The following is a 49,826-nucleotide window of genomic DNA, read 5'->3' as shown; positions in this document are numbered from 1 at the left end:
TTCCGACGTAAGGACTGGCCGGCGACCGAGGCCGGCCGGGGGACGCGGGCTCGAGATCGAGCTGAAGACGACGAAGAATAGGCCTGCTATTTCTCGTACCTGCGGGTGAAGCACTTTGTGTCTAATATAGTCAGATCAAGCCATCCCGCCAAGAAGGTACAGGAAATGAATGATGGCATCAATAATCCGAAAAAGGAACTCTACGGGGTTGTCATAGAAAAGATCGGGAAGATACCTTGGGATCATAATTGATTATAGGACGTGTATGTATATAATTTCTAGCACATCTTACCGGGGGCGAATCTGACCATTGGATTAGAACACACACGATTTGCAGATACTCTGTCTGACAAACCTATTTGTATGTCCTATCTGTATACAGTATACGTATATGGAAAACACCATGAGAGCCGCGACGTACGTCCCGAAGGGCGGCGTCGGGAAAACGACGTCAACGGGCCACATCGCCGTTTCGGCGGTGAACCACCACGACCTCGAGGTCGTTGCCCTCGATCTCGCCGGCACCCAGAACGACCTGGCGACACAGTTCGGCATCGCCGACGAGGTCGACGACCCCGACGCCCCGATCTCGGCGGTCTTCGGCGAGAACTGGAGTTTCATCCGAGACAATATCGACGACATCGTCGATCGGATGGTCTTCGAGACCGACGAAGGCGTGGACATCATTCCGGCCGACGAGGGTCTCGGCGGCGCCGACAACAACCTCGCGAACGTCCCCCGGGAGAACCGATACGGCAAACTCGACGCGTTCATCACCGACGAGCTCGCGCCACGCTACGATCTCGTGTTGCTCGACCTCCCCGGAAAGGAGGACAACATCACGATCAACGGGCTGTTCGCCGCCGAGAACGTCGTCGCACCGCTGAAACCCGGCGAGTTCGAACGCAACCAGGCGAAGAATCTCGAGACGGAACTCGAGGCGATCCGCGACGACGCCGATCACGACGCGAGTCCGCAACTTCAGCTCGTGTTCGCGACCATGATCGAGAAGGGGACGAACCTCTCGGGTGAGTTCGAAGCCGAACTAAAGAAGGCCTATCCTGACGTCGCCGGTCCGTCGGTGACGAAGGCCCAGGACATCGGGAACGAACAGGCCAAAGGCCGAACCCTGTTCGCGCTCGAGGACGACGAACTGTACGCGACGGGAAAGCGAGCGCGTGACTCGTATCGCGAACTGACCAACGATCTACTCGACCGACTGGAGGCACGATAACATGAGCGACGACACATCCAAAGCTGAAGCCCTACTCGAGGAAGCGAAACAGCAGAAACGCCACGAAACCGAACCCACGAACGAACCGGCCGACGACTCGCCGTCGCTTGAGGATGCGATCGTCGACGCGTACGCGGCGATCGACGATGGCGACGCTCACAGCAACCTGACGATTCGTGATTCGGATCTGGCAGCACTCGTCGCTGGCCTCGACGAGACGGACGGCCTCGAGGAGATCGTGGCCGACGCCCAAGACGACCTCGATCGGGAGGGAACCGACGCCGACGCGACGAAAGCGATGGCACTCGGACTCCTGGTGCGCGTCGGCCTCTCGGAAGTCGCCCCAGATACTCTCGAGACGACGCTCGAGGCGAAGAAACGCCACGCGGTGAATCAAGCATCCGAAATCTGAATCTGGAAGCGGTATTAGTAAACTGAATATAGATATTGTATACGTATACCGTATACGAATAAAGATTCCCGAAAACGCTCACTTGAGGCCGGCGAGGTTCGTCGGCTAATTCATTCCCGATAACTATACAGTCACTCCGTCCGACCTGTTGGCTATGGCAACAACTCCTGCCGAGGAAGTGTATCGCCGAATGCCGACTCTCAACCTCATCGACGATGGCGACGTCCGCCACATCGTCGGCCAGCTCACCGCCGACGCCCCGGATTACTTCTGGGAGGTGCCAGCCAGTACTTCTGGATTCCACCACCCGGCGTGTCGCGGCGAGCGTGGTCTCTGGGCGCATACGCTGATGCTCTCGACGGTCATCGACCGCCTGGCGGACAGCTACACCGGACAGGGCCGTCTCACCGAGTACGATATCGACCTCGCCCACGCGGCCGCTATCCTCCACGACCAGCGCAAGAACGGCGACCCGCTGAACCCGTCACCGAAATCGACGTCAGACCACGACCTTCAGATGGCCGAGGTTGTTCTCGAATCCGACCTCGATGACGCGGTGGCCGACGCGATCGCCTCCCACATGGGAGCGTGGTACGACGGCCCCTATCCGGAGACGGACCTCGAGGACCTGGTGCACACTGCCGATATGGTCGCGTCGACGGCGTCGATCACGCCGAAGGTCCAGGGCCCGATTCCTGAAGAACTCGAGCACTGTGGGCTCGAGGCGACCGACCTTCGATAGTCCGATCCTGTTTATCCGATCGAGCGGCCAACGCCGGCGATGCACCCACAGGACGACCTCCTCGTGATCGAAGCAGAAAAACTCGTGTGAGGAGCCGGACGGATGCTCAGGTATATAGTCAGAGAGTTATTCGAGGGCGTAGCTATAGTAACCGACTTCTTCACCAGCGGTCGGCGAATCTGATGCCGAACCGTCTAGCACTCGGCATTCGACGAGGCCCTCATTCAACAACGCCCGTATTCGGATTTGAAGGAAGACAAGGCTATCATTCATTACGTATGGGAGCGGCGGCACCTCGTCATGATGCCGCCTCTCGTATTCATCCTCTGTTATTTCGCCAGCCTCGCGGAGATCGAAAAGTCGATCATTATCTGCTTGTTTATCGAAATCTGTACTCAATACCTCGTCGCAGATCTCACGAATTCGGAACGCTTTATCAGGGTGTTGAGAGAGGAAATTGACTATTCTTACGGAGAGGGAATCGGGATCTCGGCCCTTTTTCCAAATATCGGAATCAGTATCCACTGGCATCTATCGAATCCCAAGCTCTCGCTTGATCTTCTCGATGTCTCGCTCGAGATCGTCAATTCCAGTGCGCATTCCCCTCCCTTCGAGCTTCCGCTCGATGTCGTCGACACGGCGTTTCAGTCCTTCTCTCGAATGTCTACCTTGGACCGATCGCTCAAGTTCGTCGAGCCTCTTTTCGATGGCATCCAACCGCCTTTCGGTATCGTTCTGCATTCGGTTGAACACTCGCATTGAAGGGGTTAATATCTGACGCGACCGGAGTGAAAGTGAAAGTAAATGGGTATGGGGAAATGACTGAATGAAATTGATGAACCCCTCCATTTCCTATCCGTGCGCTAACAGGCGTCAGACGTTGATATCTGGGAGATTAGCATCTAGGACTAGGGTCGAAATTTCTATACAGCGATATTCGGTTTACCACGGTTCTACACACCATTGGCCGAATACCTGTGTATCTACGTTGTCCTGCAAGCGACAACCACGTACACAGTAGTTTTATATGAATGTCAGTTGTAGCGAAACGTACGAAAATGAGGGATTTAGAATCGGTAAAACGCTCAGCGAACCGCCTTCTCGGCCGAGAACACAAGCGAACGAAACTCCCGTCGACGACAGAAGGGCGTCGGGAATTGGCTGACGAGATCGGCGAGGACGGCCTCGAGTTGTTACAGGCGATGTACGTCGTACGAATCGAACTCTTGAATGGGGAGACGACGACCGAAGAGGCGTTGGACAATCTCGGTTCCGTCGTCGCGATGCTGCAAGAACGGGCCGATGAGTGAGTCGGTCAACTGGTCGCGAATGTCGCTCGAGGAACTCCAGCACCACTGGAACGCCTACGTCGAGATCGACCTCGAGCGAGCTGGCTACGATCTCGACACCCGGCCGACCTACCAGGACCTTCTCGACGTCGGTGCGGGTGGAATCCAGTACGCCCTTCGCGAACACCACGATATGACGCTCTCGGAGTTCCTTGAGACGGTGGGCTATGTAGAACCCCTTTCTGACGGGTCCTACCCCTGGGGTGTTGCCGATGAAACCACCATCGAAGAACTGGAATCGTACGCCCTCACCATCGAACGGCGCCGAAGCCTCGCCGATACCACGATCGCCTCGAAGAAATCTCGGCTGTCGACGTACGCCCAGATATATCGCGACCTCCACGGCCAGGCCGACCTCGTCGATCGTGTGGCCGACCCGGAGAACGAAGGTGACGAAATCCGTCGGGTGCTCGCCGTGTTCGACGAACTGAACGCCGACCTCGGGACGGACGAATCGAAGATCCGCTACCGGGGCGACGTCAACCAGTTCTACGAGCACCTCGAGCGCCGCGCCAAAGCGTCGTTCAACCCGGCCGAACAGATCCACCGCGAGTACAACTGGACACGTTCTGAGCCCGACAACGCCGCTCTCTCGAGCGACCAGGTGCGACGCCTCTATCAGGCCGTCGAGAACCCGAGCGAGCAACTGCTCGTCCTGGGGCTGTGCGCGTGGGGCCTTCGCCGTTCGGAGGTGGCGGCGTTGCACGTCTCCCAGCTCGTCCTCGAGGGCGACGACCCACGGATTCACTTCGACGAACGAAAGAACGGACCGGGGACGGTCGCCCTGATCTACGGGGCGGCGACGCTCGCCGATCGCGTCGATGACGTCGGCGCCCGCGACCGAAGCTGGAACGGGTATCTGTTCCCGTCGACGGCGGCCTCGAGCGGCCACATCACGGGCGAGACCGTCCAATCACGATTCCAGCGCCTCGCTGAACGAGCTGGCGTTCGCGTACGCGGGGAGACCCCGACCTCGAAAATGGGCCGGCGGTTCTGGTATACGACGTATCTCGATTCCCAGAAACAACTACTTGAGAATCTGGATGTAATCGCGGCCGACCAGGGGAGTTCGGACGCGAGTGTTGTACTGAAAAACTACCTCTCGGAAGAGGAACGACGGAAGTACCGGCGTGAGTTCATGCGAGAGAGACTGGCGGACGCCTTCGAATAGCGCCCCACCGCGTCAACTGTTCTATTCCCCGTCGTCGATCTGGGACCGGAGTTGTTCGACCTCCTTTTCGAGCTGGCCGACACGAGAGAATTGGTTGTAGAATTCAGCGACGATGTCCTCCTCACCGACCTCTTCGAGTAGTTCGAGATCGTCCTCAATCTGTTGAATTCGTTGGCGAGCACGGTAGCGCGCGTTTCGACGATAGCCGTCCGGGTCCTCCGGGTCCTTCTCACCCTGGAAGAACTCGCGTTCACCTTTCGACAGCAATCCAGTCACGGTTGATTCGACTTGAGGCGTAGTCCCCATAAAGTGATGCACTATCCCGGCACACTTAGCTTTGTCCCAGATAGTGACTTAGAATACCGAAAATTAGAGCTATCGTCTCGAATAGCCGGGACAGATATATGGTGTTTGAAATAGAACCTGTTGGTATGGCAGAGAGCCAGAGCGAACGACCCGAACCGCAGCGGACGATCATCGTCGAGCGAGCCCACCTGCTCCACGACCAACTCGAGTACTCGGAAGAGAGCATCGACACGGCCGAAGATTCCGAAGAAGAGGCGTACCACACGCACCGTGTCGGGCTGACCGAGGACTACATCGACGCCCTCGAGGGCGACGGACTGAGCGAGGCGACCGTTCACGAGACAGTCGAGACGGCGCGCGAAGAAATCGACGGCGGACTTCCAGCCTCTCCCGAGGAAGCGCAGGTGTACGCCGAACTCGACGCCGCCCAGCAGATCCTTCGGCGATATTTCGACGAAACGCCGAACGTGCTGGAGGTTGGGGCAGTTGGAAACGTCTCCGGCTACACAAATGGAGAAGTCGAGTTCGAAGGCACGGGCGGCAAGGCGATCATGGAGTTCAACGACGAGATTACTGCGCGAGCCGCTGCCGACTGCATTCTCGACGGAGTGGGCGCCGAAGAAGACGCTGCGCTAGTGGGGCAGCGGTGATTTGAATGCAGATCGAGAGCCCATTCCCTGTCGAAGGAACCGTAACGCCAACCGACTACGGACACTCCACAAACCTCCCGTGCGAGTCTGAATGGCTGACCGAAGCCCCGAATGGAGACTACCTCCAGCAGGCCGTCGATCGGGCGGCTCGAGAGTACGGCGAAGGAACGACGGTACGTGTCCGATGGACCGGGCGTCACGGCGAGTGCAACGGCTTCGAACTACTCGGAACAGAGGGGGAAGAATGACGCAAGCACACCGCTACCCCTGGAACGTACGGTTCGACCTCGGCGGCGTCACCTTCGACGGGCCGGGAATGGAGAGTAAGCGAGAAGCGGAGTCCATCAAGAACATCGTCGAATCCACCGCAGACGCCGACGTCGACGTAGAGGTGTTCAAACAGTGAAACTCGCACACGGAGAGTACGATCTCCCGAGCATCGACTGGTTGTGTAAGGAATGCGGCGAGGTGTACGTCTCGGCGGGCTACCCACCGGAGACACGATGCACGGACGGCCACGCCGCTGGGTGGAAACCACGAGACGACGTCTTCGAGGAGTACATCGCCACCCTCGAATCTCTCGAGCCCGGCGACTGGCTCGCTATCGTCGGCGAAGGACCGGCGCCGCTGAAAGGGCCGGTCGAATCGGTCGGCGATGGCGAACTGACGACGAAGGAACTCAACGCGCCCGCACGATACATCCGCTGGGAATGCGGAGACGACGACACCGACCCGTCAATTGTGTGGGATACGGACGACGAGTACGCGACGTTCACCGATGACGTCCACCACGCCGAGGCGATCGAAGCCGAATCGGTGACCCGGACAGTCAGGGACACCGTGAGGGCGGAAATCGACGACATCCTCGACGAGGCGGCACACGAGGCCGGACTCGATCTGGACGAAGCGGAGGTCTCGACGGTCCGAATGGCCGACGGTGAGCTCGAGATCACGTTCAAACGCGAGGTGCCGGCATGAAGCCTCGTCTCAGAGACCGCCTCACGGTCGAGAAAGACTGCGAGGAGATCGAGGTATTCAACTGGGTGAACGTCAACCGGTGGTCGACCGTCCGGGCGAGCAACCCGGTAGTGTCTCACGAAGAGACGGAAATCGGCGCGGGAGACGCGTCGTTCACGCCCGATGCGATCACGAAGTGGGTGGCCGAAGAACTCCACGACGAATTCTACATCACGCCCGAGGATCACGGCATCGAAGTCATCGACGTCGAATCCGACGAGGTGACGGTGCTATGAGCTTCGAACGCGTTCCTGACGAGCTGCGAAAGAACAACCTCGCCATCCGCTGCATGATCGGCGAGGACGACCCCGATCTCTGTGACGGCTGGCTGACCAGCGTCGAGATCGATCCCTCGGACGTCCGGGTGGACGGCTACGACCGACTCCACTTCGCCGAGCACGTCCCGACGGAGTGCCCGGAGTGCGGCGACCGCGTCCTCGAGTACAACGGCGTGGAGGTGACGTTTCACGCATGAGCCAGACAGCCTGCGAGGAGACGTACGAACACGTCTCGATTCTCGAGTACAACGAGACGGCGGGGGAGTTCGACCGCGAACCCGGCGCCCGGGTCATCGTCTCCGGCGTCCAGCGAAACCAGCACGTCCGGTGTGACGAGCGGAAGGGCTTCCCGAAGATCGCCGACGCGGTGGCGATCATCGAACTCGACCGGCCGCTGACCGACGACGAAGTGACCGAGTGGTGTAACACGGAGGTCGGCAAGCTCGTACTGGCCCACTGGTTCGACAACGTCGACCCGAACCAGGTGATCTCGTCGTGAGCGACTACCCGAACCGGACACGAAAGGAACTGTACGGCTACGCAGTGAGCAAAGGAATCGACGTATCGTCGTCGATGACCAAAGGCTCGCTCGAGTCGGCGATCCGGGCTGAACTGGGCGGGCCGGAGGAAACGGACCTCGAGGACGGCGTCGACTTCGACACCCGCGTCGATCACCTCCTGCTCAAGGTTCGAGAGGCCGACGGCGAGCTCTGCATCCGGTTCGAGAGCAACCCGAACCCGATGTACGCGACGCTCGAGGACGATGGGGCGTTCCAACTGTGGGCGTTCGACTACAGCAAGAAGTGCCAGACGAAGACCGATCACGAGGACTTCCTCCGGGGCTTCGAGACGGCCGAAGCGGCGATTCGGTCGTGTGCGTACGACACCTACCACGTGACGACGACCTCGCCGGAGGAGATCGACACCGACGCGAAACCGACTGCGACCTCTCTGGGTGATTACGCATGAGGGCCGAAACTGCCGACGACCTCGAGGTGTGGAACGTTTTCGATATCCCGCCGATCGGGGAGATGAACAACGTCGCTCCCGACAACGACTACGTTCCGACGCCGGACGGACAGGTTCGGTGTTACTACAACACCGAGTTGATGCGCTCGCTCCACAGTGAGCGCTTTTCGATCACCTTCGACAACGAGCCCGGCGAGCCCTACGCGTTCGTGTTCCAGGCGCCGATCTCGATGTGGCCCGACGGCGAGCCCCACAAACCCTCGCTCGAGACGATGCTCACCGAGGAGACCATCCCGATCGTGGAGGTCGACGTCGACGTCGACGACCCGAACGTTCGCGTGTTCGAACCGGCCGACGAGGTCACCTGGGAGTTCGAAATCTGCCTCGAGACGACGCCCTACGAGGTAGACGATGAGTAGAGAACCCTACTCCGGCCCGGAACAGTGGCACGACCTCGCCCGACTCGTGGTGAACGAGTCTCTCGAGTCGGCTACGCGCACACTCTACTGCGAGGACCACGATCGAACTCTCCAGGTCCGTTACCACTACCTCGAGAACCTGCTCGTTATCGAAGAATCGGCCGACGACCACCTCTTCGGATGGCACACCATCGCCGAGTACGAGGGGGCCGATATCCCATCGCTCGTCCGCGGTGATCTCGACACCTTCACCGACGCGCTGACGACCTACGACCGGGGTACGAAAACCCGAGAGCGGATCAAACCCGACATCGAGTTTGCTGATCTCGAAAGTCATGCGACGCTGGTGAAATGCACCGAATGCGGGTATCGAGAGGTCGTCACCGGGTCTGTGGAGGAGTGGACTGACTGTTGTGACCGCCCGAAACGTCATGGCTCGCCGTTGATCGATCGGAACACAGCCGTCGATATCGCCGCCGCACCGTTCAAGGAACGACTCGCAGAGCTTGAGGAAGAGCCAGTCAGAACGGAAGTACTCCACCTCTACGAGACGCTGTTCCCGCCGTGGGAAGAACAGGAGGTAGGGATCAATGCCGAGTAACGAAACGACCGACACAGACCGCTGTAAGAGTTGTAAAGAGCCGATCGAAGGACAGGGCGTCCTCCTGCATGGACGGTTCCCGATGCACACTGACTGTTACCTTGAGGTGATTCAATGAATCTCGAACCCGAGAACGGCGAATGGTCACTCGCTCGAATTGACGACGTCGATCCGCAGGACTACGTCACGCAACGCGAGAACGGCGCGTTCGATATCGAGGGATCGCCGGTTCTGGTCCTGGGAGATGGCCCGACGCGGTCAGAGAGCGACCGGCTGTGTTCGGTCCACGTCGTTGACGTCGATCCTGGCGCCGAAGACACCTCCCAGGTCGGCCCCCACGAACTGCTCCACTGTGTCTACTGGATGAGGCCGAGCAACGGCGGGGTTCGGCACGACTTTGGGATTGTTGACACCGAGAACATGATCAAAGCCATCGCAATGGAACTCAAGGACGACCCGGAGATGACCGTTCTGTGGATGAACGATCGCGACGAGGAGTTCACCGGCCAGATCCTCTCGGCAATTCGTATGGAGTTCGGCGACGACCGAATCCAGCCCGACGGGGAAACAGTCGATGACGTGCTCGACGACGATCGAGACGACGAAAGTGACGAGTGGCCTTACTACAACCAACTCCCCGACGACATGGGCCGCTGTTCGGTCGCAAACCGGCCACATACGGCGACAGATTTCTACAAAACTGACGGCGGCGAGTTGGAATGCTCGCTCTGTAATGAGGTGATTGATAGATGAGCGGTGTTGAGCAGACCCGACTGGCGGAACTGAAGTTCGCCGAGGAACACATCGAACCGATCCTCGCCGGACGGAAGACCGCCACGATCCGGTACGAAATCGACTCACACGACGCCCTCCGTATCGGTCGGACGTTCCACCTTCTCGACGAGGACGGCGAACGGTTCGCGTCGGCGATCGTCCACGACCGAGGATACACAACCGCAGAGTGGATAGTCGAGAACGGCGTCGAAGGACACGAGCCGTACCACGATTTGGAGTCGTTCTACAAGCAGATGCGAGAGTACTACCCTCGAGCCGAGCTCGGCCCGAAGACGTGCTTCGAGATCATCTACTGGGAATGGGGTGAGTTGTGGGAATGAGCGACAACGACCGCGTCTCCGAGCAGTGCCTGCCAGCGCTGGACGCACTTCGGGAGATCGAGACCGACACCGAAGACCAGGGGGCGGCCATCGAGAAGGCGCTCGAGTTGGTCGAGTGGGTGATCGAGGACGACAAGGGCCGGAACGGACCCGGGCCGACGGACGCGCTCATCGCCCACATCGAGAACACTGACGAGTGTCCCGCCTGTGGAAAACCGATCGAGAAGGGCGGCTGGTGTAGCCTCTCGTGTATGCAAGACCACCTCGGCGAGGGGGAATCGGCATGAGTGAGACCGAATGCGCGGTGTGTGGAGCGGAGGAACGGCCCGAAAAGGGGTGGATCTACAAATCCGGCGACGTCCAGCCCGTCGAGATCGAAGGCGGCGAGCTACGATTCGAAGCGAAAGAAGGCGCCCTGGCGTACTGTTCGACCGAGTGTTCGCGGCAAGCGGAGGACGACGATGACGAGTAACACCGTTCACATCCTGACGGCTGGAGAACAGCCCGGTGAGGAATTCCCGATTGCGGTATTCGACGACCGAGAGACTGCAAAGGAAGTCTACGACGAGTACACCGGATATTCCGAACTCGAGGGTGTGTCCCCCGAGGAACGTCAGGAACCGCTGTCGAATCCGGTCGGAACGTACGAAATTGTCGACGACGTGTGCGGCCTCTCGGCGTTTATGCTGGGCGAGTTCGAGGTCCTCTCGAAGGCGGATCTCGAGCGAGGTGAGGGCGATGACTGACGAGGACGGTCCACTCCTCTCACGAGAGGAGCGCATCGAGGTCTTCTCCGAGGAGTTCGTCGAACACCAGGAGTGGGCCCAGACCGAACGCGAACGGGTTCAAGAGGCTCAGGAGGACATCCTCGAAACGATTCGACAGCGCCCGGACACGCGCATCGCCAAACACGGCTCGAGCCTGTCGAACGCGGGTGACCACCGCCTGACGTTCACCGTCAACGTCGCGGGGAACGCGTGGGCGGGCTACGTCGACCCGATGGTCGGCGAGATCGAGCAGACGGTCGCGACGCTTCGTGGCGAGGCGGAGGAACTCCGGGAACGAACCGACGGGGAGAGCGATATCGCCGAACAACTCGAGCACCGGGCCGATCGGCTCGAGGCGGCCTATCGGGGTGAGAGCGATGGATGAAGAACTGGCTGGAGACCTCCGTCCGGTGGCGCTGGCGATATTCGGTGCGTTGATCGGATTGTCGGGAGTGAGGGTAGCGGCCTCGCCGTTCCCATACACCGTGAGCGACCGAGGAATAGTCCACCTGATGTGGAACGCGTCCCTCTCGATGATATTGCTCCTCGGCGCTGGCATGATGGTGGCGGGTGTGGCCTGGTTGCTCATCCAGGGCGTGAACGACTTCCTCGAAATCCGGGCTGAGTACGAATGACTGCAAAACTGTTCCAACCGGATTCAGACGGCCCCGATGCAAAACTCGAGGTCGAATCGGCTGGCCCCTACACTCGACTGTACCTGTTCGAAAAGACCGCTTCTGGGTGGGAAGCGACCGGACTCGCGGAACTCCACCCGGCGCTCGAGCCCGACTACAGCGGCGGGGTCGAACCCGGAATCGTCCTCGAGTGGGCGTACACTCAGTGCCACGCAGCGGGCGACCGGACGAAGGTGAGCCACCGCGTTCGAGTCTGCGAGCTGGGAGACGGGCTCGAAGTCCGTCACGAACACGCCCGGGAGCAGGTACTCGGCCACGGCGATCGGGACGAACACGACTGGCGAACGCTCGAGTGCTGGTGGGTCCGACCGACTGGTGTGGAAACGCGGGAGGTGGGCGTTTCGTGAGTGTCCGTTCCCTCGTCTGGGTCGGAGTATCGATGGCGATAGAAGTAGCAGTCGCAACGATAGCAGCAGTGGCGGCCGCGCTGGCGACAGTGATGTACCTGTTCCCGGTTGTAGGGAGGTTGAGTACTGGATCAACGGGTTGGAACGTCATCCACTCGGCCCCGTGGTGGGGAACAATTCTTCAATTACTGGCACTGGCTTTCGCAGTTGCAATAGTCGTCCTGGCGGCTGTTACGGGCCAGATTGCAACTCGAGCCGTTCTGGAGGAGGTGGCCGGATGCGAATGAGCCCGGTCGTCCCGCTTGCAATCGGCGTCGTACTCGGTCACGTCGGCCTTCTCGACTGGTTCACCGATGCAATCCCTCAAGAACTACGCCTAGTGCTCGCCGGCCTCGGTCTCGCGCTAATAGTGCTCGAGGCGCTGAAATGGCGCAGTGCGCCATTTCGAGAGGTGGCCGATGTCGAGTAACGAAACTGCCACTCGAGCACTCGAGGAGATGGCTTACGAACACGTCGAGACGCAGTTCTCGACGGAGCCGAGATCGGTGTCCATCCCGTGCCAGCTCCGGTTCACCGAACCCGTCGAGCAGAATACCGACGCGTTTCACGATGCACTCGAGCAAGCGGGCTACACGGCGTTGGATCACGAACCAGCGCGCCACCACGACGGGAAGCGCCCCCACTACGAGGGAGAGATTTACAGGAGCGAGTCGTTCACGCGCCTGAAAGTACTCGTCTTCCGGGGCTCGCTGGTTCGACTCTTCCCGAAAGACGGAGAGGAACCGACGGTGGACGAACTCGAGACGGTGATCGACGCTCTCGAAACGGGCTTTGGGTCGCCACTTGAGCACGATCCGATAGACGGTGGTGGGGCCGATGCGTGAGGAAATCGACCCGTTCGCCTACGAGGTTGGCACTGGTGACCGGATCACCTTCATGGACGGGTACACCGAACGCGAGGGGACGGTACTCGAGACCGTCGACGACCAACTCGGCTACGGCATCGTCGTCGGACTGGATAGCGGCCGGGAGAAAACGATCGGTCCAGAGCACTTCGAGGGGCGCGTATGATCGGGCGCTTCCTGATACATCTCGTCGGCGGTATCGTCGCCGTGATTGTCCTCCTCGGCCCGCCGACCGGAGCTGCCCTGGCCGGAGCCTACCTCTTCGTCCCACCGATCGACGCGGCAGTGGGTGGGAGTACGGCTGCAATAGCGGCGTTGATCGTTCTCGCCCAGCTCGTCTATATCGTACTGACTGGCATCTGGGTGAACTCGAGCGCCTGCAAAACCCTCAACTGGAGGATTGCCGAAACATTCACACCGAACGGCACGAAAACGGAGGGCACGACCGATGAATAGCAACGAGAAACGGACGATGCTCTACCTCGGCGGCGTGGTAGCTGTCCTATCGATATCGCTGCCGGTCTTCCTCGCCCGAGAGCGGGGCGTCTCGGGCGCCGATCTGGCGGCGGCCGGAAGCGAGGCCGTGATGCTCTGGGTAACGTCACCGCTGACGCTTGCGTTTGTTCTCGTCTTCGCGATACTCTATGCGGCTTATCACCGCCTTCAACAGGCCCGTCTTCGCCGGCTGATTCTCGAGAACGACTCCGAGTAACTGCTTCTACGTACTGAAATCGAGGGCGCGACGCCGTGAGCGACCGCTGCATGAATATGACGGGAAAATAGTCTTTGCTCAAACTGGCGGAGTCGGAAATGGTCTGAAACCCCCCAGGGAGACAGACCAACGGCAGGCATTGAAGCGGACGAGTCGCACCATCATAACCCGGCCACCCTAAGCCGGTGGCCGTCTTCCCTACCGATCCACGTACCTGAACCCTCGAGTCACCGGCTTACACGGAACCTCCTCCTCGCAGGGCTCGAGTGGCTCGAACCAGAGGCGACCGTGCTCGACGTCGATCACGGCGCCGCGAGCGTGGACGCACTGGCCGTCGGTGAACAACACCTCCGCGCCGGGGCCGGTCTGTTGGGGCGTCCCGTTGACGGTCCAGAAACACACCTCGTCGTCGGGAACCTCGCCTGCGAGCTTGTGGTGGACGGTCTCTCGATGGGCGTAGATGAGGATGTCTTTCATCGATCCTCGAACCTCGGCTGGATGGCTCGCCGATGGACGGCGTAGGCGATACCGACCGCGATCGCGTAGGCGACCAGGACGCCCCCGAACGCGACTATCACGTCGATGAACTCGTTACCGGTGTCGGGCCTGAGTCCCGTTCCCGGCCACGAGAAGACGTCGACGGCGAGCACGGGATTGAACTCGAAGAACGACAGCACTGGCGAGTAGGCCACCTCGTACCACTCAACCCCGCCGACGAACGCACCATACCCCAGAAGCCCGGTGAGAACGGCAGTCCGGGACAGGAACTCCACGAGCGGCGCGTACGCGACCGCGAGACCAGCGGACCGTACTCGTTCGGGAAGGTCTTCGGCGTAGAGATAGCTACTCACACCGGCCACACCAGCCAGCGAAAGCGCCAACAGGTATGGGTTGGCGACGAACTCGGCGAAGGCCCCGGCCGAAAAGAGAAGGTAGTCGACGACGCTACTCGAATCGCTGAACACGTACAGTAAGATGGTCACGTGCACGACCGACACGATGGCGACGACGGACAGGTGGATCGCTGCGAACTGTTTGACTCCCGTTGCTACTCGGTTTGGAATGTGATTTCGTACCATAGTTGTGACTCTCTGTCAAGTATCCTAGTTCTTTCGGGGCTATTCTACTCGCTCGAGCACTGCTTCGGCCGTACTCTCCCCGACGCCATGCACCGACTCGAGCCGGTCCCGATCGGCGCCGCGCAGCTCGGCCAGCGAGTCGAACTCCTCGGCGATCGCCTTCGAGGTCTTCGGGCCGACGTTGTTCACGTCCTCGACGAACGCGCGGATTTGGTCGTTTCTGCTATCGAGGTGGAACTCGAGACGGCGCTCGAGTTCGTCGGCGTCGATCTCGCCGCGTGCGTACGCCTCTCTGGCCTCTTCAACAGGGGTTTGCGGGCTCGAAAGGCGGTTCCGGACGGTCGCTACGGCGACGAAGCCGAGGACGAGGGCGAAAAACGCCATATCGAGGATCGTGGGTTCGGCGGGCATCGCTATCGCTCGCCGACTTCATTAGACTCGCCCCAGTCGCGGTAGTCCAACCGAAGCTCTCGCTCTGTCGCGCCGTCGTTGACTCGGCTGGCGGCGTCGATCGCCACGTCGACGGCCTCGTCGAACGAAAACCCGCGTCCGAGCGTACTGCCACTCATCCACGTATTTTCTGGGTCGTACTCAACGCGCCACGCGCCTTTGTAGGGCATGATCGTGATATGTTCCGAGCCGGCTTTCCAGATTGACAGCCAGTAGTCGGTGGGCCGTGTCCACCCAGTCGGCCACGGTCGCGTCTTTCCGTTCCGTCGTTGGAGTCGCCAGCCCTCGGGGAGTCGGTCGGGGTCAAACGGCGGACTCGACCGAAACAGCGCGGTGCGAGCGCCCGTGAGAACCTTTGAGAGGTCACGCGTGTCGATTTCGACGCTGACCGGGCCGATTCTGTGGGTACTCATGCCTTCACCTCGAGTAAATCCAGCGCCTCGAGCACTCTTTTCGTCCTCTTCGACGGTTCGTAGCCGGTCATGAACGCCCGGGTTCGCCCCTCTGAGTAGGGAATCCACGTCCCGTGCCAGGGCTTTTCGATACCGAGGTCGATCCACGCGCCCGTCTCCGGATCGGAGAGGAACCAGTGCGTGCCGGCGCCGTCTTCGCGGACGTCGGCCCACGAGAGACAGTGGATCTCGAGGCCGCTGTCCTGGCCGCCCTGGCTGTGGTAGTAGCTCTCGGCCAGACAGTAACAGGCGCCCTCGACGGTGCCCTCGCGTCCCTCGTAGCCGTTCGCGTGGACGACGTCGGGGTTCGAGCGGGCGTACTCCCGTATCCGGCGGGCCGTCGCGTCGGGTTCGACCTGGATTTCGTGGACCTTCTCGAGAGTGTCGAACATCACGATCGCCTCCAGGGGTCGCGCTCGAGGAAGACAACCGTCTCCCCGGTCGAATCCTCCCTAACGGACAGTACTCCGTGACGCCGGCCCCAGCGAACCCAGCTCTCGAACTCCTCGGACGGGTACTCGCGAACGCGGTCCTCGAGAACCGAGAGCCACTCCTGTTTGTCGTCGCGTAGCGCCCCGAGACACCGCTTTCGGATGCGCTCGGTGATCTTCGTGTTCGCTTCCTCGGCGTCGACGATACCGAACCGGAGGGCGTACTCCGCTCGCCAGCGCGGACGCGTCGTGACGTCCTCGTCGCGACTCACGTCGCCGTAGACGTCACACACAGCGTCGACCAGCTCGTCGGGCGTATCCGCGAGCAGACGAACGTCGCTGTTGAGGACGGCGAGATACCGCGTCGTTCCGTCGGCGTCCTCGAGGACGTAGGCCTCGAGAAGCACGTCTTTCTCGACGTCCTCCAGGGCCTCGAACATCGAGATCCGGTACTTCGCACTCATGAGCGCCTCGTAGGCCAGCCGCGCCCCGAGACCGACCGCGATACCGACACCGATCGCCACCGGCAGCGGGAACGCCAGTGAGTATGCGATCGCCGTCGCGACGACGACCGCCATGATCGGGACGCCCCGCCGGAGAGCGGCCAGGCGAACGCGTCGGCGCGACCACGCTTCGCGAAGCCCGAGACCGAGCGTGTCCATCGAGTCCCGTCCGAGGTAGGCCACGACGGCGATCGGGGCGAGCACGCACGCGAGAACGAGCGCCTGGATTCCGGTATCCGCCGAGAGCAACGCCCGACCGACGTCGACGTACGCGCCACTCGAGACACCGGAGAGGAAGTACGCCAGCGGCAACGGCGCCGCCAGCACCCACGTCCCGATGAGGACACGGCGGACGGCCAGCGAACCGGCCAGCGCCCAGTCGACGCGACTCCCGCGCCAGTTTCGGCCAGTGGCCTCGAGCCGATCGACGAGTCCGTCGGCAGCCTCGTGGTGATCGTAGTCGGCCCCCTCGAGGGCGGGGTGATCGGACAGCCGCCGACCGTCACCGAGCGTGACGTCCTCACGAGCGGCCTCCAGTACGCCCGTGATGGCTTCGGCGACCGTCATCGCCAGATAGTACAACCCGATAGCGAACGCCACCACGAAGCCGAGGACGGCCCCGTACTGACTGACCGGCGGACCACCGGGGACCGCGTTCTCGAGCCCCGATCCGATGACCGTCGGCACGACGCCGGCGATCCACACGATTGACACCCGTTTGACGGACGTCACCCCCAGGGTTCGACCCTCGAGACCACCCTTCGAACCGGCCTCTCGCGTCCGATAGTGGTCGAAGACGACGATCGCCACGGCGCCACCGGCCAGCAGGGCAACGGTGAGCCACCAGCGAGTGAACAGCCACTCCCCGACGATGAGCACCGCCGACAGGCCGAACGCGAACAGCGTCCCGGCGTAGGGGAACGACGATACAACGTCGACGGCGAGCGTTCCCACCGTGACCGTCGCGTCGGCGAGCATCGAGAGCGCCTCGAGGCCGCCGGGCCGATCGGTCTCCGAGCTCAAGAACTCGAGCAGTGCCGCCGTTGAGACAGCCGGCGCTCCGAGGACGGCGACCAGGACGGCGAGCCCGATCGACCGCCGGGCCGGCCGGGGAAGCCGGTCGATCACGGGGCCGATCGTCGATGACAGCGTCGCCCGTACCTCGCCGAGGCCGCCCGTGACCGTCGCCGCACGTCGGTCGATACCTTCCCGATCCGTCACCGTCTCGAGAATCGCATCCCGGTGACGAGTAACGTCGATACCGACAGGAAGCCGGTAGGTCGACGGATCACGGTGGTACAGTTGCGTCCACAGCGTGTCCTTGTGCTCGGCGTTCGAGGGTTTGAGGCCGGCGAACCGGCTTCGATACCAGATGAACAACAAGAGCAACGCCATCCCGACGAGGACGCCGACGCCGGTCCACTTCTGACCGGCGGTGAACTCGGGAACGCCGCTCTGGAGGAGTTCAGGCCGCACCGGTGCTCACCTCCTCGGAGTACGCCGCCGCTCGAGCCGACCGATCGTAGCTGTCGACGGCCGTCTCGAAGGCGTCGCTCTGGTAGTCCCCGAGCGGGAAGCCGTACCGGTCCTCGAGCAACTGAGCGGCCTGGAGCAGGTTATTGAAGATGTATCGGAGTTCGTCGGGCGTCCCGTCGTCTTCGGTGAACGGGTGTTCGCGGACGCTCGCGACGAACGAATGCAGGTACTCGCCGTACTGCTCTTCGTCCTCGAAGTGCGTCATGTCGGCATCGAGGCGTTCGATCAACGTCTCCAGGTCGAGCGTCTCGATCGGCGTCTCGAGTCGCGTCGGATTCACATCGGCGTTCTCGAAGTCGAACGCGACCAGCTCGTCGTGACACCAGTCGACCGTCTCGAGGATAGCCTCGAGATCACACGGTGCGTCGCCAGCGGCCTCGGTGAGCGGGGCGATCGCCTCCTGTTCGTCGAGTGCGTCGGCGTCGACGCTGTCCTCGCGCACGAGGTCGACACTCTCGAGAACTGGCTCGAGCACGTCTTCGTCGTCCGCGTCGATCTCGAGCGACCGATCGAACGTAGCGACGGCGACGTAGCCAGCCTGTCCCATCGCCTGGAGTCGGTCACGAACCACGTTTCGGGGTCGGATCGCCGCGTTCAGACGAATCCACCCGCCGAGGACGGTCTCCCCGAGGTGGTCACGGAACGCCCGCGCGATGTGGTCATCCTCGAAGATGTCGAACCAGTCCATGTTCGCCAGTTTGTTCAGGCGATCGCGTTCGTCAACCTCGAGTTGTCGCTCGGCGATCTCGCCCTCGTGGGCTTCGTTCTGCTCGAAGTCGTGGTTCTGGCCCCGGAGTTTGTGGACGACCCACGCGAAGAACCCGAGGTACTGGAGCGCTGCGAGCATCGCTCCGAGGGAGACGAGTAGCAGGGTATGGAAGCCGAGATACCCCGACGAGAACATGTTCAGCGGGTTCCCGATGGTCGCCGCGACAGACCCCATTCGATCGATCACGTCGCCAGCCTCGCCGGAGGTGTCGAAGAACGGCAGCCAGCGCCCTTTCAGGTCGTTAACTACGGAATCGGCCTTTTCGCCGAGGTCGACCATGTCCTGACGCTCGTCGAACTCCGACTGGGTGAGGTAGACGCCGTTGGTGTCCGAGAGGCGGACGGTTGCCTCGTAGCGAACCGTCTCGGTACCCGTGGCGTTCTCCTCTTCGACGGGTTCCTCGACGAGCCAGTACAGTTCGAACGTTCCCGTCTCGCCGTTTGCGTCGAGCGTCCACACCTCGAGGTCGTCGTCGAAGGTGAACGAGCCGGCGTCGGTATCCTTCCCGTAGCCGGTGACGTTCTCGCGGTCGACGTTCGTCGGCACGATCGTCACGGCCTCGCCACGCGCCTCGTAGATCGTGGTCCCGTTATCGGTCTGTCGAGCGACGTCGCTATCGATGTAGCTGGGTTGCTCGATGTGGAGGTCGGCCTCCGGGTGGTCGGTCATCTCCTGAGCGCCAGCGATGCCCGCCAAGGGCGCCGCCAGCGACACGAGGAGAAGCAGTGCTATCGCTAGTGCAGTAGGTGTACGCATGAATATCTCGTCTCCTCAGTCGTCTTCGATCTGAATGTCGGTCCCGAGGTCGTCGGCCGTCGGCTCTCTCGAGAGAAGCGTTCCCTCGCTATCCTCACCCGAGCGGTTGCGTCGCCGGTCACGGACGCCCATCACGCGGTCGACGCGGTCGATGAACGGCTCGAGGACTTCGTCCTGGGCCTTCCGAGCCATCTCGTAGGCCTCGTCGCGTTGCTCGATGAGCGTCTGAATCCGGTCGTTCAGATTGTCGACCTCGTCTTTGTGCTCCTCGAGTTGCTTCTTGAGCGTCGGTACCTTGTCCTCCCGAGTCATATCGGGGATGGTCGCCTCGAGAACGGACTTCCCGCCGCCTTCGAAGGCGTCGATGCCATTCGTGGGTTGGGCGACGATCGTGCCGAACTCGGTGTGGCTGACCGTCGCGAGCTCGCGATGGATCGAGATCGGCGCCGGGTCGTCGGCGTCGTAGCCTCGATACTGGGCGAGACGCGCCCATTCCGGATCTAAATCCCCGACTTTGAGCTTCGAACCCGGGTTTCCGAGCCGCGTGAAGCCCTTGTAGACCTCGACGCGTTCGTTCTTGCCGTCCGTGTCGGTGATGTACTCACAGAAGTAGCGCTTGTTCTCGTGGTCGCCCTGGGCAACGAACTCGTCGACGCTGGTGAACACCGATAGCTGGTGCCGGCGACCGGCGTAGTACGAGACAGCCGCGAGCACGAACGCCCCCAGCGCGAGTTGCGCCCACCGATTCGAGAGCAGATTTCCCATCGTGGTGGCGATCCATCGGAACGCCAGGACGAACACGCCCACCGCGAGCAGGGCCGTGAGGAACACCCAGAGTTTGTTGTTGACGATGTACTCGCGCCATTTCCCGCTCGATTCGTCTGCCACCGTCCCGGGGTCGGTTATCTCGTCGATCGAGTTGTACGTCCCCGAGAGATACCGGCGCCGGTGGCGCTGATTGATGTTACTCGCGTCGGGTGTCATACTCACAGATCAACTCCAGGTAGTCCGCTAGTTGGTCGTCGTCCAGTTCGTCGCCGCGCGTCCATACGATCTCTCGAGCGAGCGTCGCGACCAGCGCCTCGTTGACGTTGACGTCGGCAGTCGCGAAACTCGTCTTGAACTCGTCCCAGATCGGATCGGGACAGGACAGTGGATAGTTTGTGGTTCCGGTCAGTTCCATGTTGAATTGCTTAGAACTTCGTAGTAGTACTTCGATGCTGTTCCCGCCAAAACGAAACGGAGGGGGTGGCGGGCGATCGCCCCGAGAGTTCGCCGGGAAATTTTCCGTCCGGGAGCTGGCCTCGAGGCTCAGGGTGGTGTGTGGGTGAAGAATTATCATACGGTCTAATTTGATCGGGGGCGCGCATGATACGCGCGTATATTACTGGTACAAGTAGCCCGGTGCTTTCTTGGTGTGAACGTTTGGAAAAGCCGTTACGTCTGTGGATTTGCTGGTGTGAATTGGTGTGGATTGGTCAGTCACGAATGGATCGGCTCGGCAGCGCTCTGGATGTCGACAGTGGCCTCCTCTAGGAACTCTTCCCCCTTCTTCGTGAAGCGGAGATTCCGGTAGGCGACGTCGCCATCGATCTTCGTATTCGCGACCTCGTCCTCGATAACAGACGATACAGCCGCCCCGAACTGTGACTGGACGCCCCGATGCTCGAAGTCCCAGCGGTCACGATCGTGACCGTGGGCGACGGCGAACTCGTGGAAGGCCGTGTAGACGTCGCTCTTTTTGATGCGTGCATCCCACTCGTGGGTGAGACACTGCTGGATGAACGCCTTCGCAGGCGTCGCCTCGGGGTCGTAGACGCCGTCGGACTCGGTGCCGTCGCCGTTGAACGGATCGATTACCAGCGACGGGTGGATCTCGTCGTCCCAGATCACGCCGTCGACGTCGGCCGGCTTCCGTAACTCCTCGTTCTCGAGGTACTGGACCCGCCCGTGCCATCCAGTCTTGTCGACGGCCGCATCCCGGTGGTGATGGCTCGGTGGTGCGTACCTGACGGGCGAGACGAACTCGATACGGTGGTTCTCGACGGCCGGCTCGACCATCCCGATCACGCCTGCCTCACCACGCCGGGCGCTCATCGTTCCCCAGAACGCTTTCTTCCGGTTGTTCTGGGTCCACGACATGATATCGTCGATCGTGTCGTAGTTCGCGCCGTAGACGACGTAGCGATTGAACATCTCCCGGATCGATTTCAACAGGTCGCTCGGTTGCTGGGTGTCAGCGAAGACGTGGACGCCGTAGTGGCGGTTCTCACGGAACATTCGCATCAACACCTGGCCGATTGCCTCCTGGATGGCCGCGACGCGTGAGTCGAAGCTCTGGCGTTGCTTGTGGGGCGCGACGCTCCAGAGTTCGCGCATGATAACGCCGCAGTCGGGGACGAACGGGTCCTGCTTGCGTTGCTCGAGGATGGAATCACAGAGGTATGCGAACGCCATCACCTTCGAGATTTCAGTCCGGCAAAACGCTTGCGAGAAGACCGTGATCGTCTGAGTATCGTAGAAGATGTCCTTCCACTGGATGGCGTACGGATCTTCTCGAGTGCGGATGAACCCCTCGTTCTGGAGGCCTCGAAGCACGCCGATCGCCTTCGCCTTGTGCTTATCGGAGAGTTCGGGCCGGAGTCGAATCTCCTCGGCGATGTCGCCGAGTGACCAGTCGGTTTTGTCGGCGTCGACCTCGTCGTAGACCTCCCGGATGGTTTGTTCCTCGCTCTCGGAAACTCGAGACATGATGAGCGAGACGAGCAACGGCTTTCGAATCTCACACGCCGGCACGGTGAACGGTCGGCAAACGAACTCCTCGTTTTCGGTATCAAAGGGAAGCTCTTGGTCGTTGAGTCCTTTCGTGAGCGGGAGCAGGATCTCCATCTGCCGTTCGTCGAACTCGGTGCCCGTGAAGTCGGGAGCGAGCCCGAGTTCTTCGCGCACCTTCCGGAGTGGCTCCTGTTGTTGGGGGACGTCGTAGAACCAGTTCTCGCCGTCACGCATCCCGACGAGGTCGATGAGTTTGATGTCTTTCCCGTCGACGAAGTTCCGGAGGTAGTAGTCCTCGGTCTCCCGGCCCATGCCGGTCGACTTCCCCGTGCCGGTGCCGCCGCAGTACAACGTCTTCAACGGCCCGGCCTGGTCGGAAAAGAGGTGGATCGGGTCGCCGATATCCATGTCCCAGTCCTGGAGGTGGACGCCGAGTTTCGTCGTGTGGCCCACACAGTCGACGGCGTTGGTGTAGCTCGTGGTGACGACCTCGAGGTGCTCGGCGATCGCCACCGCCGTCTTGAACGTCCGTTCGACGAGGCGTTTCGCCGTCTCGAGCTCGTCACTGACGCCGGCGGACTCGAGGGCAAGCCGCGACCGGTTGCTTCGAGCACCTTCGGCCAGGACTTCTCGGATACGCGTCTCGTCGGTCGTGAACCGACGGTAGGCCGGGTAGTCCCAGTACTCGTGGTCGGCGAGGTCCTCCGCTAGGCCGACGACCAGGCCGTCAATCTGGTCCTCGAGTCCGGGGAGGATGGTCTCGCTCAACTTCCGGGCGACGTACTGGTAGTGCGTCGTCTCACCCCGGTCGAGCGCTCGAGAACACCGCCGGATGGCCGTGTTGACCGCTTCCTTCCGGGTGCGGAAGGCCTCACCCCGGCGCTTGCGTTGCTCGTGCTCGATCGTGTCCCGCGTGGACTGGTTGAGTACCATTAGGCCATCACCGTCGTCGGATCGTGTCCGCCGGTCTCCTCGTCGCTCTCCTCACCGTCGTCAGCGTCGACGTCGTCGGTCTCTTCCTCCGCTTCCTCGGCGGCCAGCGCTTCGGGGTCCTCGAGCGTCTCGACAGGGACGTCCTTCGCGAGGGCTATCTTCATCAAAGAGAGCTCGCTCTCGAGGGACGAACACAGCGAGTGCCACCCCTCACGAGCCTCGTGTAAGGCGACCGGGTGAGCGGTATGCTCGTGTGTATACTGGCGGGTGGCTCGCTCGGGGTCGTTGGCCGTCCGGATCGCTATCGGCAGCCGTCCGTTCCCGATCGGGCACGAGGCCACCGTGCAGTGGCACGTCGGCGTCGGTCGCGTCTCGTCGTACTCGTGATTGTTCGGGCCGTTCCCGTGGTGCAGTTGGTACTTCTCGTGTTCGCGTTTGAGATAGGCGACGAGGAAGTTCGTGTAGCCGTTCGTGTCGTACACCCGCCGGAGATCCGGCCCGATAGCCTGGAGTCGCTTGCGGACCGAGAGTAGCGTCTCGGTACTGGCGGCTGACTCCTCGAGGCGCTTGCGGATGAAGTCGTGTTCGTCAGCGATTATCGAATCCATGATCGAACCTCCTGCTGTGGGTTTTCGACGAAAATGTACATCGCGGCGATGAAGAACACGGCCATCCCGACGAGCATGAGCGGGAGTACTCCACTCCCGATGAGGACCCAGGCGAACGAGAGCCAGAACAGTGCGAAGAACACTGCTCGAAGCGCCCAGAACCGGCGGAACCAGCGCCGGGCCGTGTTCGGGAACCGCGTCGTCAGCACGTACGCGATGGCAAACACCACCACGACGAGCATCAGTATCGATAGCATTAGCGGCGCCCTCCAGTGCCCGAGAGGTAGTTCATCAGTCGCTGGTGACCGCCAACGCCGACCAGGTACAAGACGTACAGGGCAACGGCGACGATCGCCACGCCCACCATGAACGCCCAGAGGTTGGTCGTCAGCAAGAACAGCGCCACCGCGAGTGCCAATCCGATCGTTACCACGATTCCTTTCGTCGTCTTCGGTGTGTCTACCATGCTCGTACCTCCAGTGTTGTCTGTCCCGGACGCATTTCCCCGAGTTTCTCTGTCGCCTTCTCGAGGGCTGCCTCGAGGTCGTTCATGACCGTCGATCGGAAGCCATCCAGCCACGAGCGATCGTCCGTGTACCGGAGTGCTGGCGGCTCTGCGGTTCGACTCATGACGTAGGTCGTGTTCTCGACGCCCTGGCGTTCGTACTGACAGACCACGGCGTCGACGCCGGCCGACGAACTACAGTCGGGAACCGTCTGCCAGCGCTCACGCCCTGGCGTGTCGTCGCCGTCGTATTCGATCACGATTTCGCCGTCGTGATCGATGGCGACCGTCGATTCGTTGCCCGCGAACGCGTCCTGGGCGTACTGCCACTCCGTCGAGGCGGCGATCGTCGGGAGTTCGTAGCCGGTAACGTTCTCGACGAATCCGCTACTCGTATCCCGGAGCGAGAAGACCGTCGACGCTTCTTTGCTCACGCGGAAGACGGCGTCAGTGCCGTTCTCATCGACGTCCTCGAAGTGAAGGGTGACGGCCGTGTACTCACCCTCTCGAGTCGGCTCGAAGTCCGCCTCGATGTCGTTCGTGATCGACTGCTCGGCTTGCGAGGGGTACGGATACCACATCTCGTTCGGGATGTAGACGCGGACACTCCGGTCGATGGTCTCGTTGTACTGTGCCCGGAGGTAGACCGCGTTGAAGTCCGTCTCGAGGCGTGAGTCGATGCCGACGTCAGCCGATTCTTCGGCGACCGAGAGCGTCATGTCGAGCTGGCCCACGTGGCCCTCGGCGTAGCCCTCCGATTCGAAGGTGTCGACGGCGTCGTCGCTCGCGAGCGGGTGGTCGGTGTCGATCGTGGTGACGTTGCCGTCCGACGTCGACGCCGCTGCCGGAAGGCCGATGCCTGCGAACAGCGAGAGCGTAAGGAGTGTTGCCAGTATGAGTGAAAGTGTACGTTTCATGGCTTGAACACCCAGAAATCGCCGTTCCAAATGTCGACTAAGGTCGCCGTCAGGTCGTCCATGAACGCCCACAGGAACAGGCCGGCGGCGAAGAATGCCACCAGGCCCGAGGGGTTCACGACGAGGGCGAGAATCCCACTCGAGAGAACGACCAGGACGAGAATGACCCGGTACAGCGTCATGAAGAGGCCGTCACTCGAGAGGTCGCGCCCTCTCCGGGCGAGATGCCGGGGAACCGGCGTCGGTATCCGACCGCGCGTGTACCAGTAGTAGGCGACGACGGCCAGTAGTACGAGAGCTAGTATCCAGAGCATGGTTATCGAACCGTCCAGAGCGGCCACGACGACTCGTCTACTGGCCAGCGGTCGTTAACGGCCGGCCAGAGACGGAACAGTGCTAACGCCCCAAAAAAGAGGGCGTACGGGATAGCGACGTAGGTCAGGATCCCCAGGCTGCTGATTACCATCGCGGCTGTGAACACGGCCACGCCCGTAATATGGCGCGGAAGCGACGATGTGAACCCAAGCGACCGGGGCAGACTATCCCGAATAAAGATTAGTGTCGAAACGACCCACGGCGGAAAGAGGTCGGCGATCGAAACCGTACTCACCACCAGCCAGATGTTCGCAAGCCAGCCTTTCATCTGGCAGAACGGCCAGAGGATAACGTTTTTCGGGCTCATGGAGACCACCCCAGGAGCAGTTCGAGGACATTACGCGCGTCCTTGCCCACCCCGATGTTGACGGCGTACTTCCCGGCGAGTTCGTTCAGGTATTCGTTTGACGGGAGAGTGAATCCGCCCTCGAGGTTGTCTCGGCGGTACTGTGAAAGGTCATCCGAGGCGTTTTCGGCGGCCTCGTTCTCGAGTGTCACCTCGAAATCCGGGTCCTCTGGGGACTCGAGCGGCCACTCGAGGTCGATGAACTGCTCGGTGACGTCGTCGTAGGTCGCCCGGATGGTCGTCTCGATCTCGCCGGAGGCGGTCGGCCAGCGCCAGCGCGAATAGGCGAAGGTGACGCCGATCTCAGCGCTGCCGTAGGCGTTCACGTCGGCCTCCTCGAGCAACCAGTTGCCGTAGTCGACCCAGAGGTCGGAATTGGCGTTAAACTCGTTGCGAGCCTCGTCGACCACGACCTCGAGCGGGTCGGGCGAGCCGAAGCCGAATCCCGAGATGAGACCGGAGAAGAACGCGCTCCGGTCGGCCTCGTAGGCCACGCCGTCGGCGAGGATGCCCTGGGTTGAGTCGGTTGTCTGTGCGCTCACGGGCATCGAGACCCCGGTGGTCGCGACCGCGAGGCCCGAGGCCTGGATGAACCGTCGTCTGGTGGTGTTGGGTTTCATGATTCTGGTACTGAAAGATGGTGCGGAAGGTTGCGCGAAGGGCTGAAGAGAAGGCCCCAGGTGATTGGATTCGCTGTGCGTTGTCGGATTCGGTGTCTGAAAGCCCGACGCTGTGAAAAGCAGCGTCGAAGGCCAACACCATTGCCCCGATATTTGTTACGCGCCTCGAGACGAGGGCGCGATGGGTTTAGACGAGTTTCACGTCCGGGGCGGCGATCGCCCAGTTGCCCTGAACGATGTTCGTTCCCGCGTCACCGACGGCCTGCGAACCAACACGGGCCTGTTCGCCACGAAGCGCCCCGAAGAACTTCGCGTACGTACTCCAGACGCCTGGTCCGGGGAGTGGAGACGCGATGAACGCCAGTGCGCTCGAGACGCCCTGGAGAACGGCCGCGAGGACGACCCCGGCGCCGAACATGAACGCGTACACCGCGCCGAGGATGATATTCAACGGGATGAACACCACGAGCGCGAGCAACACGCGCGGGGTGGCGTTCTTTGGCCCGCCGAACTCGATCATGTTGTTAGTCATCGTTGTCGATTCGGGAGGGGATCTGCCGGAGCGTCCCGAACACGTCCGAGTAATCTGACCGGAGTACCAGGTAGATGCCGAGCGGTCCACCGACGCCAACCACGACGGCTAGCGCGCCTATTCCGGCCTGGGGGACGTACTTCGCGAGAGGCGACACCCCGAACCAGCCGGCTGTGAATAGGACGCCGCCACAGAACCCGCAGGTCGTCATTATCAGCATGTAAATATTGAAATCGATGAGTGCTGAGTCTGCGTAGTCGGTCTTTGGTGCCTCTACCAGGTCGTCAGGTGATTCGACGCGAGTCTGAGCGACGTCGTTGGTTGTATCCGTGCTCATAATGCCCGCTCGAGGAGTCGAACCCCGATGCCGCCACTGCGGGTTAGGGAAGTGCTCGCCACTGTCCGTCGCCACTTCCAGTCATCGCGAACACCGTCTGGCCCGCGCTCCACATCCAGAACGCCTCGATGTACGAGCCGATCGACGAGCCAGAACTCAGCCCCTCGCTTCCGAGGAGGAGTTGCCAGAGCAGGTCGATGACCATCCAGAGGTAGCCGACGATCATGACGAGGATCGTTAGAACGTAGCCGACGGTGAACTGCCAGATAAGCGCCCAGACCCGCTCGAGCGCCTTCTTTCGCATGCTCATTGGCTTGCCCTCCCGGTCCGGCACTCGACCGGCACCGACTCGATATCGGCGGCTAGCCGCTCGGCTTCGGTGAAGGCGGCCTCGCGCTCGAGGGCCATCTCCGTGATCCGCTCACACTTGCCGTCAGCCGTCTGATGGTAGACGTGCCAGCCGGCCAGCAGCGACCGCGAGCGGGCGACGACGCGCTCTTCGTAATCCTCGCCAGTTGCGCGCGTCCAGACCTTCCGGAAGACGCCGTCCTCGTCGGTGAGGAATCGGCCGTCGACGCTCACGGGGTCGATCGTCGGGAAGCCGATCTGTTCGGAGACGGTCGCGACGAGCTCGGCGAGTGCGTCCGATTTGGTGCGGTCTCCCGTCCGGGTGACGGTGGCAGTACTGTGGTCGGTGGCTGTTCGAGTAGCCATATGCCCGCTCGAGGAGTCGAACCCCGATACGCCTACGCGGGTGAGACGTCGATCCGCTCGAGAACGCGAGTGGCGAGTCCGAACGTTACGATTCCGGCCACGACGCTCACCGCACCGATCGCGATGAACACCTGCGTCTCTGGAGTCGACGCGAGGATGCCGGGCTCGAGGCCGAACGGATCACGCGGGATTTGAGGCGCGAGGAGGCCGAGACCGTACCCGACGAGGGCGCTTGCACAGGCGATCAGTCCGACAACGCTGGTTTTCAACTGGGCCATAAGGCGCTCTCGAGGAGTCGAACCTCTATCCCGGCCTGGGTACCGGTGAACGGGTCGGCGAAAAGAATACGGAGATCGCTAGTGTATCTCGAGCTGGCTCACCGAGAGCCTGTCCGGATCGACCGGGCTTCGTGGAGCATTTCTACTTTCAGTGCGGTAGCGGTTCTCTTTTGTCAGTTCGTACTGTAAGTTTGGTTTATTGGAATGAGTTCACAACAGTGGCGAGATCGTGAGACGCTACGCGAACTACACCTCGATAAAGGACTTCAGGCAGGCGAAATGGCCGATGAGTTGGGTTGTTCCAAGTCGACCGTTCTCACGTGGTGTGAGAAACTCGGTGTCGAATATGATCAAAACCGGTCTAAGCCATGGTTCGACAAGAACAAGCTCGAGGAGTTGTATCATGGTGAGGAGTTGTCCAGCAGCGAGATCGGGGACGAGCTCGGATGCTCTGCAACGACAGTGAGGGAGGTGATGGATCGGTTTGGGATTGATCGGCGGCAACCTCCAAATATTGCGGCTGAGGGCGCCCCTTGGAGAGATCCTGAACTACTCCAGGAGCTCTATCATGACCGTCATTTGTCGACACCCGAAATTGGTGAGCGGCTCGGGTGCACAGGGAAGACGGTTCGTGAGTGGATGGTTCGGCTAGGGATTGATCGTCGGGATACCACCGAAGCTCGCCTTCGTTCGCTTCGACGGCGCCCAGCCCAATTCCATACCAAATCAGACGGCTACGAGCGGTGGTCAAATACATTCGATGGCACCCACTATGTTGTATACGTCCATCGCTTGCTCGCTGTTTCTGAGTTCGGGTTTGATGCCGTCTCCGATATGGAGGTTCACCACATCAATGGAATTGAATGGGATAATCGACCCGAGAATCTCGAGTTGCTCTCCAAATCGGATCACGGTAGACATCATGCTGAAGAGCGGTGGAACAGTTAGGGTTCTGCGTAACACCTCAGTTTTCTTTCGGCTGTTTTCAGGCTACGCTCGAGTGAACTGAGTGTGTATGTACGGACTCAGGATGTAGGGAAGTTGAGCTTCGTTTCAGAGAATCTAATCTGCAACTCTCCTGCATACGCCCCATTCACCTTAACATGGCCCTCGAAGTTGTTAAGCAACCATTCCATGTCATCGGACGTTACTGAGGAATCAGAGTGGAGGATATAGTAACATCCTTCCTCGTCCGTTTCTCCGAACCTCTCTGTTAGCCCCGCCCTCGACAAGATTGAATCGGGGCGATTTTCGATTAGCTCTTCAACGTTCTCGTGCCACGGTTGTTTCTTCGTCATTGTCTTGTTCAGCAGGAACCACTATCTATCCACGTACACGTCTCGAAATCTAGTAAGGTTTTCGACTGTTCAACAGGATCAGCGTTGATCGAACGAGATTTCGCCAAGGCGCTCTCTCGCGACAAATGCGTTGATATGCTCGCTTCCGGTATATGTGTCGTCGAACACGTCTTGCGGTACTACTCCATACCATGCCAGCGGATGATTTCCGTACGCTCGCCTCTGTTGGAGTCTCTCATATCCTACCCGAAGAATCGACTCAGCCAGGGTTCCCCGAATCAATTTCTTCCCACGACCTTTCAATGACGATCTCTCTGTCGCTGTCGCCTCATCGATTGTTTCGTCGGTCACATCTGTCCAAATGTCCGATATCGCTTTTCGATACAAACGCGTCTCGACTCGTTGCGAAAGCGGAACACTACACCAAAATTCCACAAAGTCCCTATCCCATAAGGGAAGGTACCAATCGAAGTCGTACGCTTCAACCGCACGCATTGAACTGATGATGTATTTGGGCTGCCGATTCCGGAAGTCCCAGGCCTCAACCGCTTCAGACGCCGTAACAGAATCCACTTCTGACAATATCCCCAGTTGGTTTGTTATCCGGTCAATGATTTCGGGCCGGGTGTCCTTTGAAAACGTCCCCAGCGAAACGTGTGTGTCGAACATCCACTGGACGACCTCGTCATGGCTCACACGAGGTTTTTGTTGAAACTGTTTCGGAAGATGGCTGCCCGCAATCATATCTCCGGAGTGTCCTGGGACAATGATAGCGTCATTTTCGATCGAAGGTGAATCAGCCAACTCGCTCAACGCAGGCCCCATTTCAATATGTGGAACTCCTGCAAGGCTGCCAGTTAGATCGTAAAGCCGGTCGCGTCCCTCACTTCTGAACCATTCTCTCCATGTCGCATGATCATAATTAACGAAGTGCCAGTCTATTCCGAGAGCATCAGCTCGCTCTTCAGCGATCTGTACCTCATTTGAAGTGGGCTGCCCGTATGTGAAAGCAGCGAGATTTTCGTGACCCTGTTTTACGAGCAAAGCAGCGATTATTCGTGAGTCAAGACCCCCACTCAAGGGAAGGACAATCTGGCGTCCGCCAGCGTAATCGATCAACCGCTCGATCGCGGCCGACGCAACTGTAGCTACATTCTCGACGGTCTTCTGTTTGTCATGATCATAGGAGAACGTGAAATGCCGAGTAATATCGAGCGTCCCCTCCTTCCACCGAAGCACTTCACCGGGGAGCATTTGTTTGATGTCTGGATGTCTTGTTCTGTGACCGTTCACATGCCCTATATTCCTGTATTCGGCAGTCGAGACCCGGTCACGTTTCGAGGGGATAACTGAGTCTATCCAGTCACTTCTGTCGGAGAGGTAAAGGGCTCCATCGTGCACGGCATAGAAGAGCGGAAGACTTCGTATATGATCCACACTCGCAACGACCTCATCAGGCCTCTCCTCAATGTACGCGTAAAAGCCAGGACAATCCTCATTTTCACTGACGTTAGAGGGCGGAGAGGTGGTATGAGAATTGACCTTTCGGTTAGAGCTTACGTCCCAATTCTGAGTGAGATTTAGATGATAGTTTGCCATATTGACGTAATCCAAATCAACCTAAATAGTGATGTCGGTCACACTACTGTTACCCGAGTCTCGTTATATCGAGGTAACTGGCTTGCTGAACCCCATCTACAGTTACGTCCCCTCCAGTATCTTGCTGGAGCGTGATGTTTACCGTATCGCCGTCTGCTAAACTAACAACGCCTGTGACGGTCGCTGAGTCTCGTCCCCCACTCCCCGTAATAGCAGAGCTATTTTGCCGTCTGCTGGAGCCGTTCCGGTTGATTTTGAGGAGACCGCGGCCAGAACCAGAAACGCCGTCTAACTGGATCGTGGCGGAGACAAGATAAGAACCTTCCTTTGAGGCTGTAAACTCGTTATTTGCGGTGTCGAAACCATCCAGTTCGTCCAATGCAACGCTGTCAAATTGGATTTTAGTTTCGGACAAATCAGCAACGGTCTGGTCGGTCGATAGGTAGGTGTTAGTGGCGTTTTTTATCTCCGGATTGTAGAACGGTTCGGAGAGGTCTGCGTCATAGATGAATCCGGTCGTGTCGGTGTCGTACTTCTCCGAAACGTTCGTGTAGGTCGTGCTTGAGTTGACCTCGATCATTCCGTGCTGTCCGGCAAACACGCCAGTATCTACGTCTGCAATCTCGCCAACCCATTTGCAGTCCGACCCCTGATACGCACGAATGCCAATTTTTGCCACGTCGCTTCCAGCAGTAACTTTCGAATCTGGATGGCCCATTATGTGTCCGCCATCGTTCGCTTCAATGACCCTCTGTGTACCGCCTTTTACCGTCGCGTATCGAACCGATAGAGAGCCGTTCACGACCCCGATTGCCAATCGGCTACCTGTTCCCTCTCCCTCAATTGTGGTAGTGCCGCGAAGGATACACGAAGACTGATAATTAACTTGTATAGGTCGGTCGTTATATCCAACGCCAGCGGTGCAGTTATAATAGAGACAATAGCTCTGGTTAAGGAGGACGTGGCGGGTTTCGGCGTTTTCGAGCTTGAGGTTTTCGAGTCGGAGACGCGAGCCTTCTTGTGAGATAATAGGGCCACTTTGAAGGCCGTCTATCGTCGTGTCCGGGTTTCCGCTTCCGTCGGTTGCTCCGATGATTTTCACCGGCGGGTGGTGCGGCTCAAGGGTGATTGGGCCATCATAGGTCACTCCACTATCCTGAGCATCAACTATCGCCCAGTCGTTACCCGGTGCCACTGGGAGGTCGTCGATGGCCGCCTGTAGATCAGCGTAGTCGCTGGCGTTGACAACTGCCTCACCTGTATTGAGCGATCCAACGTTGTCGATGTCCTGGCCAGCCGCGTCGAACGTCTCAGTTAACGGATTGGTTAGCCCGTCGATCTCGAGCTGGTCTTCGTTCAGTCGGATCTCGACACCGTCGTCCGTCTCGACGGCCTCGATCGCGCCGACAAAGTCCATCAACTCGGGGTCGATCGTGATCCCCTCGCCGTCGTTGGCGACCAGGTGGGTATCGAAGAACCCGAGGTCCGATACTCCGGGGTTGTCGCTCTCGCTGTTAAACCAGCCCATGAAGGCCAGTGCCGTCGCTGCGTTCGCGTTGAATTCCCTGCGTGTTTGGTTAGTCATGATCTCCCCCGTTTGTTGTTATTCGCTCGCTCGTCCCGTCCGGCAGGCCACAGGCACTTTATCGAGGTCAGCGGCCAGACGCTCGGCGACCGAAAAAGCGGCTTCTCGCTCGAGCGGCCGGTCCGTCACCCGCTCGCTCGTGCCGTCGGTTTTGTTGTGCCAGACGCTCCAGCCAGCCAGCGTCGAGTCCGATTCCACAGTCACCTGCTCGCCGTCGCGACCGGTCCACACCTTGAGGGTGAGGTCGTCGCGGTCGAGATACCAGTCCCCGTCGACCATCATCGGATCGATCGTCGGGAAGCCGATCTGTTCGGAGACCGTGTTGACGAGTTCCGCGAGTGCGTCGGTCCGGGTCCGCTCGGTCGTTCGGGAGACGGTGCTGTGGTTGTGCCGGGTGGCTGGCTCGGTTGCCATAGGCGCTTTCGAGGAGTCGAACCTCTATCTCGGCCTGGGTACCGAAAGAACGCGTCCGCTAGTGGTTGTGAGTCTGTGCTTTAGGCCGAGAGTCGGCGCCGCGAGACGACGAGGCCGGCCGCGAAGAGCGCGCCGCCGAAGCTGCCGACGGTCGTGAAGCCGAGGAACGGCAGGACATCGAGCGTCAGCATGATGTCGAGTCGGTCGAACCCGGCGTTTCGCAGGTCGCTGTAACTCAGGTCGGCCTGGTCGATGAAGATGCTCTCGACGTCTTCGGCGTCGAAGGCCGCGCCGTAGTTCTGGGACTCAACGAAGACGTCGATCTCCGAGGCGCCGGAGTAGTCGTCGCCGACGTGGAGCGTCCAGACGCCGTTGTCGTGGACGTAGTAGGTGTCGTTGGCCGTGTCGACGATGTCCTCGTCAGCCTCGCCCTCGAAGGCGAGGACGGGCGTGCCATCGGCCGCTGCCGAGGCGCCGAGGATCAGGTCGCCGGACTCGAGATCGTCGCTCATGGCCTCGTCGAAGGCGTCCGAGCCGTTGCTCGTCGAGTCGTAGACGGTGACCGTCGTGTTGTCGCCGTCGATGCCGACGGTGCTGTCAAACGTGTGCAGGTCGGCGGGCTCGTCGTCGCCGAAGACGCCGAAGGACAGTTTCGCGAGCGAGAACGTGCCGAGTTCGGTCTCCTCGATCGTCGCGCTGTCGTCGTTGACGTTGACGACTGCGTGGCTGTTGTCGAAGGTGATGTCGACCTTGAAGGTGTCCATCGCCGTCGTCTCGTTGCCGTTGGCGTCTTCGCCCCAGACGTTGACGGTCACAGTCGTGTTCTCGCCAGCGTCACCGGGGAGTTCCGCCAGTTCGCCCTGGGAGATGTTCAGCGTCTGTGAGGTCGCCGTCCCGTCGTCGATCGCGTCCTCGAGAGTGGCGTATTCCTCGCCGTCGTAGGTGACGTTCATGTACGCCGTCTCGGTGCCGTCGCCATCGAAGCCGTTCGTGCCGTCATCGGCCGTGATGTCGGTCTCGAGGTAGTCAGAGTCGTTTGCGTCGTAGTTCGTGACCTGGTCGGAGCCGTCGCCGGCCAGGGTGGTTGTGTCTGCGAGTGCTGCGCCTGCTAGCGCCCCGCTGGTAACGACAGCGAGGAGCATGAAGACAGCCAGTGCTCTGTTGATGTTGATTCGCATTGTTGAAGGAAGGGGTTAGTCAGAAAACGGTGCTCGAGTGTGGTGTTAGGCCCGCATAGGCGGGGGAACACCTCCGCTCTCGAAGGGTTGTGGATTTCGGGGCATTGGTATCTATCGCCGGATTGTGTTACGAGAAGTCCACCACTGCGTTGTTGGTCTGTCGTGCCCCGCTCGCTGTCCTGACAGCAAACGCGGGCGGTCCCGTGCCGTCGGTGACGTCATCGACGACGTCGAAGGCCAGCGTTTCAGAGCGATCGATGTTTCCGCTTGTATCCTCTACAGCGACGCGCCATTCGATTGTCGACCCAACCGGTACTGTCGGTTCGTAGTACTCCCATTCGACCGATCCGCCAGATGACGAGAGCGAGCGCTCGATCACGCTCCCGGAGAGTTCCCAGTATTCGATTTTGTCGTTTGAAGCAGTCGGGCTCCCGTAGACGTGGCGCTCGTTGAATCGCTGGTAGATCAACCCGATGTTGTGAGAGGTGATCCGATCTGAGGATATCGACCACGGCTCAGACGGGAATCCATTTGTATCGTAGCTCTCGGTCGTCATGTACCGCGAGGCCCATTCGCCGTCGGACTGCAAGTTGTTTGTATAGCCGTGGATTCGGCCGTTTCGGTCGATCGTCATCGTCTGGAGATTGATGTGGTTATCAATACTGCTGTAATCGTTCGTTTTAGCGGCTATCACGTAGTCGTTCCACGTTCTCGGGCCGCTTCCTTTGGCGATGAACAGATTCCCGATGCCAGAATCGTGTTCTTCGCCAGCCATGTACAGGGAATCGTTGTGTCTCCAGACTGTGGGTGAATTGAACGTCCGTTCGAGATCCCAGTCTGAACCCCCCAGAGTGATCTCGTTCGTGTAGTTTTTCCCCTCCAGGGTTTCGGCATTCAGGACGCCTACCTTGTTCGGATTTGCATGGCTTTCGTAGTAGAGATGCAGAGTTTCCGTCTCAGGGTCGTAGAACCAGTTCGGATCTTCGGACTGTTCGTGTGTGGCTGTAAAGACTGTCTCTGTGTTTTGGAATTGGGTGAGGTCCCCTCCAGGTGATTCTGCCCATACTAAATTCTGTCCAGGGCGTTGGTTCTCGCCGTAGATCATCACCAACCGATCGTCAGTTGGATCTGGCTGGCGAATGTCCATGCACTCCCGAACGGAGATGTTATCAATTACGACCGAATCGGGTGTGCGATTCAACGGCTCGAGGTAATCCGCTTCCCCGTATTCGCTCATCGACTGAAACTCGCCTCCGTTCAACGAGAACTCGACCCACGCGTGACTAAGGTCCGATCCGGTGATGTCGGCCTGGAGCGTGTTGTGGCCCAGCTCGTCGTCAAAAATCATTGAGCCTAGAGCAATTATCTCTGATGCCCCCTGGCTGATTTGGATCTCGGCCATTACTTACTCCTCTTCGACGATTGCTCGGACAATCGGCATCGCCGTTTGTGATTTACCGGACTTGTTCGTGATCCGGATGAGGACCGTCGAGCCGTGTGGGACCTCTCCGCCACTGACCGATGTTTGCCCGGCGTCGACTGAATCTATCACGACCCCAGCAGAATCATCATAGACCTCGAGTGTGAGGCCTTTTCCTGTTCCCCCACCCTTCTTTTGGAGTTCGACCCGTTGGAGGTTTAGCGTCTCCCAGCTGTGGAGGTCCGTTCGATAGATTTCTTCACTCGCCAGACCAGCTTCCCATTCAGTATGGCCTGGTTCGTAGGAGAGGTGTTGTGGGCCAATATCCTCAGCCCCACCGAGGAAAGACGGGAGCCAATTTGAGAGTGAGAAGCCAGCAGCCGCCATTAGACCCAGGTACCCTCGTCTGGAGATCGTGGAATAGAGCATTCAGTTACCCCCGAAGATGAGCGGATGAGTCAGCCCCTCGAGGGGTGCCCGATTCTTCTGTTCGCTTCGACTCAACGCGTTGCTATTGTTCGTTATCATTTTTATAACACTCCGTGAAAATTTTGGGCTTAGATCGTCCTGTTATCCGCCACGACTTAGTTATCACTCACAGTGAGTATTCAATCAAGAAAATAGTTATGGCTATAAGAACTTCGCGCCATCGAACATTGCCGATGCGCTACTCGTTGACGTATTGACTGACCATCCGATCCCCCCATCCGTGAAAGTCGAGTCAGTAGCCGTCTCGGAAACTAACTCCGTTCCATTAGAATCTTCAACAGTTCCAGTGATTGTACCGTCAGTCTCCCACCCGATCTCTACTCTGAGCCAGTCATCAGTCGGCCACGTCACGCTCGTCTGAGCTAAATTGTCGCCGGTGGTACCGCCAGAGCCGTTTCGCAGTTGGATAAGGAAGTCGTCGACGTCGAACCGAGTGAAGATCCGATATGAGTCGTCGTCCGATAGGATACCGTCAGGAACGCCAAACGAGAACATCGCTTGAGCACCAGACCCATCGTTGTAAACGTAGTATTCCCACGTGTCTCCCTGTGCTGGGTAATCCTCGAGGCCCCCTCCAGACCAGGAGTCGATCGTCTGAGCTGATCCAGATGAATTGCCTTTGAGTGAGTAGCTTCCTTCTTGAACAGGTGAAGTAGTCGTCACCTCGAAACTTGCCGTAGCGCCGCTATACGGGTCGAGATTGGCTCGTTCGAAATCGTCTAATATCGCTACGAGATCCAGAGTGAGTATCCCGTCTGAGTCGACAACGTTGGTCAGGCCAGATAAGGGCCAGTCCGAGCCGTTGATCGTGAGTGAGTCTGGCGATTTTTTCTCAGACGTTGCCGAACCGATTTCGTTGTATCCTTCCATTGTGTCACCTCAAGTCGTCTGTTTCACTGCCGCCCGCCCATCCGAGGCGGTGGAATAACTCGCCAAGTCGGTGATCTATCGTCCCACTCTCCCACCAGCTCGAGCGCGTGAGCATCACTTCTGGGTCCTCGATCGCGCGGCTGTTGGTGCGGTTGTAAAAGCCATTATCAGCCCACTGTTCTCGTGCCTCGCCCCAGTCTTCGAGGTTCGAGAAGTTGCTCGCGAACGCGCCGTCTTCGCCAGGCGAGTATTTGTGATGGTGCCAATAAGGGATGATCTCGAGCGTCGCGTGGGTTCGCAACTCTGGATGGCGAATCTGCTCGAGATTCCCTCCCATCGGTTCCACCTCTGCGGGGAAGTGGTGATAGGCGCTGTAGACGACTCGAGCGACCTCGCCCGTTTCCTTGTCCACCATCACGTAGATCGGCTCGTGATCGCCCAGATGGCTGTCTGCCTGGAAAACGAACCCCCAGAGGTTCGCACCGTCCTGGTGAGAGAGTTGGGACCAGTAACAACAGACGTCGTAATCGTACTCCTCAGATCGAGCCACGTAACCGAACAGTCCATTGTGTCGTTGGCGCGTCTCCCAGTCAGTCACCAGCAGCGGCTCGTAGCGATAGAGCATCTGCTCGTCAAATTCTATCGTGACATGATCGGGTTTGCCGCGCCAACCCTCTTCAGTCGTGTAGTTGGTGTACTCCCAGTCGATCGATTCTTCGGGGAGTGTTAGCGCAACGGCGTTGGTGTCGAACTCCGGAGAGTCAGTTCCCGAGTTCGCCCCCATCTCGAGGAAGTACTCGTAGTGATAGTCTGAATTAGCCTCGAGCGTATCGAGGACGTGTGTTTGCGTACCATCGTTCACGTTCTCGAGATGCGTATTCAGAGGGGTGTCGTCGGAACTAGTCTCGAACTCACGGACTGTTATCTCGATCGCACTGTTAGCCGAATCGTAGATGGTCGCGCTCGTCTCAAGCTCGACTTCGCCCGAATCTGTCGCAGCGACTGACGCCGGGATCGAGATCGCCCCGATCGTAGCCGTCGCCACAGTTGTTTTGAGGAAGGCTCGCCGATCGAGGCCCGCGCTATCGATCTCTGTTTGGGTTTGCTTTGGCATTGAAAATAACCTCCTTAAAGCCACCCTCCCTGGGTGTTCGAGAGCCAGCGGTTGAATTCGTCCCGAACCTGTGCCTCGTCGTTTCGGACGTCGGCCTGTGTCTCGTCAGGTTCGGCGTTGTTGATCGCTGCCTGGACGTCGAGGAGACCGTTTTCAGCCTCCGTCTCACCGACGTTCGGGAGCGGGTAGGACGTCACCGTCAACCGGTCGATCGCCTCCTCGACGGTCAGATTTTCACTCGCGCGTATGAGTGTCGCCCCGCCAGCGACCATCGGCGCAGCCATACTCGTTCCCGAGAGTTCCTTCGGGCCGTTCGGAAGCGTAATTCGAATGGCCATTCCCGGAGCCGCCAGCGCTGGAGTGGCGCCGTTGGTGTCACCATTCGAAAGGTCGGAGACACCCGGATCGGGGCCGATATTCCCGAAGTTTGCGATTTTGGTATCGTCCCGATCGCCGCTTTCGGGAACGTTCGTCGCGTTGATCGCAAGTGCGTCGTCGGCGTCTGCGGGAGAGTTGACCCAGGTCGATCCACCAATCCGGTCGTTGCCAGCGGCGACCACCGGAAGGACGTCGTTCTCGGCAGCCTGCTCGAGGACGACCGCGAGTGCCTTCGAGTACATCGGACTCCCCAGTGAGAGGCAGATCACGTCCGCACCCTCATCGATCGCCACCTCGATCGCGGCGATGATGTCTGCCGTCGAGCCGCTTCCGTCGTCACCGAGTGCCTTGAGTGCTAACAGCGAGGCGCCGGGCGCGAAGCCGTCCGGGCCGACGATACAGTGAGAGACCCACGATCCGTGACGGGAATCCGCTCCGTCAGCCACCGCTTCGGGGCCGTTGTCGCCAACCGTCTCGCCAGTGATGAGGTTCTGGCTCTCCGGGAGCAATCGGCTCTCGAGGTCGCCGCCGTCGGTGTTACAGCCGGTGTCGACCACGGCAACGACCATGCCCGAGGTGCCGACACTCGAGACGAGTGTATCGTCCGCGCGAACGTGTTCCCGAGCGTCGGAGATCGACGCCGTCAGAGCGTCCTCATCGAACGCGAGGCCGCTGCTCGAGGGAGTTGGCGTTCTCGAAACAGCCAGTCGGATGCGCTCACCGTAATCGAGGTCGACGTCCCATGCCGAGGAGTCCTCGAGTGTGGTGAGCGGCTCCGGGAACGACATCGTCACGTTCGCGTCGACGTACTCGACCCACGAGAGCGACTGGAGGCCGCCCGAGACGCGCGAGAAGCCACCGGGGTAGGTCTTCACGCCCGCATCCTCCCACGACGTCGAGATCGTCGCGAGGTCGGCGTGGTCGTGTTCGGCCAGCAAGTCGCGTTTGTCGTCGCTGTCGACCCAACTCGTGAGGCGGTCTCGCTTCTCCGGGTCGTATTTCACGATGAACGTCGGGCTGTCATCGAGCCCGTGTTCGATCCGTTCGTCGGGTCGGGATTCGGCCAACGGCGTGAACGCCCCCCGAGACCAGAACCCACCGATAAAGGCGGGTGTAGTGGTTAGTACGGCTGTACTTGCGACTCCGGATAGGAATTGTCTACGTTGCATAAATGCACCTCTTAGGCTGTTGGTCTCGGTGGGTCCCGCTTCCGGCGGGCGATGAGGCCGACGAACACAAGGCCGAGTCCGTCAACCCACAGCGGGACCGACGGCAGACTCGGTAGGCCCTCGAGTTTGACCTGGCCCCAGTGCTTGATCCGGTCGGTCCACTCAGGCTTCTCGATGATCTCGAGGTCGAGCTGACCCCGGTCGTTCGTCTGCGTCCACAGGACGGCCTTTCCGTCGTCGTTCGTCGTCACCTGTCCCCAGCGGGTGTCGCCGCTCCACGTCACGGGACCGTCCCCGTGGTAGAACAGCGAGCCCTCGGGGAGGTTGTCGAAGTGGACGTAGGTGGTAACGTGCGAACGGACCGTCTCGCGGTTATCGCCCTGGAGCACTCTGAACGAGAGGTCGTGATGGGTGCCGCTCAGTACGGCCTCGGGCTTGAGGTCGATGCTCGAAGGCGCGCTTTCGCCACCCGGAAGGATGGCCGCGATGCGGACCTGTCCAGCAGCGTCGACGTCGATCTCGCCGCTTCGAATCCCTTCCCCTACAATCACATAGGGGCCGGTCGCGTCTTCGGAGGCTCGAACAACCGGGTTGCCCGACCGAGGTTGTTCGTGTGCCCGAACGCGAATCGTCCGGACGAACTTCTCGCCGCCGTTGGCGAGGTACGTCATTCGGACAGTGTGGACGCCCTGTCCGTTCGTGGTGAACGTTGCGCGCGTGGCGCTCTTGATGTCGACGCCAACCACGTTTCCGTCGGGGTCGTACACATCGACACGCTCGAGGTTGTCGTAGCCCGTTCCGGTCTCGGGTCGGAGGTTGACGGTGACTCGGTCACTCGGCCCGGGGGCCGTCGTCGAGAGGTCGACAGCCGGCACACTCGGAATCGCACCGGAGTAACCAGGGTTGATGATCGAGCCACCAGTATTGCCGATGCCTTCGTCGTTCGCTGCCGTCACCACGAGGTTTCCGGTCGCGGGGTCGTTCGGCCCGATGGGATATTCGACCGAGAGCGTCCGCGCCCCGAAGAGGCCGCTTCCCGAGATTTCGTAGAAGTCTTCGGGAACGACCTCGGTAGTGCCGTCAGACCATTGGATTTTCACGTTGATGGCATCTTCCTCGACGCCCTCCGGGAGTGGGAACTGGCCCCGGATCGCCGAGAGTTGGTCCTCGAGGTCGCTCTCATCGTCGATGTCCTCGAGCTCGTCGATCAACTCCTCGAGCGTGTCCACGCGCTCTTTCAGATCCTCGCGTTCCTCATCGGTGAGGTCGCCGCCGATCTTGTCGATCACAGTGTCTATCTCCTCATCGGAGAGGTCATCGAGATCGATGTCCCCGATCGAGACATCACCGGGTTCAAAGTCGAGTGGATTGGCCCCGAAGATCGCCTGTTCCATCAACTTCGTCTCAGTCTCGAGTTCCTCTCGAGAGAGGTCCTCGACCTCTTGTACTTCGTCGAACTTGGAGGATTCGAGGTAGCTTTCGCGGACGGGATCGACGGTCTCGACGAGTGACTTTGCCATCTCGTATCGCGTCTCGAGTTGGCCGCGTTCCATCTCCTCGACGCGCTCGTCCCATTCGCTCTCGAGTTCGGAGATCGTCTCGTTGAGTCGCTGGTCTTCGATCCAATTTCTCCATTCATCGAAGCCCTGGAGTGGCTGATTCGGAAGGGTATCGAGTCGGTAGCCCTGAATTGTCGCGCCTTCAGTCGGGACGTCGTAGTGTTGCGGGCTACTGATTACGTAGGTGCCGTTGTAGTCGTGTTCCTCCACAGCCGTCCGGAGGTCTTCGAAAGACGGCCCCGTGATTTCTCCTAAGAGTTGGCCGTCCGCTCGATAAGCCTGCACGGCCGCTCGCTCGACGTTTGAGGAGAGGCGAATCTCGAAGTGCCCGGTCGAATTCGTCCTTGTCGTCCGCCGCTCGAACTGACCACTACTAAGTCGGTCTTTGATTTGCTGAGACGTCTCCACAAGTTCGCCAGCCTCGTTTTCGAGCTCGGATGAGAACATCGAGGCGATCTCGTCGGGGTCGCCCGAGGAAATTACGTAGCCGCGTTCCGGTGCGCCTTCGGGATATACGCGATAAATCCCTGGAGAGAGGCTGGTGCTGGCGGCGTGCCACTCGCGGTCAGGCCACCCGATGCGTTCTTCGGTGAACATCACGCGCGTATCGAGTTCCTGCCGATCGAGGACACCCGTCGGCCCCAGTTGCTCGACGACGATCGTGCCCTCAGTCGGTGCGCCCGGGTGCGAGCTACGGACGGGTGAAGTGTCCACATAGCCACCGTCCTCCGCAGGGTCCCACAGTGAGAGGACGATCTCTTTGTCCGGATCGACAGTCAATCGTGGGTCGTCCACTTCATCGCTAATAATCGTCGTCCATCCGCTACCCCAGTCGTCCTTGTGGTGAACCAGTGGATATGTCGCATCTGCTTCCATGTGGGAATCGAGGTCATAGTTTGAGTCCCACGCATCTGGCAGTGGACTCCGCGCTTCATCGAGGAGTTCCTCGGCCCGTTCCTTGGGGTCCTCGTAGACGCTCTCGTCGATCGTGGTGAAGTCGACGCCGAGACCTTCGACTGTGGCGTTCGGGATTCCCTCACCCTCCTGGTCAACGAACTGTCCGCTGATGACGTGTGCGCCAGCATCAACCTCGTCGAGCCACATTTCCCGGTTGCCGCCATCGTACCCAGGCATCATCATGAAGGGGCCGCTGAACTGGTCGAACTCACCCTCCATTTGCCATTCCTCCGGTTCGCTGGACCCAGCTTCCCAGATTTTAGCCCTGGCGTGACCGCCATCAAACTGCATCCGGAACTCTACCCACGTGTCATAAATCGGGGCTGTTTTCTGGTCCTCCGGGACGTCATAGTTATTTTCGTTGTCCCTCCAGTCTTCGTGAAGGTACACCTCTCCGTCAACGTTGTCGATAACGAGGACCGCTCCGTGTTTCTCGTTATCGCTCTGGTCATCCAGGCCTATTCGATATGACCCAGTTGACTCATTAGCTACTTTGAATGTGCCTGTCAGTTCGAAATTATCGTGAGTGTCAAATTCAGGGCCATCGTCCCACCGAAGTGACTGCCACGCGTCCTGGGTGAACTCTTGTTCCGTGATTTTTAGCGATGAGGTCCCCCAAAAACTATCGTTCGATACTGTGGGTGAGCCTTCATCAGATACCCATCCAACTGTATCGCCATCTTCGAAATCATCGTAGTAGCTGGCGTTTTGCTGAATCGGGTCACCGCCGCCATCACCGCCACCCGTACTTCCACCGTCGGTGTCAGCGGCAAGCGCTCCGGCCCCAGCCATCGCCGGAATGGAGAGGATTAGGAGGGCGCTGAACACGATCGCCTGGATCTGTCGCCGTGACGGAAGCCAGCGGCTACGCGTCGCTCTCGAAGTTGATTTGTTTGTCATTGGAATAGGTCTCAGTGTCGGTAGAAGTCGCGCTGTTTGTCGTCTCGGAGCACCTTCGGTAGAAAGATCCACTCCGCCACTCGCCGCATGATTTCGGCGTCGTGGAGTTTGCCGCGCTCTTTGAGTTTGCGTGCGCCCTCCGCGATCGTGCGCTGGTTCCGTGGCGGGACCTCAACCGCCCGAATGTTCGCGCTCACGTACTCGACGAGCTCGAGGAGTTGGTCCTTCGGCCGATCGGGGATGATCCCGCCGTAGGTGAGGTGGCCGTACTCTTCGGAGTAGCGCCAGCGTCGCGAGGACGGCGCCTTCTTTTCCATGTCGCTTCGAGCCGTGACCAGACTGTTCGCCGACGGTGGGTAGACCTCCGGATCGGTGAGGTCGACCCTGATTCCCTCGCTCGAGTGCTGGCCGTTCTCCGTCGGCTCACAGAGGGCAACCGGGTCCAGAAATGGCTCTTGAGACGTCTGCTTGAGCCACAGATGGGCGAGTGACTCGATTTTCTGTTGAGTAACGGCGTTGCTGTTCGGATCGTGGCCGACGAGATCCTTTTCCTCGGCGTCGTAGTCGGTTTCTGATTCTGATTCGCCCCAGTGGTCGTAGCGGGCGTACTGTGCTCGTGCGTGAGACGCGCGAGTCGTGGACTCGTCACTATGGGCGGATGAGGTTGCCATTGGTATCGTGGAAGTGTGAGCGGTTGTCTGACGGTTCTGAGAAGCGTAGCTATGTACCACGGCCGTTTTACGGGCCGGGGAGCCTCGTCAAATCGACCACCACAGCAGGGTGCTGCCGGTTCAGAGTCCGATCCAATACGGCCCCATTCCCGGACACATGTCGTTGACGATGACCGTTATTGTATTGATAAACTCCCTAATACATGAAGGTTCCGGGGCTTTGCCGGAAAGTTGCCTGTGGTAAAACGGTTGTTAACCAGGAAATAACCGAGTATTGTCCGGCCGATAGTGCCACCGCTGGATTGAATACGATCCACCACGGAAAACTGAACTGACGAGCGCCTACTCAGACTCGGCGCGCTTGTCCTCGAGCTCCCATTGGCGTTTTCCATACGCCAGGGCCATGCGATACGCCTCGGACCGCGAGTTCGCCTCGTCGCCGAACGCTTCGGATACCCAGTCCTCGAGCGATTCGGTGACGTCGATCTCGCGCCTCACCATTCCTACGTCTCACCTCCATAGGCGTGACTGTCACAGGCCGATGGTAAAATAGGTCGCTTTTAGACGACCGTGCCGAGCGCGTCGGTTGCCGCCCGCGAGAGGATCACGTTCTTCTCGGAGACGTTCACCGGTTCGCCAGTGACGTCTTCGATGAGCGCTGCGAGACTCGAGAGGTACGCTTCGGAGCGTTCCTCACGGAATTTAAGGATCTTGTTGTGCTCGCCCGCCCGGTTCTCGAGATAGCAGACGACGAAGAGTTCGCGGACGTCCTCAGGAGCGCCCTCGAGGTAGCCAGGTATCTCGAGGTCCTGGTCGGCTTTCGACCCGACGGGAGTGCCGAGCGTCGTGAGCACGCGGCCCAGGATCGTGCCGTGTTCAGTCGGCCGGGCCTCGTCGGCACGCCCAGAACGGTCCTCAACGATCTGGTAGTCGACGTCGGCCAGTTCGAGCGCGTCGATCACGTGGCTCTCTTTGCCGCGCCGGTTGAGCGCGAACGATGGGCGATAGTAGTTATTCGCGATCGACCCGCCCGAGAAGACGTTCGCCACCAGGGAATTCAACGCGTCGAACTTCGGATCGCTGTACTCGAGGTCGAGCCAGCCTTTCGAGCTCGCGACATCGATCGCGTTCACTGCATCGGGGGCGCCGCCGTCGTCGATCCACGTTCGCAGGCGCCCGCGTGGGAGCTCGAGTGCTTTCGCGGTCGCTGTCGATTTGGTGTTGTGCTTCGAGGCGTACTCGGTCGCTTTTTGGTACTGTTGGACGATCTCGACGGCGTCCTTGTAGGCGCCGCCGTCGAAGGTTCGTGCGAGGTCTTCTTCGGTCACGAACACGCAGGTAGTCATTGCTCGAGTGGTGGTCAGTTCCATGTAAGAGGATTCGGGTTTCGGTGCTCGAGGGCGAAATCGCCATACGTGAACGTTTCAAGGGGGTGCTGTAAGCCTTCTATGAGTCGCTGATTATCAGTTTTGAAAGTGTCTCAGATACCGTGACTCTCGTTTATTCAGACCTAGCCACAGGGTTTATTATACAGTCGCTAAGTGAGACTATCAGCACAGGTTCGGCGCGAAGAAGCTGACGGCGTGGGTTGGTGTGGATACCCCCATCCCTTCGCCAGGTGGACTGACAGTGGGTCGGTCCATAAAGTTTCTGACCGTTCAGACCTGGTGCACAAGATCACACATGGATCTCAAAAAATACAGAAGTAAGCTGATCGGTGATGAATCGGAACGGGCTGTTTCGCCCGTTATCGGAGTAATATTAATGGTTGCGATCACAGTAATTCTTGCCGCTGTTATCGCAGCGTTTGTGCTCGACCTCGGTCCAGGGTCCGGCGACACTGCCCCGCAAGCTAACTACGAATGGACGAATGATAGCGGTACTTATGTCGTTGAGCACAGGGGCGGTGAGCCTGTGGATTTAGATTCTGTTCGGGTTTCAGGTGGCAGCGCCACAATGTCAGGGGAATTCAACACTGGCGACACTATTAACGTCACACCGGATAACCAAGGCGATCGAGTCCAGCTTATTTGGGAGCGAGGTAACAGCGAAGATATCCTGACGGAATACAGCGGATAATACCGCACCTCTAACTTCGTTTCGAAGCGATTTCATAGGCCACAGCGACAGCAACAGTCACGGAGGCGAAACTTACGACGTGTTCTAATCGAATTCGGAATATTGCAACCCCAATTTGGTTCCCACGGTTCAGATCCTCAATATCCCACTGATCTTGATCGATGAAGTTGTTCGCGTCGCCTTTGGTTTGATATCCATCGTCGGTTTCAGCGACGACTCGGTGACTCACTACCTGGTCGCCTAACTCCCCGCCAGGCTCAAACAGGACGACGTCCCCGATCTCCGGTTCGGCGTCGATCCAGACGTTGAACTGAATCTCATCGGGATCTTCGCCCATCGACCCACCGTCGGTTCCGAGGACGCCGATCGGCAACCCGAGCGTCGGCGCCGCGATAAGCCAGACAGTAATAGCCGAGAGCGTGAGCACTGCAAAAGCGTACTGCGTACGGTTGTCCATTATGCAGACAGTCAACCGATCTAGAAAAAAGCCTTCCGGGCCTATACCGACCGATCGACGACTTTCGCACCCGCGAGGATCAACCTCGAGCGCCCCCGTGGGTCGACCGACGGCGTCAACGTCCCTCGGGCCAGCCAGCACGGTCGCTCGGTGCCATCCTCGAGCTCACCATTCGAACACAGATCGCACCTGGTCGCCGCGATCGAGACGTAGCCGTCGTCGACCAGTATCAGGAGTTCGACCGTCGCGTTCGGGTACAGCACCCGGTTACAGACGTCACAGGCCCCTCGTTGTCCGATACCGACCGGGATGCCAGACAAGAGCGCCGTCTCGAGCGTCTGGTTCATCGGAACTGCTCGAGGCGCGCTTTCGCGTCCTCGAGTCGGCAGTACTCCGGGTGCGGGTCGTTCGGTTGGAAGAACGTCAGGCCGTCCTCGACGTCCCAGCGCGGCCGTTTTGACTTACCGAACCCGACGCGCTCGTCGAACGAGGCCGAGACGACCCACAGGCCGCTCTCGTCGAGGCCCTTCACTGACGCACCGTAGCGGTTCTCGCTGTAGAGAACGAGATCGACGCCCGTCTCGTCGCGGACGTGTTCCACGGTCGCGAACCAGTCGCCCTGTTTGATGGTCGAAACACAGCGATCGCCCTCGAGCAATTCGCGGATCCGTCGGACAGTGGTTCGAGATTTCTCGGCGCGGCGGATCAACTCGAGTGGTTCGCCGTCGATACCTTTTTCCGTCGTCTGAATCGTAGACATTCTTGCATCACCTTTCCGGGTGAGCACGTTGGCCGGGCGTTGCACCGCCCGGCCGAGATTCCTCCCGACGAACCAACGTTGCTCAGCTAGTGCCTAGTGCTATTCCCACATAAATATTGGTATTCTCCTCTTGTTTCTGTCATAGTTACTCGAGGCTATCGGGTGCCAGATCCTCAAGTTTCCTACCAGAACTCATATCTATTTTCACGGTCGCCATCGCGAGGTCTCGAGTGTGGTCGGTCTGTGGACGTCACGGCGTCGGTGATCGGCTCGAGCGCACACCGAATAGGGACGGTCGCAGTGAGCGCGCGGCGGCTCGAGTGTCTATCGGACCGAATTTCCCTATCTCTTGAAAATCACGACAGTAAGTTAGAATATGAATGTCAGGTATAGCAATACTTTTGCGGGTAGGCGTTTTAGCGACACCTGTCGTTCCCTAACGTAGGGGCGATGCCAAAATTCGGTGTGGGTCATGATCGAACCACCTGAATATTGGTAGCCTGACCCCCTGACGAGGGCGACAGCTCTAATCATGCTTTCATAACCGAAAAGTTGTTACACTGTTCAGAAGGCCCAGAAGACAACCGAGAGGGCGATAAGCCCAATCCCGGCCGTATAGGCCCCGCCGAACAGGAGTGCTGTGCCACAAATCATACTGGTAGCTGGCAGCCCGTCTTCGGGCGACACGTCGACTCTAATCATGCTCTCATCCGGGTTTCCCCGGTCGCGCCGCGTTATCCACGACGCTACTTTCGTTTAGATATTCGTCACGTATAAACCCACGCGAATTAACGGATTTAGTGAATCTACGGTGTGGGTCGCCCCAGGCCGTTGAATACGACCTCAAAACACGAAACGTACGAAACCGGACCCCTATCTATTTCAGACTGTCACGACCACCAACACAGTATGATTACCGACCACGCGGTTTTACAACCGGACGTCCAGCCCGATCGGGAGGTGGTCGTCCATCGCGACGGCGAAATATCACACCTCACCTCGACGCTCGAGCCCCTCACGCACGGCTACTCCACCACGGGTGCGTTCATCCACGGGCCATCGGGCGCCGGGAAGACGTGCACGACCCGGTGCGTCCTCGAGGACTTAGAGCGCGTCGCCGGCATCCCGGTCGCGTTTCTCGATTGTCTCTCGATCCATAGCCGGAGAGACGTCCTGAATCACGTCCTCGCCGAGCTGGGCGATGGGTCGACGCTCGAGCGCCGATCGGTCGGCCCGGCCGATATGGCCGTCCGCATTCGCGAGATCGTGGACGAGCCGACGGTCGTCGTTTTGGATGAGGCCGACCAGGTCGACGAGCTTCGCGTCCTCCAGGAGCTATACGAGGTGCCCGATTTAGTGCCGATTTTGGTGGCGAACCAACCTTGGCGAAAGTTCGATCGGGCCGACATCCGCCTCGATTCGAGGATCGGGTCGTTTCCCTCGATCGAGTTCGACGCTTACGACCAGGACGAACTGGTGGAGATCCTTCGCGAGCGCGCGTCGATCGGCCTCGAGCCCGGCGCCGTCGAGGCGGGCGTCCTCGAGTACATCGCCGCGTGTGCGGAGCGAAACGACTGTCGCCGCGCGATTTCGTTGCTTTTTGAGAGTGTGAAGCGCGCCCGTCGCGATGGCGAGGGGTCGGTCACGCGCGCGGTCGTCGACGCCTCCAGAACGGATGCCGATCGGCAGGTGATCCGGTCGCGGTTGTCGTCGTTGAGCCGGCAGCAACGGATTGGGCTCGAGGCGATCGGGGAGGTCGGGCCGGCGACGTCGACGCCGCTGTTCGAGGCGTACGAGTCCAGGTCGGGCGACCCCGTGGCGAATCGAACCTTTCGCGGGTGGCTCCCGAAGTTCGTCGAGTACGATCTGGTCGATCGGGCCGGAGACGAGAGCGCCCCGGAGTACGAGGTCCGAGAGGTCGTGCTCGAGGAGCTCGGCGGAGCAGTAGTTGCTAAAAGTTAGTCTTCGAGGTCTTCGGCGTCGATCTCGCGTTCAGCCACCTGTTTCCCCTTTTCCGTGATCTTGTATGCGCCGTCGTCGGGGAAGTTTTCGAGGAGCCCTCGAGAGGTCAGTTCCCGGCAGCGTTGCCCGACCCAGTTGGCCGAGTACGGAACGTTCAGGGCGATTGAGGCCGGTTTGAGCTTCGCGTCGGTGGAAGCCATGAAATCGAGAATGTACGTGTCGGCAGGCTTCATCCAACCGACCTCTCTGTGCATCTTGGCAGAGATTGAGTCATAGCGTCTATAATCCCACCGAATACTTATTATGGAACGTTATATAGGTTACTGCGCTAACTCTTATTCTGCTCTTAGTAACCCATATGG

The 49,826-nt window shown here is 59.7% G+C and carries 78 protein-coding genes (1 of these 78 running past the window's edge); 35 read left to right on the top strand and 43 right to left on the bottom strand.

Annotated features, from left to right (window positions below):
* From ACFQO4_RS20990 to ACFQO4_RS20975, 4 genes are all read left to right on the top strand, one after another.
* Positions 1 to 81: the 3' portion of a hypothetical protein gene (locus ACFQO4_RS20990; protein ID WP_500262687.1), read on the top strand. Its footprint begins 102 nt before the window's first position; only the last 81 of its 183 coding nucleotides appear in the window; its start codon lies off the left edge, out of view; it ends in the stop codon at positions 79 to 81.
* A gap of 310 nt (positions 82 to 391) precedes the next feature.
* Entirely contained in the window at positions 392 to 1,234 is an 843-nt protein-coding gene (locus tag ACFQO4_RS20985; protein ID WP_500262686.1) for a ParA family protein, read from the top strand.
* A 1-nt stretch (position 1,235) separates the two neighbouring features.
* Positions 1,236 to 1,646: a DUF8115 family protein gene (locus ACFQO4_RS20980; RefSeq protein ID WP_500262685.1), complete on the top strand. Its 411-nt coding sequence runs from the start codon at positions 1,236 to 1,238 to the stop codon at positions 1,644 to 1,646.
* Positions 1,647 to 1,800: 154 nt separating this feature from the next.
* Positions 1,801 to 2,388: an HDIG domain-containing metalloprotein gene (locus ACFQO4_RS20975; RefSeq protein WP_500262684.1), complete on the top strand. Its 588-nt coding sequence runs from the start codon at positions 1,801 to 1,803 to the stop codon at positions 2,386 to 2,388.
* A 126-nt stretch (positions 2,389 to 2,514) separates the two neighbouring features.
* Here ACFQO4_RS20975 and ACFQO4_RS20970 read toward each other — a convergent pair whose 3' ends face one another.
* Positions 2,515 to 2,913 carry an SHOCT domain-containing protein gene (locus ACFQO4_RS20970; RefSeq protein WP_500262683.1) on the bottom strand — a complete coding sequence of 133 codons (399 nt, stop codon included), beginning with the start codon at positions 2,911 to 2,913 and terminating at the stop codon, positions 2,515 to 2,517.
* Between the two features lie 6 nt (positions 2,914 to 2,919).
* Positions 2,920 to 3,129 carry a hypothetical protein gene (locus ACFQO4_RS20965; RefSeq protein ID WP_500262682.1) on the bottom strand — a complete coding sequence of 70 codons (210 nt, stop codon included), beginning with the start codon at positions 3,127 to 3,129 and terminating at the stop codon, positions 2,920 to 2,922.
* A 416-nt stretch (positions 3,130 to 3,545) separates the two neighbouring features.
* On the opposite strand from ACFQO4_RS20965, the gene ACFQO4_RS20960 reads away from it, so the two are divergent.
* Together ACFQO4_RS20960 and ACFQO4_RS20955 are read left to right on the top strand one after the other, a co-directional pair.
* On the top strand, positions 3,546 to 3,698 hold the full coding sequence (locus tag ACFQO4_RS20960; protein WP_500262681.1) for a hypothetical protein: 153 nt from the start codon (positions 3,546 to 3,548) through the stop codon (positions 3,696 to 3,698).
* Positions 3,691 to 4,908, top strand: coding sequence for a tyrosine-type recombinase/integrase (locus ACFQO4_RS20955; RefSeq protein ID WP_500262680.1), 1,218 nt, complete (start codon positions 3,691 to 3,693; stop codon positions 4,906 to 4,908). Before ACFQO4_RS20960 ends, ACFQO4_RS20955 begins: the two co-directional genes overlap by 8 nt.
* 21 nt (positions 4,909 to 4,929) lie before the next feature.
* Here ACFQO4_RS20955 and ACFQO4_RS20950 read toward each other — a convergent pair whose 3' ends face one another.
* Entirely contained in the window at positions 4,930 to 5,214 is a 285-nt protein-coding gene (locus tag ACFQO4_RS20950; protein ID WP_500262679.1) for a hypothetical protein, read from the bottom strand.
* 125 nt (positions 5,215 to 5,339) lie between these two features.
* Here ACFQO4_RS20950 and ACFQO4_RS20945 point away from each other — a divergent pair, with 125 nt between their 5' ends.
* Genes ACFQO4_RS20945 through ACFQO4_RS20825 form a run of 25 tightly spaced genes read left to right on the top strand, consistent with a single transcriptional unit; the run spans position 5,340 to position 13,689 of the window.
* Entirely contained in the window at positions 5,340 to 5,864 is a 525-nt protein-coding gene (locus ACFQO4_RS20945; RefSeq protein ID WP_500262678.1) for a hypothetical protein, read from the top strand.
* Positions 5,865 to 5,869: 5 nt separating this feature from the next.
* Complete coding sequence (locus tag ACFQO4_RS20940) at positions 5,870 to 6,112, top strand: hypothetical protein (RefSeq protein WP_500262677.1); 243 nt, start codon at positions 5,870 to 5,872, stop codon at positions 6,110 to 6,112.
* A complete protein-coding gene (locus ACFQO4_RS20935) occupies positions 6,109 to 6,270 on the top strand; it encodes a hypothetical protein (RefSeq protein ID WP_500262676.1) in 162 nt (53 codons plus the stop codon). Before ACFQO4_RS20940 ends, ACFQO4_RS20935 begins: the two co-directional genes overlap by 4 nt.
* On the top strand, positions 6,267 to 6,842 hold the full coding sequence (locus ACFQO4_RS20930; RefSeq protein WP_500262675.1) for a hypothetical protein: 576 nt from the start codon (positions 6,267 to 6,269) through the stop codon (positions 6,840 to 6,842). Before ACFQO4_RS20935 ends, ACFQO4_RS20930 begins: the two co-directional genes overlap by 4 nt.
* Positions 6,839 to 7,117 (top strand): hypothetical protein, encoded by a 279-nt coding sequence (locus ACFQO4_RS20925; RefSeq protein ID WP_500262674.1) that lies wholly within the window; start codon positions 6,839 to 6,841, stop codon positions 7,115 to 7,117. The genes ACFQO4_RS20930 and ACFQO4_RS20925 overlap by 4 nt, the downstream gene beginning before the upstream one ends.
* Positions 7,114 to 7,356 (top strand): hypothetical protein, encoded by a 243-nt coding sequence (locus ACFQO4_RS20920; RefSeq protein WP_500262673.1) that lies wholly within the window; start codon positions 7,114 to 7,116, stop codon positions 7,354 to 7,356. Before ACFQO4_RS20925 ends, ACFQO4_RS20920 begins: the two co-directional genes overlap by 4 nt.
* The gene (locus ACFQO4_RS20915; RefSeq protein ID WP_500262672.1) at positions 7,353 to 7,658 is read left to right on the top strand and encodes a hypothetical protein; all 306 of its coding nucleotides are present in this window, start codon (positions 7,353 to 7,355) and stop codon (positions 7,656 to 7,658) included. The genes ACFQO4_RS20920 and ACFQO4_RS20915 overlap by 4 nt, the downstream gene beginning before the upstream one ends.
* Positions 7,655 to 8,128 carry a hypothetical protein gene (locus tag ACFQO4_RS20910; protein WP_500262671.1) on the top strand — a complete coding sequence of 158 codons (474 nt, stop codon included), beginning with the start codon at positions 7,655 to 7,657 and terminating at the stop codon, positions 8,126 to 8,128. The genes ACFQO4_RS20915 and ACFQO4_RS20910 overlap by 4 nt, the downstream gene beginning before the upstream one ends.
* Positions 8,125 to 8,547, top strand: a complete 423-nt coding sequence (locus ACFQO4_RS20905; RefSeq protein WP_500262670.1) for a hypothetical protein — start codon at positions 8,125 to 8,127, stop codon at positions 8,545 to 8,547. The genes ACFQO4_RS20910 and ACFQO4_RS20905 overlap by 4 nt, the downstream gene beginning before the upstream one ends.
* On the top strand, positions 8,540 to 9,148 hold the full coding sequence (locus ACFQO4_RS20900; protein ID WP_500262669.1) for a hypothetical protein: 609 nt from the start codon (positions 8,540 to 8,542) through the stop codon (positions 9,146 to 9,148). The genes ACFQO4_RS20905 and ACFQO4_RS20900 overlap by 8 nt, the downstream gene beginning before the upstream one ends.
* Positions 9,138 to 9,266: an LIM domain-containing protein gene (locus ACFQO4_RS20895; protein WP_500262668.1), complete on the top strand. Its 129-nt coding sequence runs from the start codon at positions 9,138 to 9,140 to the stop codon at positions 9,264 to 9,266. The genes ACFQO4_RS20900 and ACFQO4_RS20895 overlap by 11 nt, the downstream gene beginning before the upstream one ends.
* Positions 9,263 to 9,901 carry a hypothetical protein gene (locus ACFQO4_RS20890; protein ID WP_500262667.1) on the top strand — a complete coding sequence of 213 codons (639 nt, stop codon included), beginning with the start codon at positions 9,263 to 9,265 and terminating at the stop codon, positions 9,899 to 9,901. The genes ACFQO4_RS20895 and ACFQO4_RS20890 overlap by 4 nt, the downstream gene beginning before the upstream one ends.
* The gene (locus tag ACFQO4_RS20885) at positions 9,898 to 10,263 is read left to right on the top strand and encodes a hypothetical protein (RefSeq protein ID WP_500262666.1); all 366 of its coding nucleotides are present in this window, start codon (positions 9,898 to 9,900) and stop codon (positions 10,261 to 10,263) included. Before ACFQO4_RS20890 ends, ACFQO4_RS20885 begins: the two co-directional genes overlap by 4 nt.
* Entirely contained in the window at positions 10,260 to 10,550 is a 291-nt protein-coding gene (locus ACFQO4_RS20880; RefSeq protein ID WP_500262665.1) for an Rcat domain-containing protein, read from the top strand. Before ACFQO4_RS20885 ends, ACFQO4_RS20880 begins: the two co-directional genes overlap by 4 nt.
* Complete coding sequence (locus ACFQO4_RS20875; protein ID WP_500262664.1) at positions 10,547 to 10,735, top strand: hypothetical protein; 189 nt, start codon at positions 10,547 to 10,549, stop codon at positions 10,733 to 10,735. Before ACFQO4_RS20880 ends, ACFQO4_RS20875 begins: the two co-directional genes overlap by 4 nt.
* Positions 10,725 to 11,009: a hypothetical protein gene (locus tag ACFQO4_RS20870; protein WP_500262663.1), complete on the top strand. Its 285-nt coding sequence runs from the start codon at positions 10,725 to 10,727 to the stop codon at positions 11,007 to 11,009. Before ACFQO4_RS20875 ends, ACFQO4_RS20870 begins: the two co-directional genes overlap by 11 nt.
* Positions 11,002 to 11,415, top strand: coding sequence for a hypothetical protein (locus ACFQO4_RS20865; RefSeq protein WP_500262662.1), 414 nt, complete (start codon positions 11,002 to 11,004; stop codon positions 11,413 to 11,415). Before ACFQO4_RS20870 ends, ACFQO4_RS20865 begins: the two co-directional genes overlap by 8 nt.
* A complete protein-coding gene (locus ACFQO4_RS20860) occupies positions 11,408 to 11,665 on the top strand; it encodes a hypothetical protein (RefSeq protein ID WP_500262661.1) in 258 nt (85 codons plus the stop codon). The genes ACFQO4_RS20865 and ACFQO4_RS20860 overlap by 8 nt, the downstream gene beginning before the upstream one ends.
* Entirely contained in the window at positions 11,662 to 12,072 is a 411-nt protein-coding gene (locus tag ACFQO4_RS20855) for a hypothetical protein (RefSeq protein WP_500262660.1), read from the top strand. Before ACFQO4_RS20860 ends, ACFQO4_RS20855 begins: the two co-directional genes overlap by 4 nt.
* 32 nt (positions 12,073 to 12,104) lie before the next feature.
* A complete protein-coding gene (locus tag ACFQO4_RS20850) occupies positions 12,105 to 12,359 on the top strand; it encodes a hypothetical protein (protein ID WP_500262659.1) in 255 nt (84 codons plus the stop codon).
* Positions 12,356 to 12,541, top strand: a complete 186-nt coding sequence (locus ACFQO4_RS20845; RefSeq protein ID WP_500262658.1) for a hypothetical protein — start codon at positions 12,356 to 12,358, stop codon at positions 12,539 to 12,541. The genes ACFQO4_RS20850 and ACFQO4_RS20845 overlap by 4 nt, the downstream gene beginning before the upstream one ends.
* Complete coding sequence (locus ACFQO4_RS20840; RefSeq protein ID WP_500262657.1) at positions 12,531 to 12,956, top strand: hypothetical protein; 426 nt, start codon at positions 12,531 to 12,533, stop codon at positions 12,954 to 12,956. The genes ACFQO4_RS20845 and ACFQO4_RS20840 overlap by 11 nt, the downstream gene beginning before the upstream one ends.
* Complete coding sequence (locus ACFQO4_RS20835) at positions 12,949 to 13,143, top strand: hypothetical protein (protein ID WP_500262656.1); 195 nt, start codon at positions 12,949 to 12,951, stop codon at positions 13,141 to 13,143. The genes ACFQO4_RS20840 and ACFQO4_RS20835 overlap by 8 nt, the downstream gene beginning before the upstream one ends.
* Entirely contained in the window at positions 13,140 to 13,433 is a 294-nt protein-coding gene (locus tag ACFQO4_RS20830; RefSeq protein WP_500262655.1) for a hypothetical protein, read from the top strand. Before ACFQO4_RS20835 ends, ACFQO4_RS20830 begins: the two co-directional genes overlap by 4 nt.
* Complete coding sequence (locus ACFQO4_RS20825) at positions 13,426 to 13,689, top strand: hypothetical protein (RefSeq protein WP_500262654.1); 264 nt, start codon at positions 13,426 to 13,428, stop codon at positions 13,687 to 13,689. The genes ACFQO4_RS20830 and ACFQO4_RS20825 overlap by 8 nt, the downstream gene beginning before the upstream one ends.
* A 198-nt stretch (positions 13,690 to 13,887) precedes the next feature.
* On the opposite strand, the gene ACFQO4_RS20820 is transcribed toward ACFQO4_RS20825, so the two are convergent.
* The 22 genes from ACFQO4_RS20820 to ACFQO4_RS20715 all read right to left on the bottom strand — a co-directional run bounded on the left by ACFQO4_RS20820 (position 13,888) and on the right by ACFQO4_RS20715 (position 28,605).
* The gene (locus ACFQO4_RS20820) at positions 13,888 to 14,166 is read right to left on the bottom strand and encodes a hypothetical protein (protein WP_500262653.1); all 279 of its coding nucleotides are present in this window, start codon (positions 14,164 to 14,166) and stop codon (positions 13,888 to 13,890) included.
* On the bottom strand, positions 14,163 to 14,768 hold the full coding sequence (locus ACFQO4_RS20815) for a hypothetical protein (RefSeq protein WP_500262652.1): 606 nt from the start codon (positions 14,766 to 14,768) through the stop codon (positions 14,163 to 14,165). Before ACFQO4_RS20815 ends, ACFQO4_RS20820 begins: the two co-directional genes overlap by 4 nt.
* Positions 14,769 to 14,807: 39 nt before the next feature.
* On the bottom strand, positions 14,808 to 15,179 hold the full coding sequence (locus ACFQO4_RS20810; RefSeq protein WP_500262651.1) for a helix-hairpin-helix domain-containing protein: 372 nt from the start codon (positions 15,177 to 15,179) through the stop codon (positions 14,808 to 14,810).
* A 2-nt stretch (positions 15,180 to 15,181) separates the two neighbouring features.
* Complete coding sequence (locus tag ACFQO4_RS20805; protein ID WP_500262650.1) at positions 15,182 to 15,631, bottom strand: hypothetical protein; 450 nt, start codon at positions 15,629 to 15,631, stop codon at positions 15,182 to 15,184.
* Positions 15,628 to 16,062 carry a hypothetical protein gene (locus ACFQO4_RS20800; protein WP_500262649.1) on the bottom strand — a complete coding sequence of 145 codons (435 nt, stop codon included), beginning with the start codon at positions 16,060 to 16,062 and terminating at the stop codon, positions 15,628 to 15,630. The genes ACFQO4_RS20805 and ACFQO4_RS20800 overlap by 4 nt, the downstream gene beginning before the upstream one ends.
* Positions 16,062 to 18,080, bottom strand: coding sequence for a hypothetical protein (locus ACFQO4_RS20795; protein ID WP_500262648.1), 2,019 nt, complete (start codon positions 18,078 to 18,080; stop codon positions 16,062 to 16,064). Before ACFQO4_RS20795 ends, ACFQO4_RS20800 begins: the two co-directional genes overlap by 1 nt.
* Positions 18,070 to 19,665, bottom strand: a complete 1,596-nt coding sequence (locus tag ACFQO4_RS20790) for a hypothetical protein (RefSeq protein WP_500262647.1) — start codon at positions 19,663 to 19,665, stop codon at positions 18,070 to 18,072. The genes ACFQO4_RS20795 and ACFQO4_RS20790 overlap by 11 nt, the downstream gene beginning before the upstream one ends.
* Before the next feature lie 15 nt (positions 19,666 to 19,680).
* Complete coding sequence (locus tag ACFQO4_RS20785) at positions 19,681 to 20,649, bottom strand: hypothetical protein (RefSeq protein WP_500262646.1); 969 nt, start codon at positions 20,647 to 20,649, stop codon at positions 19,681 to 19,683.
* Positions 20,630 to 20,848 (bottom strand): hypothetical protein, encoded by a 219-nt coding sequence (locus tag ACFQO4_RS20780; RefSeq protein WP_500262645.1) that lies wholly within the window; start codon positions 20,846 to 20,848, stop codon positions 20,630 to 20,632. The genes ACFQO4_RS20785 and ACFQO4_RS20780 overlap by 20 nt, the downstream gene beginning before the upstream one ends.
* A gap of 299 nt (positions 20,849 to 21,147) precedes the next feature.
* Positions 21,148 to 23,373, bottom strand: coding sequence for an ATP-binding protein (locus ACFQO4_RS20775; RefSeq protein WP_500262644.1), 2,226 nt, complete (start codon positions 23,371 to 23,373; stop codon positions 21,148 to 21,150).
* Complete coding sequence (locus ACFQO4_RS20770; protein WP_500262643.1) at positions 23,373 to 23,981, bottom strand: hypothetical protein; 609 nt, start codon at positions 23,979 to 23,981, stop codon at positions 23,373 to 23,375. The genes ACFQO4_RS20775 and ACFQO4_RS20770 overlap by 1 nt, the downstream gene beginning before the upstream one ends.
* Positions 23,969 to 24,238, bottom strand: a complete 270-nt coding sequence (locus ACFQO4_RS20765) for a hypothetical protein (RefSeq protein WP_500262642.1) — start codon at positions 24,236 to 24,238, stop codon at positions 23,969 to 23,971. Before ACFQO4_RS20765 ends, ACFQO4_RS20770 begins: the two co-directional genes overlap by 13 nt.
* Positions 24,238 to 24,447, bottom strand: a complete 210-nt coding sequence (locus tag ACFQO4_RS20760) for a hypothetical protein (protein ID WP_500262641.1) — start codon at positions 24,445 to 24,447, stop codon at positions 24,238 to 24,240. Before ACFQO4_RS20760 ends, ACFQO4_RS20765 begins: the two co-directional genes overlap by 1 nt.
* Positions 24,441 to 25,403, bottom strand: a complete 963-nt coding sequence (locus ACFQO4_RS20755; RefSeq protein ID WP_500262640.1) for a hypothetical protein — start codon at positions 25,401 to 25,403, stop codon at positions 24,441 to 24,443. Before ACFQO4_RS20755 ends, ACFQO4_RS20760 begins: the two co-directional genes overlap by 7 nt.
* The gene (locus ACFQO4_RS20750) at positions 25,400 to 25,717 is read right to left on the bottom strand and encodes a hypothetical protein (RefSeq protein ID WP_500262639.1); all 318 of its coding nucleotides are present in this window, start codon (positions 25,715 to 25,717) and stop codon (positions 25,400 to 25,402) included. The genes ACFQO4_RS20755 and ACFQO4_RS20750 overlap by 4 nt, the downstream gene beginning before the upstream one ends.
* A 2-nt stretch (positions 25,718 to 25,719) precedes the next feature.
* Entirely contained in the window at positions 25,720 to 26,085 is a 366-nt protein-coding gene (locus tag ACFQO4_RS20745; RefSeq protein WP_500262638.1) for a hypothetical protein, read from the bottom strand.
* A complete protein-coding gene (locus tag ACFQO4_RS20740; RefSeq protein WP_500262637.1) occupies positions 26,082 to 26,744 on the bottom strand; it encodes a twin-arginine translocation signal domain-containing protein in 663 nt (220 codons plus the stop codon). Before ACFQO4_RS20740 ends, ACFQO4_RS20745 begins: the two co-directional genes overlap by 4 nt.
* 187 nt (positions 26,745 to 26,931) lie before the next feature.
* Positions 26,932 to 27,276: a hypothetical protein gene (locus tag ACFQO4_RS20735; protein ID WP_500262636.1), complete on the bottom strand. Its 345-nt coding sequence runs from the start codon at positions 27,274 to 27,276 to the stop codon at positions 26,932 to 26,934.
* On the bottom strand, positions 27,269 to 27,613 hold the full coding sequence (locus ACFQO4_RS20730) for a hypothetical protein (protein ID WP_500262635.1): 345 nt from the start codon (positions 27,611 to 27,613) through the stop codon (positions 27,269 to 27,271). Before ACFQO4_RS20730 ends, ACFQO4_RS20735 begins: the two co-directional genes overlap by 8 nt.
* Positions 27,614 to 27,656: 43 nt before the next feature.
* Complete coding sequence (locus ACFQO4_RS20725; protein ID WP_500262634.1) at positions 27,657 to 27,923, bottom strand: hypothetical protein; 267 nt, start codon at positions 27,921 to 27,923, stop codon at positions 27,657 to 27,659.
* Positions 27,920 to 28,327 (bottom strand): hypothetical protein, encoded by a 408-nt coding sequence (locus ACFQO4_RS20720; protein ID WP_500262633.1) that lies wholly within the window; start codon positions 28,325 to 28,327, stop codon positions 27,920 to 27,922. The genes ACFQO4_RS20725 and ACFQO4_RS20720 overlap by 4 nt, the downstream gene beginning before the upstream one ends.
* Before the next feature lie 32 nt (positions 28,328 to 28,359).
* Complete coding sequence (locus ACFQO4_RS20715; protein WP_500262632.1) at positions 28,360 to 28,605, bottom strand: hypothetical protein; 246 nt, start codon at positions 28,603 to 28,605, stop codon at positions 28,360 to 28,362.
* A gap of 279 nt (positions 28,606 to 28,884) precedes the next feature.
* On the opposite strand from ACFQO4_RS20715, the gene ACFQO4_RS20710 reads away from it, so the two are divergent.
* The gene (locus ACFQO4_RS20710; RefSeq protein WP_500262631.1) at positions 28,885 to 29,553 is read left to right on the top strand and encodes an HNH endonuclease; all 669 of its coding nucleotides are present in this window, start codon (positions 28,885 to 28,887) and stop codon (positions 29,551 to 29,553) included.
* Between the two features lie 77 nt (positions 29,554 to 29,630).
* On the opposite strand, the gene ACFQO4_RS20705 is transcribed toward ACFQO4_RS20710, so the two are convergent.
* The 11 genes from ACFQO4_RS20705 to ACFQO4_RS20655 all read right to left on the bottom strand — a co-directional run bounded on the left by ACFQO4_RS20705 (position 29,631) and on the right by ACFQO4_RS20655 (position 42,854).
* Complete coding sequence (locus ACFQO4_RS20705) at positions 29,631 to 29,903, bottom strand: hypothetical protein (protein ID WP_500262630.1); 273 nt, start codon at positions 29,901 to 29,903, stop codon at positions 29,631 to 29,633.
* 78 nt (positions 29,904 to 29,981) lie between these two features.
* A complete protein-coding gene (locus ACFQO4_RS20700; RefSeq protein ID WP_500262629.1) occupies positions 29,982 to 31,502 on the bottom strand; it encodes an asparagine synthase-related protein in 1,521 nt (506 codons plus the stop codon).
* A gap of 49 nt (positions 31,503 to 31,551) precedes the next feature.
* Entirely contained in the window at positions 31,552 to 33,087 is a 1,536-nt protein-coding gene (locus tag ACFQO4_RS20695; RefSeq protein WP_500262628.1) for a C1q-like domain-containing protein, read from the bottom strand.
* A gap of 18 nt (positions 33,088 to 33,105) precedes the next feature.
* Positions 33,106 to 33,501 carry a hypothetical protein gene (locus ACFQO4_RS20690; protein ID WP_500262627.1) on the bottom strand — a complete coding sequence of 132 codons (396 nt, stop codon included), beginning with the start codon at positions 33,499 to 33,501 and terminating at the stop codon, positions 33,106 to 33,108.
* An 80-nt stretch (positions 33,502 to 33,581) separates the two neighbouring features.
* The gene (locus ACFQO4_RS20685; protein ID WP_500262626.1) at positions 33,582 to 34,679 is read right to left on the bottom strand and encodes a hypothetical protein; all 1,098 of its coding nucleotides are present in this window, start codon (positions 34,677 to 34,679) and stop codon (positions 33,582 to 33,584) included.
* A gap of 127 nt (positions 34,680 to 34,806) precedes the next feature.
* Positions 34,807 to 36,027, bottom strand: coding sequence for a hypothetical protein (locus ACFQO4_RS20680; protein WP_500262625.1), 1,221 nt, complete (start codon positions 36,025 to 36,027; stop codon positions 34,807 to 34,809).
* A 57-nt stretch (positions 36,028 to 36,084) separates the two neighbouring features.
* A complete protein-coding gene (locus tag ACFQO4_RS20675) occupies positions 36,085 to 36,528 on the bottom strand; it encodes a hypothetical protein (RefSeq protein WP_500262624.1) in 444 nt (147 codons plus the stop codon).
* Positions 36,529 to 36,729: 201 nt separating this feature from the next.
* A complete protein-coding gene (locus ACFQO4_RS20670) occupies positions 36,730 to 37,458 on the bottom strand; it encodes a hypothetical protein (protein WP_500262623.1) in 729 nt (242 codons plus the stop codon).
* A gap of 4 nt (positions 37,459 to 37,462) precedes the next feature.
* The gene (locus ACFQO4_RS20665) at positions 37,463 to 38,572 is read right to left on the bottom strand and encodes a hypothetical protein (RefSeq protein WP_500262622.1); all 1,110 of its coding nucleotides are present in this window, start codon (positions 38,570 to 38,572) and stop codon (positions 37,463 to 37,465) included.
* Between the two features lie 14 nt (positions 38,573 to 38,586).
* Positions 38,587 to 40,017 (bottom strand): S8 family peptidase, encoded by a 1,431-nt coding sequence (locus ACFQO4_RS20660; RefSeq protein ID WP_500262620.1) that lies wholly within the window; start codon positions 40,015 to 40,017, stop codon positions 38,587 to 38,589.
* A 113-nt stretch (positions 40,018 to 40,130) separates the two neighbouring features.
* Entirely contained in the window at positions 40,131 to 42,854 is a 2,724-nt protein-coding gene (locus ACFQO4_RS20655; RefSeq protein ID WP_500262619.1) for a hypothetical protein, read from the bottom strand.
* A 51-nt stretch (positions 42,855 to 42,905) separates the two neighbouring features.
* On the opposite strand from ACFQO4_RS20655, the gene ACFQO4_RS20650 reads away from it, so the two are divergent.
* Positions 42,906 to 43,106 (top strand): hypothetical protein, encoded by a 201-nt coding sequence (locus tag ACFQO4_RS20650; protein WP_500262618.1) that lies wholly within the window; start codon positions 42,906 to 42,908, stop codon positions 43,104 to 43,106.
* A gap of 440 nt (positions 43,107 to 43,546) precedes the next feature.
* Here ACFQO4_RS20650 and ACFQO4_RS20645 read toward each other — a convergent pair whose 3' ends face one another.
* The 3 genes from ACFQO4_RS20645 to ACFQO4_RS20635 form a co-directional block, all read right to left on the bottom strand.
* Positions 43,547 to 44,206 (bottom strand): hypothetical protein, encoded by a 660-nt coding sequence (locus ACFQO4_RS20645; RefSeq protein WP_500262617.1) that lies wholly within the window; start codon positions 44,204 to 44,206, stop codon positions 43,547 to 43,549.
* 342 nt (positions 44,207 to 44,548) lie between these two features.
* Entirely contained in the window at positions 44,549 to 44,707 is a 159-nt protein-coding gene (locus ACFQO4_RS20640; protein ID WP_500262616.1) for a hypothetical protein, read from the bottom strand.
* 59 nt (positions 44,708 to 44,766) lie between these two features.
* Positions 44,767 to 45,552, bottom strand: a complete 786-nt coding sequence (locus ACFQO4_RS20635) for a hypothetical protein (RefSeq protein ID WP_500262615.1) — start codon at positions 45,550 to 45,552, stop codon at positions 44,767 to 44,769.
* Between the two features lie 337 nt (positions 45,553 to 45,889).
* On the opposite strand from ACFQO4_RS20635, the gene ACFQO4_RS20630 reads away from it, so the two are divergent.
* Positions 45,890 to 46,285 (top strand): type IV pilin domain-containing protein, encoded by a 396-nt coding sequence (locus ACFQO4_RS20630; RefSeq protein WP_500262614.1) that lies wholly within the window; start codon positions 45,890 to 45,892, stop codon positions 46,283 to 46,285.
* A 10-nt stretch (positions 46,286 to 46,295) separates the two neighbouring features.
* Here ACFQO4_RS20630 and ACFQO4_RS20625 read toward each other — a convergent pair whose 3' ends face one another.
* From ACFQO4_RS20625 to ACFQO4_RS20615, 3 genes are read right to left on the bottom strand one after another with little or no spacing between them, the layout of a single operon-like run.
* Positions 46,296 to 46,742 carry a S24/S26 family peptidase gene (locus ACFQO4_RS20625; RefSeq protein WP_500262613.1) on the bottom strand — a complete coding sequence of 149 codons (447 nt, stop codon included), beginning with the start codon at positions 46,740 to 46,742 and terminating at the stop codon, positions 46,296 to 46,298.
* A 41-nt stretch (positions 46,743 to 46,783) separates the two neighbouring features.
* Complete coding sequence (locus ACFQO4_RS20620) at positions 46,784 to 47,089, bottom strand: hypothetical protein (RefSeq protein WP_500262612.1); 306 nt, start codon at positions 47,087 to 47,089, stop codon at positions 46,784 to 46,786.
* Positions 47,086 to 47,502, bottom strand: coding sequence for a hypothetical protein (locus tag ACFQO4_RS20615; protein ID WP_500262611.1), 417 nt, complete (start codon positions 47,500 to 47,502; stop codon positions 47,086 to 47,088). The genes ACFQO4_RS20620 and ACFQO4_RS20615 overlap by 4 nt, the downstream gene beginning before the upstream one ends.
* Positions 47,503 to 48,411: 909 nt before the next feature.
* Here ACFQO4_RS20615 and ACFQO4_RS20610 point away from each other — a divergent pair.
* Entirely contained in the window at positions 48,412 to 49,464 is a 1,053-nt protein-coding gene (locus ACFQO4_RS20610) for a Cdc6/Cdc18 family protein (RefSeq protein WP_500262610.1), read from the top strand.
* On the opposite strand, the gene ACFQO4_RS20605 is transcribed toward ACFQO4_RS20610, so the two are convergent.
* Positions 49,461 to 49,718 carry a winged helix-turn-helix domain-containing protein gene (locus tag ACFQO4_RS20605; RefSeq protein WP_500262609.1) on the bottom strand — a complete coding sequence of 86 codons (258 nt, stop codon included), beginning with the start codon at positions 49,716 to 49,718 and terminating at the stop codon, positions 49,461 to 49,463. The genes ACFQO4_RS20610 and ACFQO4_RS20605 overlap by 4 nt on opposite strands.
* Between the last annotated feature and the right edge of the window lie 108 nt (positions 49,719 to 49,826).

It is taken from the genome of Saliphagus sp. GCM10025334, assembly GCF_042663485.1.
Classification (GTDB): domain Archaea; phylum Halobacteriota; class Halobacteria; order Halobacteriales; family Natrialbaceae; genus Natronosalvus.
This window is presented reverse-complemented; position numbering and strand designations above follow the sequence as displayed.

Coding starts and splice junctions, on each gene's coding strand:
- ACFQO4_RS20720 (WP_500262633.1), bottom strand. CDS start 28,327: ATGGCTACTCGAACAGCCACCGACCACAGTACTGCCACCGTCACCCGG.
- ACFQO4_RS20835 (WP_500262656.1), top strand. CDS start 12,949: ATGCGTGAGGAAATCGACCCGTTCGCCTACGAGGTTGGCACTGGTGAC.
- ACFQO4_RS20905 (WP_500262670.1), top strand. CDS start 8,125: ATGAGGGCCGAAACTGCCGACGACCTCGAGGTGTGGAACGTTTTCGAT.
- ACFQO4_RS20770 (WP_500262643.1), bottom strand. CDS start 23,981: ATGGATTCGATAATCGCTGACGAACACGACTTCATCCGCAAGCGCCTC.
- ACFQO4_RS20620 (WP_500262612.1), bottom strand. CDS start 47,089: ATGAACCAGACGCTCGAGACGGCGCTCTTGTCTGGCATCCCGGTCGGT.
- ACFQO4_RS20820 (WP_500262653.1), bottom strand. CDS start 14,166: ATGAAAGACATCCTCATCTACGCCCATCGAGAGACCGTCCACCACAAG.
- ACFQO4_RS20775 (WP_500262644.1), bottom strand. CDS start 23,373: ATGGTACTCAACCAGTCCACGCGGGACACGATCGAGCACGAGCAACGC.
- ACFQO4_RS20915 (WP_500262672.1), top strand. CDS start 7,353: ATGAGCCAGACAGCCTGCGAGGAGACGTACGAACACGTCTCGATTCTC.
- ACFQO4_RS20900 (WP_500262669.1), top strand. CDS start 8,540: ATGAGTAGAGAACCCTACTCCGGCCCGGAACAGTGGCACGACCTCGCC.
- ACFQO4_RS20730 (WP_500262635.1), bottom strand. CDS start 27,613: ATGAGCACGGATACAACCAACGACGTCGCTCAGACTCGCGTCGAATCA.
- ACFQO4_RS20800 (WP_500262649.1), bottom strand. CDS start 16,062: ATGTTCGACACTCTCGAGAAGGTCCACGAAATCCAGGTCGAACCCGAC.
- ACFQO4_RS20815 (WP_500262652.1), bottom strand. CDS start 14,768: ATGGTACGAAATCACATTCCAAACCGAGTAGCAACGGGAGTCAAACAG.
- ACFQO4_RS20810 (WP_500262651.1), bottom strand. CDS start 15,179: ATGCCCGCCGAACCCACGATCCTCGATATGGCGTTTTTCGCCCTCGTC.
- ACFQO4_RS20605 (WP_500262609.1), bottom strand. CDS start 49,718: ATGCACAGAGAGGTCGGTTGGATGAAGCCTGCCGACACGTACATTCTC.
- ACFQO4_RS20725 (WP_500262634.1), bottom strand. CDS start 27,923: ATGAGCATGCGAAAGAAGGCGCTCGAGCGGGTCTGGGCGCTTATCTGG.
- ACFQO4_RS20655 (WP_500262619.1), bottom strand. CDS start 42,854: ATGGAGGGTGAGTTCGACCAGTTCAGCGGCCCCTTCATGATGATGCCT.
- ACFQO4_RS20935 (WP_500262676.1), top strand. CDS start 6,109: ATGACGCAAGCACACCGCTACCCCTGGAACGTACGGTTCGACCTCGGC.
- ACFQO4_RS20745 (WP_500262638.1), bottom strand. CDS start 26,085: ATGAGCCCGAAAAACGTTATCCTCTGGCCGTTCTGCCAGATGAAAGGC.
- ACFQO4_RS20870 (WP_500262663.1), top strand. CDS start 10,725: ATGACGAGTAACACCGTTCACATCCTGACGGCTGGAGAACAGCCCGGT.
- ACFQO4_RS20685 (WP_500262626.1), bottom strand. CDS start 34,679: ATGCGAATCAACATCAACAGAGCACTGGCTGTCTTCATGCTCCTCGCT.
- ACFQO4_RS20925 (WP_500262674.1), top strand. CDS start 6,839: ATGAAGCCTCGTCTCAGAGACCGCCTCACGGTCGAGAAAGACTGCGAG.
- ACFQO4_RS20665 (WP_500262622.1), bottom strand. CDS start 38,572: ATGCCAAAGCAAACCCAAACAGAGATCGATAGCGCGGGCCTCGATCGG.
- ACFQO4_RS20855 (WP_500262660.1), top strand. CDS start 11,662: ATGACTGCAAAACTGTTCCAACCGGATTCAGACGGCCCCGATGCAAAA.
- ACFQO4_RS20760 (WP_500262641.1), bottom strand. CDS start 24,447: ATGGTAGACACACCGAAGACGACGAAAGGAATCGTGGTAACGATCGGA.
- ACFQO4_RS20965 (WP_500262682.1), bottom strand. CDS start 3,129: ATGCAGAACGATACCGAAAGGCGGTTGGATGCCATCGAAAAGAGGCTC.
- ACFQO4_RS20825 (WP_500262654.1), top strand. CDS start 13,426: ATGAATAGCAACGAGAAACGGACGATGCTCTACCTCGGCGGCGTGGTA.
- ACFQO4_RS20615 (WP_500262611.1), bottom strand. CDS start 47,502: ATGTCTACGATTCAGACGACGGAAAAAGGTATCGACGGCGAACCACTC.
- ACFQO4_RS20845 (WP_500262658.1), top strand. CDS start 12,356: ATGAGCCCGGTCGTCCCGCTTGCAATCGGCGTCGTACTCGGTCACGTC.
- ACFQO4_RS20715 (WP_500262632.1), bottom strand. CDS start 28,605: ATGGCCCAGTTGAAAACCAGCGTTGTCGGACTGATCGCCTGTGCAAGC.
- ACFQO4_RS20635 (WP_500262615.1), bottom strand. CDS start 45,552: ATGACTACCTGCGTGTTCGTGACCGAAGAAGACCTCGCACGAACCTTC.
- ACFQO4_RS20670 (WP_500262623.1), bottom strand. CDS start 37,458: ATGGAAGGATACAACGAAATCGGTTCGGCAACGTCTGAGAAAAAATCG.
- ACFQO4_RS20865 (WP_500262662.1), top strand. CDS start 11,002: ATGACTGACGAGGACGGTCCACTCCTCTCACGAGAGGAGCGCATCGAG.
- ACFQO4_RS20640 (WP_500262616.1), bottom strand. CDS start 44,707: ATGGTGAGGCGCGAGATCGACGTCACCGAATCGCTCGAGGACTGGGTA.
- ACFQO4_RS20700 (WP_500262629.1), bottom strand. CDS start 31,502: ATGGCAAACTATCATCTAAATCTCACTCAGAATTGGGACGTAAGCTCT.
- ACFQO4_RS20645 (WP_500262617.1), bottom strand. CDS start 44,206: ATGGCAACCTCATCCGCCCATAGTGACGAGTCCACGACTCGCGCGTCT.
- ACFQO4_RS20880 (WP_500262665.1), top strand. CDS start 10,260: ATGAGCGACAACGACCGCGTCTCCGAGCAGTGCCTGCCAGCGCTGGAC.
- ACFQO4_RS20875 (WP_500262664.1), top strand. CDS start 10,547: ATGAGTGAGACCGAATGCGCGGTGTGTGGAGCGGAGGAACGGCCCGAA.
- ACFQO4_RS20610 (WP_500262610.1), top strand. CDS start 48,412: ATGATTACCGACCACGCGGTTTTACAACCGGACGTCCAGCCCGATCGG.
- ACFQO4_RS20890 (WP_500262667.1), top strand. CDS start 9,263: ATGAATCTCGAACCCGAGAACGGCGAATGGTCACTCGCTCGAATTGAC.
- ACFQO4_RS20840 (WP_500262657.1), top strand. CDS start 12,531: ATGTCGAGTAACGAAACTGCCACTCGAGCACTCGAGGAGATGGCTTAC.
- ACFQO4_RS20955 (WP_500262680.1), top strand. CDS start 3,691: ATGAGTGAGTCGGTCAACTGGTCGCGAATGTCGCTCGAGGAACTCCAG.
- ACFQO4_RS20690 (WP_500262627.1), bottom strand. CDS start 33,501: ATGGCAACCGAGCCAGCCACCCGGCACAACCACAGCACCGTCTCCCGA.
- ACFQO4_RS20705 (WP_500262630.1), bottom strand. CDS start 29,903: ATGACGAAGAAACAACCGTGGCACGAGAACGTTGAAGAGCTAATCGAA.
- ACFQO4_RS20945 (WP_500262678.1), top strand. CDS start 5,340: ATGGCAGAGAGCCAGAGCGAACGACCCGAACCGCAGCGGACGATCATC.
- ACFQO4_RS20675 (WP_500262624.1), bottom strand. CDS start 36,528: ATGCTCTATTCCACGATCTCCAGACGAGGGTACCTGGGTCTAATGGCG.
- ACFQO4_RS20750 (WP_500262639.1), bottom strand. CDS start 25,717: ATGCTCTGGATACTAGCTCTCGTACTACTGGCCGTCGTCGCCTACTAC.
- ACFQO4_RS20980 (WP_500262685.1), top strand. CDS start 1,236: ATGAGCGACGACACATCCAAAGCTGAAGCCCTACTCGAGGAAGCGAAA.
- ACFQO4_RS20920 (WP_500262673.1), top strand. CDS start 7,114: ATGAGCTTCGAACGCGTTCCTGACGAGCTGCGAAAGAACAACCTCGCC.
- ACFQO4_RS20940 (WP_500262677.1), top strand. CDS start 5,870: ATGCAGATCGAGAGCCCATTCCCTGTCGAAGGAACCGTAACGCCAACC.
- ACFQO4_RS20790 (WP_500262647.1), bottom strand. CDS start 19,665: ATGCGTACACCTACTGCACTAGCGATAGCACTGCTTCTCCTCGTGTCG.
- ACFQO4_RS20785 (WP_500262646.1), bottom strand. CDS start 20,649: ATGACACCCGACGCGAGTAACATCAATCAGCGCCACCGGCGCCGGTAT.
- ACFQO4_RS20895 (WP_500262668.1), top strand. CDS start 9,138: ATGCCGAGTAACGAAACGACCGACACAGACCGCTGTAAGAGTTGTAAA.
- ACFQO4_RS20885 (WP_500262666.1), top strand. CDS start 9,898: ATGAGCGGTGTTGAGCAGACCCGACTGGCGGAACTGAAGTTCGCCGAG.
- ACFQO4_RS20950 (WP_500262679.1), bottom strand. CDS start 5,214: ATGGGGACTACGCCTCAAGTCGAATCAACCGTGACTGGATTGCTGTCG.
- ACFQO4_RS20680 (WP_500262625.1), bottom strand. CDS start 36,027: ATGATTTTTGACGACGAGCTGGGCCACAACACGCTCCAGGCCGACATC.
- ACFQO4_RS20780 (WP_500262645.1), bottom strand. CDS start 20,848: ATGGAACTGACCGGAACCACAAACTATCCACTGTCCTGTCCCGATCCG.
- ACFQO4_RS20755 (WP_500262640.1), bottom strand. CDS start 25,403: ATGAAACGTACACTTTCACTCATACTGGCAACACTCCTTACGCTCTCG.
- ACFQO4_RS20630 (WP_500262614.1), top strand. CDS start 45,890: ATGGATCTCAAAAAATACAGAAGTAAGCTGATCGGTGATGAATCGGAA.
- ACFQO4_RS20695 (WP_500262628.1), bottom strand. CDS start 33,087: ATGACTAACCAAACACGCAGGGAATTCAACGCGAACGCAGCGACGGCA.
- ACFQO4_RS20735 (WP_500262636.1), bottom strand. CDS start 27,276: ATGACTAACAACATGATCGAGTTCGGCGGGCCAAAGAACGCCACCCCG.
- ACFQO4_RS20805 (WP_500262650.1), bottom strand. CDS start 15,631: ATGAGTACCCACAGAATCGGCCCGGTCAGCGTCGAAATCGACACGCGT.
- ACFQO4_RS20985 (WP_500262686.1), top strand. CDS start 392: ATGGAAAACACCATGAGAGCCGCGACGTACGTCCCGAAGGGCGGCGTC.
- ACFQO4_RS20710 (WP_500262631.1), top strand. CDS start 28,885: ATGGCCGATGAGTTGGGTTGTTCCAAGTCGACCGTTCTCACGTGGTGT.
- ACFQO4_RS20830 (WP_500262655.1), top strand. CDS start 13,140: ATGATCGGGCGCTTCCTGATACATCTCGTCGGCGGTATCGTCGCCGTG.
- ACFQO4_RS20625 (WP_500262613.1), bottom strand. CDS start 46,742: ATGGACAACCGTACGCAGTACGCTTTTGCAGTGCTCACGCTCTCGGCT.
- ACFQO4_RS20850 (WP_500262659.1), top strand. CDS start 12,105: ATGGCGATAGAAGTAGCAGTCGCAACGATAGCAGCAGTGGCGGCCGCG.
- ACFQO4_RS20975 (WP_500262684.1), top strand. CDS start 1,801: ATGGCAACAACTCCTGCCGAGGAAGTGTATCGCCGAATGCCGACTCTC.
- ACFQO4_RS20860 (WP_500262661.1), top strand. CDS start 11,408: ATGGATGAAGAACTGGCTGGAGACCTCCGTCCGGTGGCGCTGGCGATA.
- ACFQO4_RS20765 (WP_500262642.1), bottom strand. CDS start 24,238: ATGCTATCGATACTGATGCTCGTCGTGGTGGTGTTTGCCATCGCGTAC.
- ACFQO4_RS20740 (WP_500262637.1), bottom strand. CDS start 26,744: ATGAAACCCAACACCACCAGACGACGGTTCATCCAGGCCTCGGGCCTC.